Origin of the sequence: Pseudomonas sp. B14(2022) (assembly GCF_012030485.1) — a bacterium.
GTDB lineage: Bacteria > Pseudomonadota > Gammaproteobacteria > Pseudomonadales > Pseudomonadaceae > Aquipseudomonas.
The window spans coordinates 1-56,218 of the sequence record NZ_JAAUVM010000007.1; the positions used below are offsets into that span (position 1 = coordinate 1).

Sequence of the window (56,218 nt, forward strand, 5' to 3'; positions counted from 1 at the left end):
TCTTTTCGGTCACTTGATTGACTGCTTGGATTTTGAATTCTTCGGGATAACGCGGGTTGCTCATGGCACCTCCTGATTGGCCTCATTTTAAGGCATGGAGGTGTCTACGAAACCCGGGGCGATTCACTCCTTGCCGCTCTAGGGGCTGAGAGCTTATGTACTGAAGGAAAGGGATTGGTTATCCAAAGCGACCTGTAATGTAGTCTTCCGTCTGCTTCATTTTTGGTTTGGTGAAGATGGTGTCGGTCACATCATGCTCAATCAATTCGCCCATAAACATAAAGGCGGTGTAGTCCGAAACACGAGCCGCTTGCTGCATGTTGTGGGTCACGATGATGACGGTATATTGCTCTTTTAACTCAGTAATCAACTGCTCTATTCGCCCAGTGGAGATTGGGTCAAGCGCGGAGGTCGGCTCATCCAAAAGCAATACTTGTGGGCGTAAAGCGATGGTGCGCGCTATACACAGGCGCTGTTGCTGACCACCCGACAGGCTCTGTGCGCTCTGTTTGAGCTTGTCCTTTACCTCGTCCCAAAGCGCTGCTCCATTTAAGGCTTGCTCTACGCGTTCATCCATCTCACGACGGGAGAGCCGTTCATGGTGACGCACGGCGTAAGCGACGTTGTCGTAAATGGACATCGGAAACGGTACGGGTTTCTGGAAGACCATGCCGATATGGCTACGCAGACGGTTCATCGAGTAACCAGGCGCGAGAATATTCTCTCCGTTGAGCAGCACCTCGCCCCGCGCTTCCTGCTTCGGGTACATAGCGTATATACGGTTGAACACCCGCAGTAACGTCGACTTCCCGCAACCTGACGGCCCAATGATCGCAGTGATCCGCTTCTCTGGAATATCCATATCGATGGAGTTCAGAGACCGCTGGTTATTGTAAAAAAACTCCAGGCCACGAACGCGAATTTTGGTTCTTTCGTCGGCAAGGTCACGGCTATTCATCAGGTCAACCTATTGCGTAAAAGGATCAAGCGGGACAGTAAACTGAGTACCAGTACAAACAAGGTCAGCACCAATGCACCAGCCCAGGCTAGAGAGTGCCAGTCATCGAATGGGCTCATGGCGTACTGGAAAACCACTACGGGCACGCTGGCAATCGGTTTCAGAAGATTGCTGCTCCAGAACTGGTTGCCGAACGCTGTAAACAGTAGAGGCGCTGTTTCACCAGTGATTCTGGCTAGTGCGAGTAGCACCCCGGTCACCACGCCCGCTTTTGCAGCTCGTAGTACGATTTGTAGAGTCAATTTCCATTGCGGGACGCCTAATGCCAGCGCGGCTTCCCGCATGGTTGACGGTTGTAGTTGAAGCATCTCGTCAGTAGTTCTCACCACCACTGGAATCACCAATAGCGCCAGTGCCAGAGCGCCGGCGATAGCGGAGAAGCCGACTTGGTGATTAGTAAGTATGTTCAACGGCAAGATAACGCCGGTATAGATGAACAGCCCCAACACAATGGACGGTGCCGACAGGAGAATGTCGTTAATAAAACGTACTGTGGTACCTAGACGCGAGTGTCGTGCGAATTCCGCTAACCAGATTCCCGCCATCAAGCCAATGGGCGTCCCGATAAGCAGGGCGATACCGGACATCAGGGCGCTGCCATAAAACGCATTCGCCAGCCCACCTTCCGTACCGGGCGGCGGCGTCATTTGCGTAAAGAGGCGAATATTGAGCGCCTGAAATCCGTTGATCACTGTGGTCAGCAGAATCCAGACCAGCCAGATGAGACCGAACGCAGTTGCCCCACAACTGAGCGCCAATGCAAAGCGATTCTTGAAAGCCCGAATCTGGTAGAGACGTTCGTTTCCGGTCATAGACCCTCCTTGCGTGAAAGCCGCATGAGCAGGAGTCGTGCTAGCGCCAGTACGATAAAGGTGACGACAAATAACAGGAAGCCCAGTGCAATCAGCGCCGAGCGATGCAGGTCGGTATAGGCTTCGCTGAACTCGTTAGCGATGACTGACGCAATGGAACTGCTTGGCATCAACAATGAGGCGGAGAATTGTTGAGCATTACCCAGCACGAAAGTCACCGCCATGGTCTCGCCCAATGCGCGTCCGAGCCCGAGAAAAATTCCTCCCACCACCGCTGAGCGCGTGTAGGGCAGAACAATGTCCCAGACCACTTCCCAAGTAGTGCTACCTAGCGCGTAAGCAGACTCCTTGAGGGTTGTTGGAACACTACGGAACACCTCGTGCATGACAGAGGTGATGAAGGGCATGATCATGATTGCCAGCACAATACCCGCTGTCAGCATGCCAATCCCTAAGGGTGGGCCCTGAAACAGCGAACCCACCAAAGGAAGCCCACCCAGATAGTCATTGATCCAAGGTGATAGATGCTCTGCCATGAACGGGCCGAAAACGAATAGCCCCCACATGCCATAGATAATCGATGGAATTCCCGCGAGCAATTCAACCGCCGAGGCAACAGGCATCCGCAACCAGGGCGGAGCTACTTCAGTGAGAAAAATCGCGATGCCAAAGCTGACAGGAACCGCAATCAGCAGCGCCAGTAAAGAGGTCACCAAGGTGCCGTAAATCGGTACCAAAGCACCGAAGTGGTTGTTGACGGCATCCCACTCAGTGCTTGTCAGAAAGTCGAGACCGAAAGTCTTGAATGCAAGACTACCGCCCCAAAGTGTCGAGGCGGCAATACTCACCAGTAGCAACAGCACCAGCATTGCGGCGCCAAGCATTGAACGCTTAAACCAGAGATCATGACGCTGATCGCGAGCCGCACGCTTATCACTCGTAACGTCGCCAACGTAGAGGGTCATGGTCAAAGGTTGGACTGTGTCGTTCATCATACGTCTACTCACAAACAACCCCCTTCATCAGGCAAAACTTGCTCGAGGAAGGGGTTTAAGTGTTGCTGAATCAATGGGCGAAGTCAGACTTCCAGTAACCTTCGATACGCTTCACCAGAGAGTCAGGCAGGGCTACATAGTCCAGCGCCGAAGCCTGTTGCTGGCCTTTCTCCAACGACCATTTGAAGAAGTTGAAGGCAGCTTGGCTTTGCTCGGCATTCTTCGGCTGTTTGTACATGATGATCCAGGTGGTCGCCGTGATCGGCCAAGCGCTATCGCCAGGCGCATTGGTCATGATCAGGTTGAAGTCTTTGGCGTTAGCCCAGTCCGCAGTGTCGGCAGCCGCTTGGAACGCTTTGGCGTTGGGCTGAATGAATTTCCCGGCGGCGTTCTTCAGCTGTGCGTGCGTCATCTTGTTTTGCAGGGCATAGGCGTACTCAACATAACCGATTGAGTTTTTGATCTGCTTTACGTAAGCCGAGACACCTTCGTTACCTTTACCACCCACACCAACCGGCCAAGGCACAGTCGTGCCGAAACCGATTTTCGATTTCCAGCCATCACTCACTTTGGAGAGGTAGTTGGTGAAATTGTATGAGGTGCCAGAGCCGTCAGAACGGTGGACGACGGTGATTTTACTGTCTGGCAGTTTCATGCCCTGGTTCAGGGCGACGATGGCCGGATCGTTCCAGACTGTAATCTCACCCAAGAAGATTTTCGCCAAGGTCTCACCATCGAGCTTCAATTGGCCCGGCGCTACACCCTCAATGTTCATCACCGGCACGATGCCGCCAATCACACTGGGAAATTGGCCTAGGCCACCGGCCTTGAGATCATCGGCAGACAACGGTGCGTCAGACGCACCAAAATCTACTGTTGCCGCTTTGATCTGAGCGATACCGCCACCCGATCCAATCGACTGGTAATTGATACGGTTGCTGGAGCTTTTGCTGTAGTCCTGCGACCACTTGGACAAAACCGGATAGACAAAGCTGGAGCCCGCACCGGTAACATCGGTCGCATGAGCAAGGCCACTCATGCAGAGGGAAGCCAGTAAGACAGACAGGCTTTTTTTAGTCAGCAACATCACGACAACACCTCAATGAAAGGAGTTAAGTGGAGGTATCCACCTATCGGAGAAGTGACGATTTAATTCTTTAAATATTTCTATCCGATGACAGTTCCGGGATTTTCAGAAATATTTTGAAATACGTGTGAATCGAGAACCTTCACTCGTTTGCTCGTTGAAAATGCTCGTCTGCATCGGTGTAAAGCCCTGGGGCTGCCGTTTACCCTCTTATACGGAGGGCGATGTCGGGAGCCGAACGAAGCTCTGTCTTGCTTACATGATGGACAAATACGCAACGAGCAAAACGCCCAGGATTGCCGTGATGACATTGATGCCTGGGCCAGCATTGACGCTGTAGCCAAGGGGGATCTCAACAGGCTTGAGGGTCTTTACCACCTTTTTGTACTGCCAGGATGACCAACAGGCAACCGTTGAGCCCAGCATCAGAAAAGCGAGTCCGATCCAGAAAGAAAAATGTTTTCCTGGAGCGCTCAAAACACCTGGCTTGAGCATTTGCAGCAGCAGTCCGAATCGTTCAATTACAAAGCCAAACGCCATCAGCGAAAGGCTGGTTCGGTTCCAGGCCAGCAAGGTTCGCTCAGCAGCAAAGAAGACTCGTGGATCGTTCAGGTCTGACATCAAATACCCCTTGGCTCTCAATAGGTGAAATCGATCTGGTCAGCGTGTGTAGACGTCTGACCGTGCTTCCGTCATTCGCTTTCATGGCTATCGCCTAATCAGGCCGTGCACCGACGTTCTAATAGAGAGAACAAGTACATACGGGCCAACATGGCCAATACGAATATGATGATCTGCCCGTGCCCCGTAAGCAGAATAGCGACGGCAGGCCCAGGGCAGATCCCCGCAATTCCCCAACCTATACCGAACACCAGGCTGCCGCCAATCAAGCGGGCACCCAACTCCCTTTTCATTGGTAACTGCATGGGGGCACCTAGCAAGGACTGCTTGTTCTTACGCGCCCAATTCAGGGGGATAACCGCCACTGCGATGGCCCTACCATCACCAGTGCGAGTGAAGGATCCCAGGCCCCGGCCACATCAAGAAAAGCCAATACCTTGGCGGGGTTCGCCATGCTTGCCAGAAGAAGCCCAAGGCCGAAGATAAGTCCTGCAAAAAATGCGCACAGCTTTATCATTTTCATGCGCCCACCACATGACGAATGACGTACACCGTTGCAAAACCGGCGAACATAAAGCACATCGTTGCAGTGATGGAGCGGGCTGACAGTCGAGAGATCCCGCAAACGCCATGACCGCTAGTACAGCCGGAACCGTAACGGGTTCCCACGCCGACGAGCAGCCCCGCAATTATCAGGGTCGGCCACCCTGCCCTAATCTCGACCTCCGGCAGCACGGTAAATACTCCCCACAATAAAGGCGCAAGCAGCAGACCAAAAAGAAACAGCGCCTTCTCGCTCCAGCCCTCACTGCTAAATTTCATCATGCTACCAATCAACCTACTGATGCCTGCGATGCGACCATTTGCGAGAACGAACAAGCCAACCGCCAGACCTATCAAGGCTCCTCCGCCCAATGAAGTCCTAGGCGTAAAGTGCATCTAATAAATGCTCATTTTGCATCTCCTGCACAGAAGTGCTGATAAAGGACATGGATCATTGTTGATCTCTTTAGTGGCTCATGAGCTTGTCGATGGCACAGGGTTTGTCATGAACGCCGAAGCGGTCAACGATTGTTGCGCTGGCTTCATTGAGACCTCGCACTTCAACCTCAGCGCCTTCACGCCGGAACTTGATCACGACCTTATCAAGCGCTGCGACAGCGGTGATATCCCAGAAGTGCGCCTGTATGAGATCAATGGTGACCTTGTTGAGCGCTTCCTTGAAGTCAAAAATCTCAGTGAACTTGTCCGCAGAGCTAAAGAACACCTGGCCCACGACGTGGTAAGTCCGATGCGATTTCGTCACTTCCAGAGTGCTCTTGATATCTAGGTAGTGCCCGACCTTATTAGCAAAGAACAGCGAAGCCAGCAGCACACCTACCAGTACGCCGTAGGCCAGGTTGTGAGTGGCCACGACGACCACGACGGTCGCCACCATAACAAGGTTGGTCGACAGTGGATGCACTTTCAGATTGCGCAAGGAATCCCAACTGAAGGTGCCGATGGACACCATGATCATCACAGCCACGAGTGCAGCCATAGGGATTTTGGAGAGCCATTCGCCAAGAAATACCACCATCAGCAGCAGAAAAACGCCGGCACACAATGTCGAGAGACGGGTGCGGCCACCAGATTTCACGTTGATTATCGATTGGCCGATCATGGCGCAACCTGCCATGCCGCCGAGCATGCCGGCAGCGATGTTGGCTACGCCCTGGCCTTTGCACTCGCGGTTTTTGTTGCTGGTGGTATCGGTCAGATCGTCGACGATGGTAGCGGTCATCATTGACTCGAGTAGACCCACTACGGCCAAAGCAGCCGAGTACGGGAAAATGATGCGCAGGGTTTCAAAGTTCAGCGGCACTTCGGGCCAAAGGAAAATCGGCAACGTATCCGGCAATTGGCCCATGTCGCCTACAGTGCGGATATCCAAGCCGAGATAAATGGCGATGGCAGTAAGGGTGAGGATGCACACCAACGGTGACGGAATCAGCTTGCCAATCTTCGGTAGGTATGGGAATAGATAGATGATTCCGAGGCCCACTGCTGTCATGGCGTAGACGTGCCAGGTCACGTTGGTCAGTTCAGGCAACTGCGCCATGAAAATCAGGATCGCCAATGCGTTTACGAAACCGGTGACTACCGAGCGTGAAACAAAGCGCATCAGTGAGCCCAGCTTCAGGTAGCCAGCGAGGATTTGGAGTACCCCACAGAGTAAGGTGGCTGCTAGAAGATACTGAAGCCCATGATCTTTTACCAAGGTGACCATGAGCAGTGCCATGGCACCAGTTGCCGCTGAGATCATGCCAGGTCGACCGCCGACGAAGGCGATAACGGCGCAGATACAGAAGGAGGCGTAGAGGCCGACCTTGGGGTCGACTCCAGCGATAATTGAAAATGCAATGGCCTCCGGAATCAAGGCCAGAGCGACGACGAGACCTGCTAGCACGTCTCCACGAACGTTGGAGAACCACGTTTTTTTGAGTGATTGCAGCATCAGAATATCCAAGGCAATGCATCACACGCACACCAGGCGAAGGGCGAGCGCGTCGATACGAATTCAAATTTTGAGGATTATTTGACTGTGTGCTTTGGGTGTAAGAACCGGGCATACAGCAGTACGCACCGCTAGCGAACCAGGCGGGTGCGAGGTGTTGCGAGGGGGCGTAGCGCTAAGGCGGCGTAGGCTGCAAGTAGATGGTTTGGAGTACAGTCATGCTGATGTTCCTGTAGCTCAATGGTAAGACTGAGCGATAATTATACCGTCAAGCAGACGTCGATTGCGACACACAATAAAGCTCAGCGTGAGTGATTCCAGCGATCCTCCAACTCAGCCTGCTCATCAATCCTAGATACGTTCTACACCAGGATGGCAATCCCACGGCGGATATCAAAAGAGTCGAGCTACCGGTGCTACGGGTGCTCCGCAGGCCCGGAGCACCTAAATCCCACTTGAAAGTTGCGAACTGCCTGAGAAAAATTGATAGCTTATGCACGCAACCCTCAGTAAAGAGGGCTAACGCTACATTTGAAATTGCTTGACCAGCCTGTTCAATTCGACCGCTAGTTTTGTGAGTTCGGACGTTGCAATAGCTGTCTGACTTGAGCCCTCTGCCGCTTGATTTGAAAGATCACGGATACTCACTAAGCTGCGATCTACCTCCCTTGCAACCTGAGCCTGCTCCTCTGATGCGGTCGCAATCAGAACGTTGCGTTCAGTAATATTGTCGATAGATTCGGTAATCTCCACCAACGCGGAACCAGCGCCTTGAGCAGTGTCCAGAGTTTTCTGGGCTTGGGTGTTTGTGTGAGTCATTGCAGACACAGCAGATCCAGTGCCTTTTTGAATTGAGCTGATCATCTGCTCAATTTCACTGGTTGATTGCTGAGTACGATGAGCTAACGCTCGGACTTCATCAGCGACTACTGCGAAGCCTCGACCCGCCTCACCGGCACGAGCGGCTTCGATAGCCGCATTCAACGCAAGAAGATTGGTCTGTTCGGCGATAGCACGTATCACATCCAAAACCTTGCTGATGTCGGTGGCCATTACGGCGAGCCCTTGTACCTCTTGGGATGCGTCTTCAACATTTGCGACCATCAGGCTGATGGCCTGCACGGTTTCATCGACGCGCGCACGACCAGCCAACGCTGCGGAGTTGGATCGATTGGCTGCTTCAGAGGCTTGCGAGGCATTTCTAGCTACCTCTTCTACCGCTGCACTCATCTCAGTGACGGCAGTTGCTGCCATTTCAACTTCGTTATTTTGACGCAGCATGCCTTTATTTGCGTCTTCGGTGACAGCATGCATTTCTTCAGAAGTCGACGCCAATTGGTTAGAGGAATCAGATATCAAAGAAAGGGTATTTCGCAGCCCATGCTGCATTACGCTTAAAGCCCGCATAAGCCTAGCCACCTCATCGTGTCCTTGAGCTTCAATAACTCCGGTGAGATCGTTTTTAGCAATGCGCTCGGCAATAGCCAGTGATTGGCTGATCGGGCTGGTAATACTTCGAGTGTACATCAAAGCTAGTGCAATCGCGGCCAAGGTACTGATCAATATAAAACCACCAACGATCAATTTAGCTTGTTCATAGGTTTGGTTCGCCTCCTCCCCTGCCCGTTTAGCTTTGTTATTGTTAACGTCTATCAGTTCTTTGATATCGCTCTCAACAGCGTCAGCAGATTGTTTCATCGACTCGCTGGAAAGCTTGACTGCCTCATCTAAATTCCCCGAAGAAATTAGAGACAAGTATTGATCTTGAACCACCTGATAGTTGGCAAGGCTTTTTGAAAGCTCATCAACTTTCTGCTTGCCTATCGGGGTTACGATTAGAGGTTGCAAATTCGACAGCGAATTCTCAATATTAACTCTAGCCTTATTTAATTCCTCTAGAGCTTGAGTTTTTAGGCTTGCGGGCTCTACAGGATTGCGCAATCTTGCGTTGCCACCTCTGATGCTTACAAACTCCCTGTCAATTACCCCAAGTAGGGATATGCTGGGTACAACATTCGTTTCAACGAAGCTTTCAGAGTCCTTCAAGCTCGACGCCTGCTTAAGAGCGATGATCCCCAGCGCAATTATCATCAGGCAAAAGAAACCGAAGCACAGAGCCGAGCGTGGAGCAAGGTTGAGTTTACGCAGCATCATAATAAGAGCCTCTTTTGAATTATTAGCTATGTCGTCACTCGTCAGGCGCGCTTAAGCACCGTTCGTCGAGCAATACGATGTAGCCCGGAAAGGCAGGCCTTTTATTTGACGCATTATGTTTCTAGATGTAAAAAGCTGCAGCTTTATCCCGAAGAGTCAACCGAATTAGGATTCAGGGCATGCTCGTTGGGAGCATATGGAATTTTGCAATTAGCCCTTACCAAGTAATAAGTTAGCAAATTCTTTTAAACGGTATTCGTATTGCAAAGGAGCGCTTTGGCCATCACCCAGCGAGATATTTTGCACTCGCCTTACTACATCGGAGCGGTGAGTGCAACTTCGATCAATTTAGCCGATGCAAGCTCTGCCAAATCGCCATCCCGCTCACACCGTACTCATCGCAAGTACCTACAGACGGGTTATCGCGCATGCCATTACCGCGAAATTCGATATCCATAAACCGTGGCCTGCTCCATGTTGGTACTGAATTGAGTGAGTAATCCTAAGCGTTCCAGGATCATCATTGAAGGTCTGCCGCCAAGCGACAATAAGTCTTCCTGCCACCACATAGCAGCGCGCTACGCTAACTTTGACGTTCGCACTTCGAGGTAATGTTGATGTCCGAAACTGGCCTACCATGCAATTTCTAATCGGCTCAGGGAAGAAACTGATGACTACAGATCCGTTATGTCTAGTCTTTGTGCCGGCTCTGGCGGCAGTGCTGCAAGCCGCCGAGGATAAAAAGGGCACGCCGCTTACTGAGGCTGAGGTTTGTGAAATCCGAGACAGATCCACCTGCGTCGCTTTACCATTCAGCGCGGCGCTGGCTATGGAAGAAGAGCGTGGTTATCCAGACATCATTGCTGAGGACTGTAGGAGTGAATGGCAGCGTCTACGGCCTTTAATGCTAAACCGACCTGTCTGATTTCACTCCCTAGCACAATCCTACGTAATAGCTTGCTTACATAGCCAGTAACTCAACGCTCGAGCCCGTCATCCCCCCCCTCCGAAATTTTGTTACTCGATTTCATGGCAAATAGCGCCGGCTTAGCAGCAGCGATGACAAGGCACCATTGAGGAAGCGCAATTGCCGCATCGTCGTGCTCTATTGGATCAGGGGTCGCTTCGCAAAAATCCTCGATAGCGGCACTTACCTTTAGCAAAAAATCGCTCTCGGCTGGGGTGAAACCTTGAGTGCTGAAATACTCCTTGGAAGACAACGTTGGCACCCAGTCCTCCCAAGAATTGATTAGCTCATTCATACCGAACCGAGGTGGCTCGTTCTCGCATTCAATCAGCCACTCAAGTAGCTCGACAATTCGATTCCGTATTCGAGGGTAGACGAGCTGTCTTGTCATAGTTTTACACCTGGTCGAATGGTCATCTTGCCCTTGATGGGGATAAATTTTAGCCTTGCTACAGTGCCCGTCCCGGGTCGACAGGCCCCCTTGGCCCTGCTCTCTATCTGCATCAACTCGGTGGCGTTGTCGACGAACAGCCCGTCACTTCTGAGTAAGTCTGGCAAACCAGCATAATTTTGTTTTTAGGCTCAAAGCCACAATCAATCATGCAGCGTTGCACTTTTGCAGTGCATCCGATGCTGACAACATCAGAGACTTTCAAGAATGACTCCTCGGCGCTTGGTTGAGACGTAGGCATATCGGGAGGGCTGCACCGTGCTCTCTAGGACTTTTAGATAATGAGTCGAAAATGTCAGAAGACAGTCTGAAAAAGGATTCGGAACAAAAAGCGGCTACGTTCATGGGTTGGGGGAAGCTGGGAGCCCTAGCGTTGGCGATTTCAGTCCCCATTTTTTACTTGAACGGAAAGGCTTACCACGAGGGCTACCTCTCCTACTTGAACCTTGAGCCGTCCATGTTTCCTCTACAGGCAACGGAGTATATCGGTGAGACCGCTGTGGCATAGTTCAGGGTCATTGTAAGTTGGTTTACCACCGGACTCGACAGCTTGGGACGAAATTGGCTGTTGGCGATTCTAGGCATGGTTGGCCTAAGCCTTATTTTTGGTCTCGTTGATTTCATGACAGACCGTACGGGCTCTGTTAATCAAAGAAATCAGAAGCCTATAAAAGCTAAGAAACGGTCTTTTTTTAAATCCTGGCGAAGGGCAGGACTGGTTCTGTTCGTTGGTAGTTATGGTGTTTTCATCATCCTGTGCTTGATCTCAATGTCACTCGCGATGGTAATTATGCCCTTTAGCGATGCAGGACGAGAAACCGCTAGGGAAGACGTTAAGCAGGGTTTTAGTGATTCCCCCGTCGTGACTCTAAAACTACCCGGATCTGAAGAAGTCATCCAGTTCCGGATCATCCAGTGCTCGGGTAAATTCTGCGGGCTTTTTGCTAACGGCAGGGCATATACCGTACCAGTATCAGCCGTCACCTGGGCGGTCTCAGGTATGCCGGGTGTCAAAACTGGCGGTTGATCTAAGCGATGTCCGTTCTTAATAAAATCGGATATGCGCTACTCATGGAACGGCTGAGAAACGCTGCAGCTGCCCTCCATCAACATTACGGTACGTACTCATTCATCGCCGTCTGACGCCCCTGCGAGCGGCTCGACCAATTCTGGGCCCTGATTACGAACACTACCCACAGCCTTGCTTACCTTGTACCAATGAAAATCGGTAGCAGGCCGGCAGTGATCCATCGCGATTTCCCGCGCACGTTCAGGTGAAATATCTGAGGCGATCCATTCGCGGGCGTGCTCAGGAGCCAAAACCAGCGGTTTCCGATCATGGATATCTACCATCCCTTGATCGCTGGCGGCGGTGATGATGACGAAGCCGTCGCGAGGGTCTGTATCCAGGCCCTGGTGAACTTCAACTAAACCAGCGAAGAACATCGGAGCCTGCTCTTTCAGGGTTATGAAGTAAGGCTGCTTTTTCTTTGGATCAGCCGGATCTTTGACCCACTCAAACCACCCGTTTGCCGGTGCAAGCACGCGACCGTTTGGCCAGAGCTGATTGAAAAACTTCCCAGTCATGACTGTTTCAACCCTGGCGTTTATCGGGTCAGGACGCTTTCCTTTCGCCCAAAATGGTGACCATCCCCATTTCACCTTATCAACGCTCAATTGGTCGTCCACTGGCCGAATAATTTCCACCCGAGTCGAGGGTGCGACGTTGTATCGCTCTACTGGCCAAAGATCGTAGCCGTTGATCACCAACTGCTCTGGCGCGAGCTCCTTCAGGTAGTGCGCCTAAGGGAAGCACAGAGAGAAGTGAAAGGTAGTCACGCTCCCCCCAAACCGTCAACTGAAAGAATTGGTAAGGTGCAACTGGAATTGTTGCACTCATAGAGACCACTCATTTTATCCAGGGAGTGGCACGCCATACCCCATCTCCCGGCCGAAAAAAACACAAAAAAAGGGCCTAGATTTTCATCTAAGCCCTTGATTTTGTTGAGTTCGCGGCGGGAAACCAGGGATTCGAACCCTGGGAACGCTATTAACGTTCGCCGGTTTTCAAGACCGGTGCATTCAACCACTCTGCCAATTTCCCGTTTATTCCGATGACGCGATGAAGCGGTACAGCAAGGTGCAACTGGAGATAGCCTTAGATAAGAACCCTGGGAACGCTATTAACGTTCGCCGGTTTTCAAGACCGGTACATTACAACCACTCTGCCAATTTCCCTTGTGCGTCACAGGATTATGGTAGCCCATCCTGTCTCAGCGGGCGCCATAATACCCGAATGAAACACACTGTCAAACTCTCGCCATAGCTTGTTACAGAGCGTCTGTTATGATCTTTGCGACTGAACGTTTCAAAACCGAAGGAGTGTCGCCATGCGCGAACAGAATTACGCAGTGAATGGTAACGCGCAGGCTGAGCAGCTTGAAGTCAGCCGCGTATTGCGCAACACCTATGGCTTGCTCGCCCTTACCCTCGCATTCAGCGGCGTAATGGCGTTCGTGGCCCAGCAGATGCACGTCGGCTACCCGAATATCTTCGTCGTACTGATCGGTTTCTACGGCCTGTTCTTCCTGACCAACAAGCTGCGTGACTCGGCCTGGGGCCTGGTATCGGCGTTTGCCTTGACCGGTTTCATGGGCTTTATCCTCGGCCCGATCCTCAACCGTTACCTCGGCATGGCCGGTGGTGCGGAAGTGGTCAGCTCGGCGTTTGCCATGACAGCCCTGGTGTTTGGTGGTCTGTCGGCCTACGTGCTGATTACCCGCAAGGACATGAGCTTCCTGGGTGGTTTCATCACCGCAGGCTTCTTCGTGTTGCTGGCGGCGGTGGTTGCGGGCATGTTCTTCCAGATCAGCGGCCTGCAACTGGCGATCAGCGCGGGTTTTGTGCTGTTCTCCTCCGTGTGCATCCTGTTCCAGACCAGCGCCATCATCCACGGCGGTGAACGCAACTACATCATGGCGACCGTCAGCCTGTATGTGTCGATCTACAACCTGTTTATCAGCCTGTTGCAGATATTCGGCATCATGAGCCGCGACGACTGATTTACTCGCTGCATAAAAAATGCCCCGTATCGACAGATGCGGGGCATTTTTGTTTTCACTGCATTAGTACTGGTTGGGTTCCATTTCCAGCTCGACCTTGAAACGCTGGGTGATGTCCCGCTGGATACGTTGGGCCAGGTTGGCAATATCGTGCCCTGTGGCGCCGCCATAGTTGACCAGCACCAGCGCCTGCAGGGCATGCACACCGGCATCGCCGTCACGAAAGCCCTTCCAGCCGGCCTTGTCGATCAGCCAGCCTGCCGCCAGCTTCATCTGCCCATCCGCCTGGGGGTAGGCGACCAGGTCCGGATACAGCGCCTGTAACTCTTCAGCCAGGGCCTTGGACACCAGCGGGTTCTTGAAGAAGCTGCCAGCATTGCCAAGCACTGCCGGGTCAGGCAATTTTTCGCTACGGATGCTGCAAATCGCGCGACTGACATCGCTCGGTGTCGCCTCGGTAATCCCCTGCCCCGCCAGGCGCTGCTGCACTGGGCCGTAGTCGAGCTTGAGGTGGCTGACGCGGCTCAGGGCGAAGCGTACCCGCAGGATCAGCCAGCGTCCGGTTTCGTGCTTGAACAGGCTGTCACGGTAGGCAAAGTTGCATTCCTCCAGGCTGAAGTCGCGCAGTTCGCCCGTCTGGCGGTCCAGGGCGGTCAAGCCGGCAAAGACGTCCTTGATCTCCACGCCGTAGGCGCCGATGTTCTGCATGGGGGCAGCACCGACGGTGCCGGGGATCAGACTGAGGTTTTCCAGGCCGCAGAAGCCCTGTTCCAGGGTCCACACTACAAACGGGTGCCAGGCTTCGCCTGCTTCGGCTTCGACCACCACCTGCACGCCATCATCCTGCAACACACGAATGCCTTGGGTGGCCATGCGTAACACCAAGGCAGGAATGTCCTGGGTCAGCAGCAAGTTGCTGCCACCGCCAATCACGAGCAAGGGCAACGCCTGGGTCGACGCATAGGCCAGTGCCTCGCGCACATCGGCATCACTGCGGGCCTCGGCGAAGAATTGGGCACGCACATCAATGCCAAAGCTGTTGAATGGCTTGAGCGACACCTGCGCCAGCACTTGCAAGGTCATAACCGCCCCTTCAATTCGATCACCAATAAATCACACGCCTGCTCGATCAGGTCCAGGACCCGTTCGAAGCCTTGTTCGCCCTCGTAGTAGGGATCTGGCACCTCGTCCACTTCAGCGTCATAGCGGCGCAGGAACAGGTCCAGCTCCGCCTTGCCCTGGCCGGGCTGCAGGGCCTTGAGATTGCGCAGATTGCTGTTGTCCATGGCCAGGATCAGGTCGTAGCGCGCAAAGTCGGCGCGGGAGACCTGCTGGGCACGCTGGGCCGACAAATCGTAGCCGCGTACCAGCGCCGCACGTTGGCTGCGCTGGTCCGGCGGGTTGCCGATATGCCATTCGCCGGTGCCGGCGGACGCTACGCCGACCTGCCCCGCCAACCCGGCTTCGCGCAATTTATGGCGCAGTACGCCCTCAGCGGTGGGCGAACGGCAGATATTGCCCAGGCAGACAAACAGAACCTCCATCAGGCCCCCAACAGGCGACGGACGCGCTCAAGATCTTCCGGGGTATCGACACCCGCAGGCGGCGCTTCCAGGGCGTCCCCCACGTGGATACGTACGCCGTGCCAGAGGGCTCGGAGTTGCTCTAGGGATTCGGTATTTTCCAACCAGCACGGGCCCCAACTCACGAAGTCATGCAGAAAACCGGCACGATAGGCGTAGATGCCGATATGGCGACGGTACGGCACGCCTTCCGGCAACAGGTCAGGGTTCCTGGCGAAGGCGTCACGCGCCCAGGGCAAGGTCGAACGGCTGAAAGTCAGCGCCAGGCCGTTGACATCACTGACCACCTTGACCACGTTCGGGTTGAACAGGGTGTCGATGTCTTCAATCGGCTCGGCCAGGGTCGCCATACGCGCTTCACCATGGGCAGCCAGGTTGGCGGCCACCTGGTCGATAACGCCCGGCGGGATCAACGGCTCGTCGCCTTGTACATTGACCACGATGGCGTCTGGCGCCAGGCCCAACTGCGTGGCCACTTCGGCCAGGCGGTCGGTGCCGGAGTTGTGATCTTCACGGGTCAGCACCGCTTCGGCGCCGAACCCTTTGCAGGCTTCAATGATGCGCGGGTCATCAGTGGCCACCACGACACGCTCAGCGCTGCTTTTGCAGGCCTGTTCCCACACCAGCTGGATCATCGGCTTGCTGCCGATCAGTTGCAGCGGCTTGCCCGGCAGGCGTGTCGAGGCGTAGCGGGAAGGAATGACAACGGTAAAGGCTGTGGTCATTTATCCAGGCGCTCGTCGGTGGTCAGGGTGCGGGCTTCGCTTTCCAGCATCACCGGGATGCCATCACGGATCGGGTAAGCCAGGCCGGCGCCCTTGCTGATCAGCTCGGTTTTATCGGCGCTGAGCTTGAGCGGGCCTTTGCAGATCGGGCAAGCGAGGATGTCGAGCAGTTTGGTGTCCATGAGTGTTTCCTGGATAGCAGCGTTTAAGGCAAAAGACGGGCGGGCAGCAGGCGCATCAGCTGCGTGTCGAACCAGGCGACGAACGCCGGCGACGGCACCGCATCCACCGCAAGGTACCACCAGTCGGGCTGGGCAAAGGCGCGGCACTTCACCGCGTCCTTCTCGGTCATGACCAGTGGCAATGACGGGGTAAAATTCAAGACCTCGGCGCTGTAGGGCGCGTGGTCGGCAAAAGCATGGGGAATCGGCTGCCAGTGTAGCGTTTCAAGGGTGTTGAAGAAACGTTGCGGGTTGCCGATACCGGCGACCGCGTGTACCTGCTGCCCCTCTGGAAAGTGCGCCACCGACTTGCGCTCGCCACTGTGCAGGTTGACCAGTGCGGTGGGCTGCAGGCAAAACGCAAAGCCATCGTCGCGATCCGAGCCGGCACCGTTGTAGAGCAGCGCATCAACACTGTGCAAACGCTCAACCGGTTCACGCAATGGCCCGGCCGGCAGGCAACGGCGATTGCCCAGGCCTCGGGCGGCGTCGATCAGCACCAGTTCCAGGTCACGGGCCAGGCGGTAGTGTTGCAGGCCGTCGTCGGAGAGGATCAGGTCAAGGGTCTCGCTGGCGAGCAGGGCCTTCACCGCACGACTGCGGTCGGGATCGATCATCAGGGGCACGCCGCAGCGTTGCACGATCAGCAAAGGCTCGTCACCCGCCACCGTGGCGCTGTGGCTCGCCTCGACGCGCCATGGCAACTGCGGTGGCTTGGCGCCATAGCCGCGACTGACCACACCGACGCGCAGGCCACTGCGTCGGCAGTGCTCGATCAACCACAGGATCAACGGCGTCTTGCCGGTACCGCCCACGGTGATGTTACCGACCACCACCACCGGCACCGGCGATTGATAGATCTCGCCCTCTCCTGCCAGGAACCGCGCGCGCTTGCGCTGCACCACCCGGCGATACAACGATTCCAGCGGACGCAACAACGCGAGCCCCGGATGGCCCTCGTACCAGGCCTTGAGCAAACGATCGGACATGGCCATCAGGGTTGGCTCGCCGCCTCGACAGTGCTCATGCGCAGATGGCTGAAACCGAGCTTGCCGGCAGCGTCCATCGCGGTGATCACGGCCTGGTGCTGGGTCTTGCCATCGGCACTGATGGACAACGGCATCTTGGTATTGCCGCCGGACTCTTTTTCCAGGGCGGCGATCAGGCTGGCGAGGTCGTTTTTCTCCAGCAACTGGTTATTCACCGAAAACGCCCCGTCGGCGCTGATGGCGATGTCCAGTTGCTTGACTTCCTGGTCTTCGGCCGGCGAACCACTCACGGCTTCCGGCAGGTCGACACGCAGTTCGGTCTGCCGGGTGAAGGTGGTGGTGACGACAAAAAACAGCAGCAGGATAAACACCACGTCGATCAACGACGCCAGGTTGATGTCGACATTTTCCCGTCGCTTGCGGCGAAATTTCACGCTTTGCCCCCAACCAGGTCTACGTCACGGTCGCCCTGCACCACTTCCACCAGCTTGATGGCTTCCTGCTCCATACCGACCACCAGTTCATCGATGCGCCGCTGCAGGAAACGGTGGAAGAACACCGAAGGAATACCGACCATCAGGCCCGCCGCTGTAGTAATCAGGGCCTTGGAGATGCCCCCGGCCAGTACGGCCGCGTTGGTGGTCAGGCCCGAGCCCATGAACGAGCTGAAAATATCGATCATGCCCAGTACCGTCCCCAGCAAGCCGAGCAACGGCGCCATGGCCGCGATAGTGCCGAGGGCGTTGATATAGCGCTCCAGTTCATGGATTACCCGGGCGGCGGCCTCTTCGATGCACTCTTTCATGATCTCGCGACCATGCTTTGAATTGGCCAGGCCGGCGGCGAGGATTTCACCCAGCGGCGAGTTGGCGCGCAGTGCCTTGAGTTTGTCCTTGTCCAGCTGCTTGTTCTTGATCCAGCCCCAGACCTGCCCCAGCAGATGCTCGGGGGTAACGCGACTGGCACGCAGGGTCCACAAACGTTCGGCAACGATGCCGAGTGCGGCGATGGAGCTCAAGATGATGGGCAACATCATCCAGCCGCCAGATTTGACCAATTCCCACACAGTGAATGTCCCCTCGAAAAAGTGCGCCACTTTACCATATAGGTTCGGCGGCGGGGTTCGTCGGCCATGGACCCGTCTGTCCCAGGCGCCGGTCTTTGGTAAGGCTGGATCAGGGTAACGTTTCGCGCCAAAAACGGCGTTGACTACGCGCAACAGTCGGTGGCTGGAAAGCCCCTAGTTGCACACGCACCGCGCCCTGCTCGGCACTGTCGTATATCTGGCTGCCCAGTTGCAGGTAGCGCTCCACCACCTGCGGGTGAGGATGGCCGAACGCATTGCCACGCCCACGAGAAATCAGTACCGACGTGGGTGACAGCCGCTGCAGAAAAGGCCATGACGACGAACTGCGGCTGCCATGGTGAGGGGATTGCAGCCAATCGGTGCGCACGGCCAACGATGAGGCGAGAAATGCCCGCTCGGCAGCCCGATCAATATCCCCCGTGAGCAGCAGGCGCTCACCATTGGCCTGGACCTGCAGAACACAGGACTTGGGGTTGCCATCCATCGCATCAGGCCACTGCCACAGCTCGAATGCCACACCGTCCCACACCCATTGCTCACCGCTGACACAGGGCTGGGTTTCGAGAAACGCGGGCAAGCCCTCGGTTTCACCGCCCACGACACGCCGGATCGGCACCCCTCGGGCAACAGCCGACGCCCCGCCGGCATGATCGGCGTCGGCGTGGCTCAGCAGCATCATATCCAGCGTCCCGACGCCGAGCTTTTTCAACGCGGGCACTACCACGCGGGCACCGAGATCAACCGTCCCCGAACGCGGGCCGGCATCGTAGAGCAACGTGTGATGGCGGGTACGCAGGATCAAGGCCAGACCTTGCCCGACATCCAGTTGCACCACCTCCACCCGCCCATGGGGAACCGGCTCGCGGGGTGGAAACACTGCCAACAACAGCAGCGGCCAGCCCAGCGGCCGAAACGGCACGCCTTTGGGCAGCAATAACAGCATCGCGCCGACCAGGCTGATCAGCCAGTAACCCAAGGGCACCTCGGCCGGTATCCAGGCAGGCATTTGCCCAGCGAGCCATGCCAAGCCCCGGAACAACCCGTCAAGCGCCCCACCCGCCAGCCACAACAAGCCTTCCCCCAGATACGGCAGCGACAACAATGCGCTCCCCAGCAACGCCAGTGGCAACACCACCAGGCTGATCCACGGCACGGCAATCAGGTTGGCCAGCGGCGCACTCACGCTGACGGGCAAACCGAGCACCAGCAACACAGGAAACAGACCAACGGCAATCAAGCACTGAGGACGTGTCCATGCCTGCCAGACACTCCACGGCCCCAACCGCCCACCAAATCCCACGACCAGCACCGCGACAGCCATAAAGGACAGCCAGAATCCGGGTTGCAGACTGGCTAGTGGCTCCAGGATCAGCACGCCATTGAGTGCCAGCAACAACGGCCACCAGAACCCCAGATGACGAAAGCGCAAACGCCATAACAGCACCAGCCCCACCATGACGCAGGCCCGTTGCACCGGCACGCCAAACCCTGCCAGCAGGCCGTACCCCAGCGCGGCGGCAAACGCCAGGCCACACGCCCACGGCAGCCACGGCCAGGTGCGGGGCCAGCAGCCGTAGCGTGCAAGTAGCGCGACCAACCCGTAGATCAGCCCCGCCAACAAGCCAATGTGCTGGCCGGAAATCACCAACAGGTGCACCGTACCGGTGTCCTGCAACACCTGCCAGTCTTCGGCCGCCAGCCCGGAGCCATCCCCCAGCACCAAGGCTGCCAGGCCCGCCTCGCGGCCTTGGGCGTCCACCGCCATCAGACGTTGGCGGACAGTGTCACGCCAGGCATGACGAGCCGGCGCCAGGCGCTCACCATCCTTCACCGAGCCGGTGGCACCAATGCGCCGGGCCAGCAGCCAGGCCTCCTGATCAAAACCGTGAAAGTTGAGCAGCCCGGCAGGCCGTTTCAGCGTTACGGCCAGACGCCAGCGCTCGCCACTGCGTACCGACGGCCCACCGTGCCAGGACACACGGATACGCTTGGGCAGCCGGGCGTTGCGCGTCTGGCTGTCGGCCAGCTCAAAACGCACACCCGTCTCTGTCTGCTGCGGCAACCCGGTTACACGGCCTTCCAGCCATCGCGTCTGGCCATCCAGCACCGGCCGTAGTCGATCATCCAGTGCCCACTGCGCACTGATGCAGGCCCAGCTCAAGCCCAGCAGGAAAAATGCCAGTGGAGACGTACGAAATGGCAATAGCATCAATGCCAGCACCAGCATGGCTATCAGCCATCCCGTCGGCGGCAACGCCGGTAGAAAGCGCAAGGCAAGCAACCCCAGCGCGAGCGCGAACATCCCTGTCTTCATGAACCCTCCTTTTCAAGTGATCCACTCAGTCTTAGACGAGAGCCCAGGACGTCCTATGATGTTTTGTCACAAAGTCTGAATTTTCTGTTTATAGAATGCGGGCATACTTGCCCCTCGAACTGACCTGGACCCCTTATGCCTCGGCGCTTATTCAAACGGTACATGCCCGACCCCACCAGTATCAGGGAACACAAGTCATTACAGTTTCTTGGCACGTTGCTGCACGACCCGAACCTCTGGCACCTGAATCGGCACTCAGTGGCACGCGCCATGGCGGTGGGTTTGTTCGCGGCTTTTATCCCGATTCCGTTGCAGATGCTATTGGCGGCGGTGCTGGCGATCATCGTGCGCGGCAACATGCCCATCGCCGTCAGCCTGGTCTGGCTGACCAATCCGATCACCATGCCCGTGGTGTTCATCTGCACCTACATGACCGGCGCCTGGCTGATGAATGTGCCGCCGCGCAGCCTGCCCGACGACCTGACCTGGGAATGGATCAGCGGCCAGTTGAGCACACTGTGGCAACCCTTTCTGCTGGGTTCGGTGGTGTTGGGGGTCGTGTTGGGCGCATTGGCCTACTGCCTGACCATGGGGTACTGGCGCTGGTGGGTCGCGCACCAATGGAAAAAGCGCAAGCAGCGCCGAGGCTGAGACCTATCGCGCCGGCAACCGCAGGTGCACACGCAAGCCCCGGCCGGTATTTTCCGCCCACAAGCTGCCGTCCTGGCGTTGCACGGCATTGCGAGCGATGCTCAGGCCCAGCCCGAAGCCACCATCGCCTGGCCTTGAGCCGTCCAGCCGCGTAAACGGTGCAAAGATTCGCTCCAGATCCTGCTCATCGATTCCCCCGCCCTGGTCTTCCAACCAAAGGTGCCAATATTCCCCCTCGCGGCATCCATCCAGGCACACAACCCCATCCGGCGGGGAGTGGCGTATGGCGTTGCGCAGGATATTCTCCAGGGCCTGGGCCAGGGCATTCAGGTTGCCCCGTACCCAACTGTCAGCGCCCAGAAGGCAGGGCAGTCGCGATGCCGGCCAATCGCTTTCAAAGCACGCGTTCTCGCGCAGCATGTCCCACAGCGCTTGCACCTGAATATCTTCTTTGGGCAGCGGCGCCCGCTCGGTATCCAGCCAGGCCAGTTGCAGGCTGTCTTCCACCAGGCGCTGCATGGCGTCGATCTCCCGCCCCAACCGCTCACGCAGGCGCGCAAGATCCTGCTCGCTGTCACAGGCCACCCGCAAACGGCTCAATGGCGTGCGCAGTTCATGGGACATGTCCCTTAACAGTTGCTGTTGCAGCATCACCGTACCCTGCAAGCGCTCGGACATATGATCAAACGCGCGCCCCAGCTCGCCCAATTCGTCCTGACGACGGGTGGCGTCGTGGGACATCCGCGTATTCAATTGATCGGCACGCCATGCGTTGGCCTGCTCGCGCAGTTGATTGAGGGGCATGATCAGCAGCAGATAGAGGCCGATGCACAGCAACAAGGTAAAGAGGCCGGGAATCACGCCGTTGGTCACCACCCGCCAGAACAGTTGGTAGCGCCCCGGCATAAAGCGCTGCGGCAGTTCAATCACCAGCGAACCGGCGCCCGGATCCACCGCAAACGGAATCTTCAACCACGGCAACCCCTTGACGTGGCGGCTGACCGGCCAATCCAGGCCCCGCAGGAAGGTCAGGCGCTGGCTTTCCGTGTCGGTCAGCGGGTAACTGCTCAACGACTGCAAGTCATTGCCGATCACACCGATCCACGTGCTTTCGCGCTTGCCCATTGCATGCAGCCACGCATCAACGCCGGCATTGCCCCCCTGGTTCCAGGCCTGCTCGGCGCCGACCGCATAACCACTCAAGGTGATCCTGGCCTCGTCGGACAGGTAGGCGTTCTTCTGCTCCATGTACCGGCCCCAGGACCAACTGAGCCAGATCATCAGCAAACAGAAGGCGATCAGCAGGCAGGCAAGTTTCCAGAATAACGAGTGCCTGCCCGGCAGTCGTTTCAGCGATGCCTCAAAGCCCATCGTCGTGACCGCTCAGCACATAGCCCTTGCCCCACACCGTGCGTACCTCACGCTCGCTGTAGCCGATGGCCTTGAGCTTGCGGCGGATCTGGCTGATGTGCATGTCGAGGCTGCGGTCATGGGGCGCATAACCCCGTTGCAACACGTGCTGGTAGAGGAACGCTTTGCTGAGGACTTCTTCACCGTTGCGATGCAGGGTTTCCAGCAGTCGGTATTCGCTGCGGGTCAGGCCCGCCCAGTGCCCCTGATGAAAAACATCGCACAGCTCATCGTCGAAACGCAGCGTGCGGTTATCTTCACGCACGGGCGCAAGCGTCGGCAACGGGCGCCGATCCAGGGCCACCCGACGCAGGATGGCTTCGATACGCACGCGCAGTTCAACCATGCTGAAAGGTTTGGGCAGGTAATCATCGGCCCCCAGGCGAAAACCGCTGACGCGATCGGTTTCAGCGCCCAGGGCCGACATCAGGATCACCGGAACCGAATGGCTCTGGCGCAGATGGGTGAGGATCGACAAGCCATCCAGGCCCGGCAGCAGAATATCCATCAACACCACGTCGAATGCCTGATCGCGCGCCATCTCCAAGCCCTGCTGACCGTTCTGGCACCAGGAGACCTGAAAACCACAGCGCCCCAGATGCTCATGCACATAGGCACCCAGCACGGGGTCATCTTCAATTGTCAGGATACGGGGTAGGCCAACTGGTGCGGGATTCATTAGCGTCTGCAAGTCATTCTCAATCACTGATTATTCAAGATAACCCCGCCGCAGGCAATCGCCACACGGTGTCCAACGGCCCGAAGATTGCCCTCTGTCATTAATTTGCAAGATTCCAGACCGCGCAAATGGCTACACTGCGCAGGTGGCGCGGGCCGGATGCCGGCGCGGAAGATTGATATCAGTGTGGTAGCAGGAGAGTGGCGTGCTTAGAAGAATGGGGATAAAAGGCCGCGTACTGTTGCTGACCTTATTACCGACCAGCCTGATGGCCTTGTTGTTGGGGGGTTACTTCACCTGGATGCAGCTCTCGGAGTTGCAGGCCCAACTGCTGCAACGCGGCGAAATGATCGCCGAGCAACTGGCGCCCCTGGTGGCCCCCGCCATGGGCAGCAGGAACACCGACCTGCTGGAGCGTATCGCCACCCAATCCCTGGAACAGACGGACGTGCGCACCGTGGCGTTCCTCGCGCCGGACCGCACGCCCCTGGCCCACGCCGGCCCGACCATGCTCAACCAGCCGCCGGTCGGTAACAGTTCCCACCTGCTGCAGCGCACCGGCAACGACGCCACGCGCTACCTGCTGCCGGTGTTTGGTCGCCATCGCAACCTGGCGGGCGATTTGATCCCCGATGAAGCTGATCGCCTGCTCGGTTGGGTCGAGGTGGAGTTGTCCCACAACGGCATGTTGCTGCGCGGCTATCGCAGCCTGTTCGCCAGCCTGCTGCTGATTGCCATCGGCCTGATCTGCACCGCAGCCCTGGCCCTGCGCATCAGCCGTACAATCAACGCGCCGATTGGCCTGATCAAGCAAGCGGTGGCCCAACTCAAGGACGGCAACCTGGAAACCCGCTTGCCCCCCTTGGGCAGCCAGGAGCTGGATCAACTCGCATCGGGCATCAACCGCATGGCCGAAACCCTGCAAAACGCCCAGGAGGAATTGCAGCACAGCATCGACCAGGCCACCGAAGACGTACGCCAGAACCTGGAAACCATCGAAATCCAGAACATCGAACTGGACCTGGCGCGCAAGGAGGCCCTGGAGGCCAGTCGCATCAAGTCCGAGTTCCTGGCGAACATGAGCCATGAAATCCGCACGCCACTCAACGGCATCCTCGGTTTTACCCACCTGCTGCAAAAAAGCGAACTGACCCCGCGCCAGCTGGACTACCTGGGCACCATCGAAAAATCCGCCGACAATCTGCTGGGCATCATCAACGAGATCCTCGACTTCTCGAAGATCGAGGCCGGCAAGCTGGTCCTCGACAGCATCCCCTTCAACCTGCGGGATTTGCTGCAAGATACCCTCACCATCCTCGCCCCCGCCGCCCATGCCAAGCAGCTGGAACTGGTGAGCCTGGTCTACCGCGACACGCCGCTGGCGCTGGTGGGCGACCCGCTGCGGCTCAAGCAGATCCTCACCAACCTGATCAGCAATGCGATCAAGTTCACCCGCGAAGGCACCATCGTGGCCCGGGCGATGGTCGAGGACGAGCAGGAAGACAGCGTGCAGCTGCGCATCAGCGTGCAGGACACCGGCATCGGCCTGTCCAGCCAGGATGTGCGCGCGCTGTTCCAGGCGTTCAGCCAAGCCGATAACTCATTGTCGCGCCAACCCGGCGGCACGGGGCTGGGCCTGGTGATTTCCAAGCGCCTGATCGAACAAATGGGCGGTGAAATCGGCGTCGACAGCACGCCGGGCGAAGGCTCTGAATTCTGGATCAGCCTGAACCTGCCCAAGACCCGCGACGACGTCGAAGACCTGCCCTGTGCGCCGCTGCTGGGCCATCGCGTGGCGGTGCTGGAAAATCACGAACTGGCGCGCCAGGCCCTGCAACATCAATTGGAAGACTGTGGCCTGGAAGTGACGCCGTTCAATACCCTGGAAAGCCTGACCAACGGCATCACCAGCGCTCACCAGACCGAGCAGGCTATCGACCTGGCGGTACTCGGCGTGACCGCCAACGATATTCCGCCCGAGCGCCTCAACCAGCACCTGTGGGACCTCGAACACCTGGGTTGCAAAGTGCTGGTGCTGTGCCCCACCACCGAACAGATGCTGTTCAACGAGTCGGTACCCAACCCCAACAGCCAGTTGCAGGCCAAGCCGGCGTGTACCCGCAAGTTGCGCCGTGCCTTGTCCGACCTGATCAGCCCGCGGCCGTCACGCAGTGAACCGGGCGAGCCGTTGTCCAGCCGTGCTCCGCGCGTGCTGTGTGTCGACGACAACCCGGCAAACCTGCTGTTGGTACAGACCCTGCTGGAAGATATGGGCGCGCAGGTACGTGCAGTGGAAAGTGGTTACGCGGCGGTCGACGCGGTGAAACAGGACACCTTCGACCTGGTGCTGATGGACGTGCAAATGCCCGGCATGGACGGACGCCAGAGCACCGAGGCGATCCGCCAGTGGGAAAGCGAGCGCCATGGCACGCCGTTGCCGGTGGTTGCCCTCACCGCCCACGCCATGGCCAACGAAAAGCGCGCCTTGCTGCAAAGCGGGATGGACGATTACCTGACCAAACCCATCAGCGAACGGCAACTGGCCCAGGTGGTGCTGAAATGGACTGGCCTGGCCCTGCGCAACCAGGTGCCGGAGCGCGCCGTCGAAGGCCTGGGCCCGGGCGTGCAATTGCCGGTGCTGGACCACGAGGAAGGCCTGCGCCTGGCCGCTGGCAAGACCGACCTGGCGGCCGACATGCTGGCCATGCTGCTGGCCTCCCTGGAAGCCGACCGTCAGGCCATTCACGTCGCCCGCGACGCCAAAGACAACCTGGCCCTGATCGAACGCGTCCACCGCCTGCACGGCGCCACCCGCTACTGTGGCGTGCCGCAACTGCGCGCCGCCTGCCAACGCGCCGAAACCCTGCTCAAGCAGGACGACGCCAAGGCCATGCACGCGCTGGACGAACTGGACATGGCCATTGCACGGCTGGCCAGTGAAGCGCGGGTCAGCGCCTGAACTCATCAAAAAAGGACGCCTTTGATGCGCGTGATTCTTTTCAGCAGCCAGACCTACGACCGCGACAGTTTCCTCGGCGAACCCCTGCCGCGCGGCCTGGAACTGCAGTTCCAACCTGCCCGGCTCAACCTCGACACCGTCGCCCTGGCCGAACACCACGAGGTGGTCTGCGCCTTCATCAACGATGACCTCAGTGCCCCGGTGCTGGAACACCTGGCCAAGGGCGGCACGCGGTTGATCGCGTTGCGCTCGGCCGGTTACAACCATGTGGACCTGCCTGCCGCCAAACGTCTGGGCCTGACCATCGTACGCGTCCCGGCCTATTCGCCCCACGCGATCGCCGAACACGCGGTGGCCCTGATCCTCGCCCTCAACCGCCGCCTGCATCGCGCCTACAACCGCACCCGCGACGGCGATTTCAGCCTGCATGGCCTCACCGGTTTCGACCTGGTGGGCAAGACCGTCGGCGTGGTCGGCACCGGCCAGATCGGCGCCACGTTCGCCAGGATCATGGCGGGCTTCGGTTGCCGGCTGCTCGCCTACGACCCGTTCCCAAACCCGCAGGTCCAAGCCCTCGGCGCTGACTATGTAAGCCTGCCGGAGCTCTTGGCCCAGGCGCAGATCATCAGCCTGCACTGCCCGCTGACCGCCGACAGCAAGCACCTGATCAATGCAAGCTCGCTGGCGCGGATGCAACCCGGCGCCATGCTGATCAACACCGGTCGCGGTGGCCTGGTCGACACGCCGGCGCTGATCGAAGCACTCAAGGACGGCCAACTCGGCTACCTGGGGCTGGATGTGTATGAGGAGGAAGCCCAGCTGTTTTTCGAGGACCGCTCCGACCTGCCCCTGCAGGACGACGTGCTCGCGCGCCTGCTGACCTTCCCCAACGTGATCATCACCGCACACCAGGCGTTCCTCACCCGCGAAGCCCTGGCGGCGATCGCCGGCACCACCTTGGCGAATATTGCGGCATGGGCCGATGGCCGGGCACAGAACCTCGTCGAAGGATGATCAGCGGTCACATACCAGGCTCATGATGATCAGGCACCCGTGATAGGATGCCGCGCCTATTTGGAGGATCCATGGCCGAACACGATTTCCGCTTCAGCTTGCTGAGCCCGCAACACACCCTGATCGAATGCCGCGCCCTGGTGCCGGGCCGTTACCAGGTCACCGGCAACGGTGGTTCGATCAAGCATGACGACGTGCTGATCGTCACCCTGCGTGGCAGTAAAACCTTGTCCATGCGCCTTACCGTCGAAGGTGACGCGCGCTACTCCATCCGCCCTGCAGGCCAGTGGGTCGCCATGGCCCGCGGGCCGAAGTTCGGTGAGCTGGAGATTCACACCTGGAAGGTCAACTGCGACAGCTGCGACACTGTGCTGGAGTTTGAATTCGCGGTGGAAACCAAGCTGACCAAAGAGCCGCTGCAACCGGCCGCCAACGCGCGCATTGCCGAGTTGGGCTGGGCCAGCGAAGGCGACAAGCACCGTTGCCCGACATGCCAGAAGGCCGGGCAATGAAAGGCCTGTTTCTGCTCGCCGCCGTCGGTGCGGCCCTGAGTGGCTGCGCCGGGGATGCGGTCAAGCTCAAGCAGGATCACAGCTACGTGGTGGAGTGGATTGGCGAGCGACCGCTGATGGATTACGCACACCTGACCGTCACCCTCGGCGCCGATGGGCGTGCCTACGGCAATGGCGGCTGCAACCACTGGTTCGCGCCGTACACCGTCGAGGGCGACAAACTCAGCTTCGGCAAGCTCGGCAGCACCCGCAAGCTCTGCGCCGAAGCCCTGATGGAGCAGGAACAGCGCTTCTTCCAGGCCCTGCAAGGCGTACAGCGCTGGGACATCTCGCCGATCGAGCAGACCCGCTTCTGGCCGGCCGAAGGCAAGCCGATTCGCCTGTGGCTCGAAGAGGGCTGACTGCACCGATCTGCACGTTGGTTAGATCTAAATGTGGGAGGGGCGGTTGCTTTAGCCGCGCAAGGCCTTGAGTTTGGCCAGCACCCCTTCCGCCGTCTGCTCACCCATCAACTGCTCGCGCACCTTGCCCTTGTCATCGATGATGTAGGTCACCGGCAACGCTTCGCTGCGCGGAATATCGAAGATCCCATCCGGGTTCTGCGCCAGCACGGTGAACTTGATCCCCAGTTTGTCGCTGGCCTCCTTCAGCTCCGCCCCCTGCACATTGTCGAAGTTAACCCCGAACACCCCCACGCCCTGCCCCTTCAACTGTTCCGCCAGGGCATTGAGTTCGGGGATTTCCGTGCGGCATGGGCCACACCATTCCGCCCAGTAGTTGACCACCAGCCACTGTTTGTCCAGGCGCTCGGCCGCGACCTTCTGGCCGTATTGGTCAACGCCGTAGTCATTGCCGCAGCCGCTGAGCAGCAGGGTTGTGATGATCGCCAATGCACCGATCAGTCGCCTTGTCATGGGGTAATCCTTCGGAAAAATGAACGTTGGCTGCGACCTATCGCCTCTTACGGTTTAAGGACAGGACGCCGCGCAGGTAGAATACCCGCCACCTTACGCAAGATGCGACCCGCACATGACCGATCTGACGCTTTATCACAACCCGCGCTGCTCGAAATCCCGCGGTGCGCTCGACCTGCTGGAAGCACGAGGCCTCGCCCCCACCGTGGTGCGCTACCTGGAAACCCCGCTGAATGCCGTGCAATTGAAGACACTGCTGGCCAAGCTGGGCATCAGCGCCCGCCAACTGCTGCGCACCGGCGAAGACGAATACAAGACTCTTAACCTGGCCGATACCAGCCTCAGCGAAGCGCAGTTGATTGCCGCGATCGCCGAACACCCCAAGCTGATGGAACGCCCGATCCTGGAAACCGCCGATAAAGCCATCATTGGCCGCCCGCCAGAGAACGTGCTGGAGATCCTGCCGTGACTACGCCGTATGTGCTGGTGTTGTATTACAGCCGCAATGGCTCGGTGAGCGAAATGGCTCGGCAGATTGCCCGTGGCATCGAGCAAGGCGGGATGGAAGCGCGACTGCGCACCGTGCCGGCGATCTCCACCGAATGCGAAGCCGTGGCGCCGAGTATCCCCGACGAAGGCGCGCTGTACGCCAGCCTCGATGACTTGAAAAACTGCTCGGGCCTGGCCCTGGGCAGCCCGACGCGCTTCGGCAACATGGCCGCGCCGCTCAAGTACTTTCTCGATGGCACCAGCAACCTGTGGCTCACCGGCGCGCTGGTCGGCAAGCCGGCCGGGGTGTTCACTTCCACCGCCAGCCTGCATGGCGGCCAGGAAACCACGCTGATGTCGATGCTGCTGCCGCTGCTGCACCACGGCATGCTGATCACTGGCCTGCCCTACAGCGAACAGGCGCTGCTCGACACCCAGGGCGGCGGCACACCGTATGGCGCCAGCCACCATGCCGGGCCGGATGGCAAGCGCCTGCTCGACCCACATGAAATCACCCTGTGCCGGGCCCTGGGCCTGCGCCTGGCCAAGACCGCCACGCTGCTGGAGAACGGCTGTGGCCAGGAAGCCTAAGGTTCTACCGCCGCAAGCGTGGCTGGAGCCACGGGTCAAGGCGGCACGCGCGTTAAGCCTGCTGGCGTTTTTCGCTCTGGTGGGTTTGTTGTGCGGGTACTACCTGTTCGTCGCCGACCTGCACGGCGCACGCCCGTGGGTGATCCTGCTGATCGAACTGGTGCCGCTGCTGGTGCTGGCGCCGGGGATGGTCATCGGCAGTGCGCGCGGGCACTCGTGGATGTGCTTTGTGGTGAACCTGTATTTCATCAAGGGCGCGCTGGCGGCGTATGACCCGAACCGGCAGTGGTTCGGGGTGCTGGAGATGCTGGCCAGCCTGGCGGTGTTCTGTACGGCGCTGCTGTATGTGCGCTGGCGGCACCAACTGAACCGCCGGTTGGCCCAGTAACCGTGTGGCGGGCCTGCTCGCCACACAATAGACCCCGGTCAATGGTTGACGGTGTACGCCAGCATCATCGACAGCTGGCACATCGGCCGCCCACTCTCGGCATGCCACTGGTTGAACGCACCTTGCACCGTCGCCAGGTCGCGCAGGCTGGTGGGGGCCTTGTCGACGATCTTCTGCGCATTCAATGCCGCGACCACGTCATAGCTCGGCACAAATGTATCCTTGCCGACCATGCGCAGGAAGCGTGGTGCCGACAGCCCACCCAACTGATGACCGTGCTTGCTCAGGTACTTCCACAGCCCGACGATATCAGTCACCGGCCAATCGGCGATAAACGCGCCGAAGCTGCCTTTTTCCTGCTCGATATCCAGGATCATCTGCGCATTGCGCGGCACGCTCTTGAGCTTGCCCAGGTGGCGGATGATGCGCGTGTCCTGCATCAGGCGCTCCAGGTGCTCGGCGCCCATCAGCACGACTTTTTCCGGGTCGAAGCCGAAGAACACTTGCTCGAACGCCGGCCACTTGGCATCCACCACACTGTGTTTCAAGCCGGCGCGAAACACGCGCAGCGCCAAGGTCGACAGGTAGCGATCATCACTGATCTTGCGCAGTTGCGCCGGGGTCTTGGGCACGGGCAGGTGGGCGTCCAGCTCGGCCGCTGAACCGAAGCGGTTCAGACAATATTCGTGCAGCCACTTGTAATCACGCATGCCCTCTCCTGCTGTTGAATGCTGGCAATTGAATTGAAAACGGCGCCCGCAAGCGCCGTGTGTCAGAGCGTTGAATGAGCTCAGAGGTTCACAACATTGACGAAGCGCGACGCGGCAGTCTCATCAATTTTGAGGCTGGTGAAGTCGAACAGGTTGCGGTCGGCCAATTGCGACGGCTGCACGTTCTGCAGGCTGCGGAAGATACTTTCGGTACGCCCTGGCGTCTTGCGCTCCCACTCCACCAGCATTTCCTTGACTACCTGGCGCTGCAGGTTTTCCTGGGAGCCGCACAGGTTGCACGGGATGATCGGGAATTGCTTGAGGTCGGAGTAGGCCTGGATGTCCTTCTCGTTGCAATACGCCAGCGGGCGGATCACCACGTTGCGCCCGTCATCGGCACGCAGCTTGGGCGGCATGGCCTTGAGCGAGCCGTTGAAGAACATATTGAGGAAGAAGGTCTCGACGATATCGTCGCGGTGATGACCCAGGGCCATCTTGGTCGCACCGATCTCATCGGCAAAGGTGTAGAGCGTGCCACGGCGCAGGCGCGAGCACAGCGAGCAGGTGGTCTTGCCTTCAGGCACCAGTTCCTTGACCACCGAGTAGGTGTCTTTTTCGACGATGTGGTATTCGACGCCCAGCGCCTTGAGGTAGGCCGGCAGCACGTGCTCGGGGAAGCCCGGCTGTTTCTGGTCCATGTTAACGGCGACGATCTCGAACTTGATCGGCGCGACCTTTTGCAGGTGCAGCAGCACGTCAAGCATGGTGTAGCTGTCTTTGCCGCCGGAGAGGCAGACCATGACCTTGTCGCCATCCTCGATCATATTGAAATCGGCGACCGCCTCACCGGCCAGACGGCGCAGGCGTTTTTGCAGTTTGTTCTGGTTGACCGTAAGAGTGCCCATGGCGCTTGGATCCGCTGGAGGTATGTGACGAAAAGCCGGGTATTTTACGCAAAAAAAACAGCTAAAGGGCTAACAGTAAAAGACCCCGCCGCGATTAGGACCCATGTTTACAGCGCAATTTGCTCTAAAGGCCCTACAGTTATTCCGGTCATCCCTTCCTATACTGCGACTTGAGGTCGCACACATATATCCAGACCTTTGTGGCCATTTGGCCCGTAGGCGCTCCGATGGGGGGCGATGGTAATAACGACAGGAGTGACTGGCATGATCCATCACGTCGTGGGGCTGTTTACCCATCCCGACCAGGAATGGCGGGAAATTCGTGGCGATAAAGAAGAAAGCATCGGCCACATGTACCTCACTCACACCCTGATTCTCGCGGCGATCCCCGCCGTATCAGCCTTTATCGGTACCACCCAGGTCGGCTGGGTCATCGGCAACCGCTCCCCGGTCATGTTGACCCAGGAAAGTGCGCTGTGGATGACCCTCATGTCGTATGCGGCCATGCTCGGCGGCGTGGCGGTGATGGGTGCGTTCATTCACTGGATGGCCCGCACTTACGATGCCAACCCCAGCATGGCGCGGTGCGTGGCCTTTGCCACCTACACTGCGACACCGTTGTTTATCGGCGGGCTGGCGGCGCTCTACCCGCATATGTGGCTGGGCATGGTGGTGGGCACTGCAGCGATTTGCTACACGGTGTACCTGCTGTATGTCGGCGTACCGACCTTCATGAGCATCGACCCGGATGAAGGCTTCCTGTTTTCCAGTTCGATACTGGCCGTAGGGCTGGTGGTGCTGGTGGCGATCATGGCGTTTACCGTGATTGTCTGGGGACTGGGCGTAGGACCGATCTACACTAACTGACCGTTCAATGGTGAAGGCAAGGCCACCGCAAGGTGGCTTTGTACGTGATGGATGACCATTCGGCGCCTGACAGATTCGGAAACACTCGGTTTTGCGGCATACTGGACGTCTCTGGAGATATGTACAGCATGCCCGAGCAACTCAATACCCGCGTCGAAGATTGTTTCCTGCAAGCCGAATCCTTTTTCAAACGAAGCTTCAAACGCCCCCAGGTCAGCCTCAAGCTGCGGGGCCAGAAGGCCGGTGTCGCGCATTTGCACGAGAACCTGCTGCGCTTCAACCCACAGTTGTACCGAGAAAACAGCCAACACTTCCTGAAACAGACCGTGGCCCATGAGGTGGCGCACCTGATTGCCCACCAATTGTTTGGCGAGCGAATCCAGCCCCATGGTGAGGAATGGCAACTGATCATGCGCGGGGTTTACGAACTGCCGCCGGATCGTTGCCACACCTATGCCGTGAAGCGTCGCCAGGTGACCCGCTATATCTACCGTTGCCCATGTGCCGAGAGTGACTTTCCGTTCTCATCGCAGCGCCATGGCATGGTGGCTCAGGGGCGGCGGTACCTGTGTCGGCGCTGTCGGCAGACATTGGTGTTTACCGGCGAAACCAGGGTGGAATAAAGGCCTCATCGGGAGCAAGCTCCCTCCTACATTTTGATCGTATTCACAGGCCTGAATGTGGGAGGGGGCTTGCTCCCGATAGCGTCCGCCCAGCCACTACATAATCACCTTGGAGCTGCGCAGCTCGCTGATGCGCTGCGGGCTCAAGCCCAGCTCCGCCAACACTTCATCACTGTGCGCGCCCACGACGACGCCAATGTGCCGGGGGGCTGGCAACCCTTCCGAAAACTTCAACGGGCAGGCAATCTGCGCCTGGCTCGAGCCATCCCCCCTGGGCACCTCGCTGACCAGCGCCCGCGCCTTCAACTGCGGATGGGCCACGGCTTCGCTGAGCGTCAGCACAGGCTCCACGCAGGCATCCACCCCGGCAAACAGCTCGCACAATTCCTCGAAACTGCGCTTCTCGAACTCTACCTGCAAGGCCTGCTTAAGCGCTGGCTGCTGCTCAGGCTTCAAGCCCTGCGCGGCCAACTCCGGGCGCCCCAACGCTTCACACAACGGCTGCATGAAAGCCGGTTCCAGGCTGCCCACCGACATCCAGCGTCCATCTCGCGAGCGGTAGTAATCGTAGAAACTCCCACCATTGAGCACATGGCCCTCCCATTCCGGCTCCACACCACACGCCAGGTAACCCGCGCCGGCCATGGCATTCAGGCTGAACGAGCAATCGGTCATGCTCACATCCAGGTATTGTCCGACCCCACTTTGCTGCCGGGCGATGACGGCAGCGAGCAGCCCCACCACCGCATGCAGCGAACCGCCGCCCACGTCCGCCAACTGCACGCCCAGTGGCAACGGTCCGCTGTCCTGGCGCCCGGTGTAGCTGGCCACCCCGGCCAACGCCAGATAATTGATGTCATGCCCGGCGCGATCCTTATAGGGCCCGGTCTGGCCGTAACCGGTAATCGACACATAAATCAGCCGCGGGTTGATCGCCTTCAGCGCCTCGTAACCCAGGCCCAGGCGCTCCATCACCCCAGGGCGAAATTGTTCGAGGACAATGTCGTAGTCCTTGACCAGTTCGCGCACGATCTCCAGCCCTTCGGGCTGTTTCAAATCCAGCGCCAAGCTGCGTTTATTGCGATTAAGGTAGGCATGGCTGGCCGAAGTCCCCTGGTCATGGGGCGGCAGCACCCGCAGCAGGTCCACGCGCGTGGGGGATTCGATCCGCAGTACCTCGGCGCCCATGTCCGCCAGCATCAACGATGCGAACGGGCCAGGCAGCAAGGTGGAAAAATCCAGCACTTTGAGGGACGCCAAGGGACCTGACATGGGGACTCCATTTGGGTTTCGAATTCACACAGACTAGGCAGCCTGGCGCCTACCGGCAATCGTCAGAACGATCATCGAAGGTGACCGTTTTGATCATGGCGGGCTTTTTCGTGGCGGCGGCTTTATCATTGCCCCACGTTTGCTTGCAGAGAGTTCCATGAAGTTTGCGATTGCACTGTTTTCCGCCGCCCACGCGCCCTCCTCGCGCCGCGCCCTGCTGTTTGCACAGGCGGCGTTGGCCGGCGGGCATGAGATTGTGCGGCTGTTTTTCTATCAGGACGGCGTCTACAGCGCCGCCAATAACATCGTTGCCCCCCAGGATGAGCAGGACATCGCCCGCCAATGGCGTGAGTTTGTCAGCACACATCAACTCGACGGCGTGGTGTGCATCGCTGCCGCCTTGCGCCGTGGCGTGCTTAACCAGGAAGAAGCCACGCGCTATCAACGCAGCGCGGTCAACCTGGATGCACCCTGGGCGTTATCGGGCCTGGGGCAATTGCATGACGCCGCCCAGGCCGCCGACCGCCTGATCTGTTTTGGAGGGCCGTGACATGTCCAAATCCTTGTTAGTGATCAGCCGCCAGGCGCCATGGTCCGGGCCGAGCGCGCGCGAAGCGCTGGATATAGTGCTGGCCGGGGGCGCGTTTGATCTGCCGATCGGCGTGCTGTTCATGGATGACGGCGTGTTCCAACTGGCGCCGCACCAGGACGCCAAGGCCGTGCAGCAAAAAGACCTCAGCGCCAACCTGCAGGCATTGGGCCTGTTCGGCATCGATGACGTGTTCGCCTGCAACCACAGCCTGGGTGAGCGCGGGCTGACGCAGCCGTCCAATGCCCAGCCGCTGGACAGCGAAGCGATCTCCAGGCTGATTGACCGTTACGACCAGGTGATAACCCTCTGATGTCGACTTTACATGTGGTGTCTCACTCTCCTTTTACTGATAACCGCCTCGACAGCTGCCTGCGTATCTGTGGCGCCGAGGATGCGATCCTTCTCTGCGGCGATGGCGCCTATGGGCTGCACAACCCGGCCCTGCACACCAAGGGGGTGAAGGTCTTTGTGTTGGCCGAAGACATGCAAGCGCGCAATCTGCCGCTACCCGACTGGGCCGACAGCGTGGACTACCCGGGTTTCGTGCAGCTGTCGCTCGAGTACAGCAAGGTCAACACCTGGCTATGAACACCCTGACCGTAGGCGCGCGCACCCTGGATCTGGACAAGGACGGTTACCTCGTCGACCTGAACGAATGGTCCCCTGAAGTGGCCAACGCCCTGGCCGCCGCCGAAGGCCTGGAATTGACCCCGGATCATTGGCAGATCCTCGAACTGCTGCGCCAGTTCTATGCCGAATTCCAGCTGTCCCCCGCCACGCGCCCGCTGATCAAGTACACCGCCTTGAAGCTCGGCCCGCAGAAGGGCAACAGCCTGCACCTCAACACACTGTTCAACGGCACTCCCGCCAAACTCGCCGCCAAGCTGGCGGGCCTGCCCCGGCCGACGAATTGCTTATGACCGACTTTGCCCCACTGACCCTTGAAACCCCTGCCGAGCATCCGTTTGCGCAGTTCGTGCGCATCCTGGGCAAAGGCAAGCGCGGCGCGCGCAACCTCACCCGCGACGAGGCCCGTGAAGCCATGGGCATGCTGCTCGACGAAAAAGTCGAAGACACCCAGCTCGGCGCCTTCCTGATGCTGCTGCGCCACAAGGAAGAAAGCCCGGAAGAACTCGCCGGTTTTACCGAAGCCGTGCGTGAACGCCTGAACGCCCCGGCACTGAATGTGGATGTCGACTGGCCGACCTACGCCGGCAAGAAGCGTCACCTGCCTTGGTTCCTGCTGGCCGCCAAGTGCCTGGCGCAAAATGGTGTGCGCATCCTCATGCACGGCGGCGGCGCACACACGGCGGGCCGGCTGTACACCGAACAATTGCTGCAAACCCTGCAAATCCCCCTGTGCCGCAATTGGCAGCAGGTCGGGACCGCGTTTGAGCAAGGCAACCTGGCGTTTATCCCGCTGGGCGATTGGGCGCCGCAACTGCAACGCATGATCGACCTGCGCAACACCCTGGGCCTGCGCTCGCCGATCCACTCCCTGGCGCGCCTGCTCAACCCGCTGAACGCGCGCTGCGGCCTGCAAAGCATCTTCCACCCGGGTTATCAGGACGTGCATCGCGATGCCAGCGGCCTGCTTGGCGATCATGTGATCGTGGTGAAGGGCGACGGCGGCGAAGTCGAGATCAACCCTGACACCATCAGCCACCTCTACGGCACCACCGGTGGCGAAAGCTGGGATGAAGAATGGCCCGCCCTCTCCGACCAGCGCCACGTCAAGCCGGCAACCCTGGAGCCTGAACACTTGAAGGCGGTATGGCGCGGCGACGTAGAGGACAGCTACCCGCAACTGGCGCTGATCGCCACCATGGCCCTGGCCTTGCGCGGCCTCGGCCACTCACGGGAACAGGCGTTCGAATTGGCCCGGCAATACTGGGATGCGCGGGACAAATCGATTTAATCGATGATTCGCGCCCGGTCTTTGCGCTTTTAGTTCGAACTCATCCCTTTAGACTGGGCTCCAACGCTTATTAGTCAAGGAGCCAGTCATGGGTTTACTGATCGAAGGACACTGGAAAGACCAGTGGTACGAAAGTAGTGCAGATGGCGCTTTCCAGCGGGAACAGGCACAGCGCCGCCACTGGGTGACCGCCGATGGCCAGCCCGGGCCCAGCGGCGAAGGCGGCTTCAAGGCCGAGGCCGGTCGCTACCACCTCTACGTGTCCCTGGCTTGTCCATGGGCCCACCGCACCCTGATCCTGCGCAAGCTCAAGGGCCTGGAAAGCTTGATCGACGTGTCCGTGGTCAGCTGGCTGATGCTGGAAAACGGCTGGACCTTCGACAAATCCCACGGCTCCACCGGCGATAAGCTCGATGGTTTCGAATTCATGCACCAGCGCTATACCGCCGACACCGCCGACTACACCGGCCGCGTCACCGTGCCGGTGCTGTGGGACAAGCAGCTCAACCGCATCGTCAGCAATGAATCGGCGGAGATCATCCGCATGTTCAACAGCGCGTTCAACGGGCTGACCGGCAACACCCTGAACTTCTACCCCGAGCCGCTGCGGGCGACCATCGATGAGCTGAACGAGCGGATCTACCCGGCCGTGAACAATGGCGTGTATCGCGCAGGCTTTGCCACCTCACAAAAAGCGTATGAAAGCGCGTTTGATGATGTGTTTGCCGAACTGGACCATCTGGAACAGCACTTGGGCGACCACCGCTACCTGGCCGGCGAGTACCTGACCGAGGCGGATGTGCGGTTGTTCACCACGCTGATTCGTTTTGATGCGGTGTATTACAGCCACTTCAAATGCAATGTGCGGCGGATTGCCGATTATCCGAACTTGTCGAACTGGCTGAGGGAGATGTATCAGTGGCCGGGCGTGGCCGAGACGGTGGATTTTGAGCACATCAAGGGGCATTACTATGCGAGCCACCGCACCATCAACCCGACGGGGATTGTGCCGAAGGGGCCGTTACAGGCGTTTGATGCCGGGCATGATCGAGTGAAGCTAACCAGCAAAGGCGTTTGGAGCTGATACAAAACCCGTAGGAGCGAGCTTGCTCGCGAAGAACTCAAAAACACCGCGTGCATTCAGGATGGGCGCGTTATCGTTGACGATTTTCGCGAGCAAGCTCGCTCCTACAGTTGATGTGTGTGCAGGTGCTCAGACTTGTGACTGGGCGCCTTCAAACCACTTCAGCTTCTCGCGCAACACCACCACCTCACCGACAATCACCAAGGTCGGCGCATGCACTTCATGCTCCGCCACCATGCGCGGCAGGTCCGCCAGGGTGCCGGTAAACACGCGCTGGTTGGACGTGGTGCCCTGCTGGATCAACGCCGCCGGGGTATCCGCGGCGCGACCGTGCTTGATCAGTTGCTCACAGATGATCGGCAAGCCAATCAAGCCCATGTAGAACACCAAGGTCTGCGACGGCCCTACCAGGTCACTCCAAGGCAGGTCCGACGTCCCATTCTTCAAGTGCCCGGTGATAAAGCGTACCGACTGCGCATAGTCACGATGGGTCAGCGGAATCCCGGCGTACGCCGCGCAACCACTGGCTGCGGTGATACCCGGCACCACCTGGAACGGGATGCCATGGGCCGCCAGTTCTTCGATTTCTTCACCGCCACGGCCAAAGATGAACGGATCGCCACCCTTGAGGCGCAGCACGCGCTTGCCTTGCTTGGCCAGGTCCACCAGTTGCTGGTTGATCTGGTCCTGCGGCACGGCGTGGTCGGCGCGGCGTTTACCGACGTAGATACGCTCGGCATCACGACGGCACAGCTCCAGAATGGCCGGCGCCACCAGGCGGTCGTACAGCACCACATCGGCTTGCTGCATCAGCCGCAGGGCACGGAAGGTCAGCAGGTCCGGGTCGCCCGGGCCGGCACCTACCAGATACACCTCGCCCGGCGCATAAGGCGGCGCGCCGTTGACCTTTTCGATCAACAGACGCTCAGCCTCATCGCCCTGCCCGGCCAACTGACGGTCGGCAATCGGACCCTGGAACACTTCTTCCCAGAACGCCCGACGCTGCTGCACATCCGGGTACAAGCCTTTGACCTGGGCACGAAACCGAGCCGCCAGCCCGGCCAACTGGCCGTAGGTGGACGGAATCCAGGTTTCCAGCTTGGCGCGGATCAAGCGCGCCAGCACCGGCGCATCGCCGCCGCTGGACACCGCGATCACCAAGGGCGAGCGGTCGACAATCGCCGGGAAGATCACGCTGCACAAGGCCGGCGCGTCCACCACATTGACCGGTACGCAACGACGCTTGGCGTCACTGGACACTTGCGCATTCAGTGGCTCGTCGTCGGTCGCCGCGATAATCAGGGTGCAGCCTTCAAGGTCAGCCTCCTGATAACCGCGCAGAATCATTTCCCCGCCACTGCCCTGCACCAGCTCACGCAACTGGTCTTCGATCTGGGGAGCAACCACCCGCAGCACTGCGCCGGCATCAGCCAGCAGACGGGATTTGCGCAAGGCAATCTCCCCTCCACCGACGACCAGCACACGACTGCCGCGCAGGTTATGAAACAGCGGCAGAAATTCCATTTAGCGGATGACCTCAACGCCCGCCATGTAAGGCTTGAGCACCTCAGGCACGCGGATCGAACCATCAGCCTGCTGGTAGTTTTCCAGCACCGCCACCAGGGTGCGACCTACAGCCAGGCCCGAACCGTTGAGGGTGTGCACCAGTTCCGGCTTGCCGGTTTCCGGGTTACGGAAACGCGCCTGCATGCGCCGGGCCTGAAAATCACCGCAGTTGGAGCACGACGAAATCTCGCGGTATTTGTCCTGGCTGGGTACCCACACTTCGAGGTCGTAGGTCTTCACGGCGCTGAAGCCCATGTCGCCGGTGCACAGCGCCAGGACGCGGTACGGCAGCTCCAGCAGCTGCAGGACGCGTTCGGCGTTGGCGGTCAGGCCTTCCAGGGCTTCCATGGAGGTCGACGGCTCAACCACTTGCACCATCTCGACCTTGTCGAACTGGTGCTGGCGGATCATGCCGCGGGTGTCACGACCCGAGGCGCCGGCTTCACTGCGGAAGCACGGGCTGTGGGCGACGAACTTGAGCGGCAGTTGCTTGGCATCGAGGATCTCGCCGGCAACGATATTGGTCAGCGACACTTCGGCGGTCGGGATCAGGTACAGATCGGCTTCGCCATCTCGGCTGATCTTGAACAGGTCTTCCTCGAACTTCGGCAATTGGCTGGTGCCCATCAATGCAGGCGCCTGAACCAGGTACGGGGTGTAAGCCTCTTCGTAACCGTGTTCACCGGTGTGCAGGTTGATCATGAACTGCGCCAGCGCACGGTGCATGCGTGCGATCGGGCCGCGCAGCAAGGCAAAGCGCGCACCGGACATTTTGGCAGCGGTTTCGAAATCCAGGCCACCGGTCAATTCGCCCAGGGCGACGTGGTCCTTGATCTCGAAATCAAAGGCCGTTGGCGTGCCCCAGCGGCGCACTTCGACGTTGCCGTCTTCGTCTTCGCCAATCGGCACGGACTCATGCGGCAGGTTGGGGATGCCCAGCAGGATCGAATCCAGCTCGGACTGAATGCCTTCCAGCTCGACCTTGCCGTCGGACAGCTCGGTGCCCATGCGCTCGACGTCCGCCATCAACGGTGCGATGTCTTCGCCACGTTGCTTGGCCTGACCGATGGATTTGGAACGCGCATTACGCTCAGCCTGCAGTGCTTCGGTGCGGGTCTGGACGGTCTTGCGCTGTTCTTCCAGCGCTTCGATGCGCGCAACATCCAAGGCAAAGCCACGGGATGCCAGGCGGTCCGCTACGTCCTGAAGGTTGCTACGTAACAGTTTGGAATCGAGCATGTCGGTCTCTCGTTTATCAAAGTTTGGTCAAGGACAGGCCAGCCCAGGTGGCGAGCAGCCCGCCGAACACGCTGATGCCCAGGTACCCGAAGGCGACCAGGGCCTGCCCGCTTTCCAGCAGGCGCAGCGTATCCAGTGAAAAGGATGAAAAGGTCGTCAGACCGCCTACAAAACCGACAATCAAGCCGGTGCGAATTTCAATCGGTACTTCCGGGCGCAACAGGAACCAGCCGTACAGCAACCCGATGATCAGGCAACCCACCAGGTTGACCGCCAGGGTCGCCGCATAAAAATGCTTCGGCCAATTGGCGCTCACCCACGTACTGGTGGCGAAACGCAATAATGTACCAGCGATGCCGGCTGCGGACACGGCAAGAATCGTCTTGAGCACTACTTTCTCCGCTGTTTGGGGCTGAGGCGGTCGAGTTGGGCGAGGTGATTGAGCTTTTCACCGATCTTCAGCTCCAGGCCACGGGGCACCGGCTGGTAGAACGGCTGCGGCTCAAGCTCGTCGGGGAAATAGTCTTCGCCGGCGGCATAAGCGTCCGGCTCATCATGGGCATAGCGGTATTCATCACCGTAGCCCAGTTGTTTCATCAACTTGGTCGGCGCGTTGCGCAGGTGCAGCGGCACTTCGAGGGAACCATGTTCAGCGGCGGCACGCAGGGCGGACTTGAAGCCCATGTACACCGCATTGCTTTTCGGCGCGCACGCCAGGTACGTGATGGCCTGGGCCACCGCCAGCTCACCCTCCGGGCTGCCGAGGCGCTCCTGCACCTCCCATGCAGCCAGGCACAGGCTCAGGGCGCGCGGGTCGGCGTTGCCGATGTCTTCACTGGCCATGCGCACCACGCGCCGCGCCAGGTACAGCGGGTCGCAGCCGCCGTCGATCATGCGCGCAAACCAATACAGCGCGCCGTCCGGGTTGGAGCCGCGCACGGACTTGTGCAGCGCCGAAATCTGGTCGTAGAAGGCTTCGCCGCCCTTGTCGAACCGCCGACGCGTATCGCCGAGCAGGCTTTGCAGCAGGTCGACGCCAATCTCGCTGCCGTCTTCGGCCAGGTCGGAGGCGTTCTCCAGCAGGTTGAGAAAGCGCCGACCGTCGCCGTCGGCGGCGGTAAGCAGGATCTTGAAGCCTTCGTCGCTGAGACTCAGCTGGCGCTTGCCCAGACCCTTGTCTTCGCTCAGGGCGCGGTGCAACAGCTTTTGCATCGCGGCTTCGTCCAGGCTTTTAAGCACATAGACCCGCGCACGCGAGAGCAAGGCGTTATTCAATTCGAAGGAAGGGTTCTCGGTGGTCGCACCGATAAAAATCAGCGTGCCGTCCTCGACATAGGGCAGGAATGCATCCTGCTGCGACTTGTTGAAGCGATGCACTTCATCGACAAACAGGATGGTGCGCTTGCCGTACTGCCCGGCCTGCTGTTTGGCCACCTCGACGGCCTGGCGGATCTCCTTGACCCCGGCCAGCACGGCCGAGACCGTTTCGAAGTGCGCATCCGAGACCTTTGCCAGCAGCCGCGCCAGGGTGGTCTTACCCACGCCCGGCGGCCCCCAGAAAATCATCGAGTGCAGCGCACCCTGCTCCAGGGCTTCGCGCAACGGCTTGCCGCGAGCGAGCAGGTGTTCCTGACCGACGTACTCATCCAGGTTGGTCGAGCGCAAGCGCGCGGCCAAAGGCTGGGCAATCGGGTCACTTCGAAACAGATCCATGGGCAGCGCTTGAAACCTCTGGGGAGTTTATTCCTGGATCACGTCGGCACCCTTGGGGATGTCGAACTTGAACTTGGACGCCGGTACCGGCTGGTTGGCCTTGACCCCGGAGAACAGGATATCGGTGCGCTGACCGACGCTGTCGACCAGGCGCATGTTATTGATCACACCGTTGCCGAACGACAGGGACAACGTGTCAAACAGCGTGTCCTTGGATTTCGGCTTGAGGGTGAACTCGATCACGTTGCTGGTCTGCTTGGAGGTGATGTCGAAGCTGTCGTTGATTTTCGACACGTCGCCCGAGAGCAGCAGCGCCGGAGTCTGGTTCAGGCGCGGGTCCAGCTTCTTGATGGTCGCCTGCTCCAGGTCCGGGTCCCACAGGGTGACTTTCTGGCCGTCCGAGACGATGGTCTGCTCGGCCTTGCCTTCCGTGTGCCAGTAGAACAGCCCTGGGCGCTGCACGGCCATCTCGCCAGCGGTTTCCTGCAACTGGGTACCGCCGGCATCCAGCGTGAGCTGGGAGAAGCGCGCAGTCAGGGTCTGGGATTTGTCCAACAGGTTTTTCAGGCTGGCAACGGAGGCCGGGTCAGCGTGGGCCGAAACAGCGGTCAGGGCCAGTGCCGGCAACAACAGCATGCGGATAAGACGCATGGGAGTCCTCATTGAGTCGTAAGGGCGCGCCGCGTGCTGCCACGCGGCACGGAATCAGTCGCGCGCCTGCCCAGGAGCAAGGACTTCGCGCGAGCCGTTGGTGTTCATTGCGGTGACGACGCCAGCGTTTTCCATAGCCTCGATCATGCGCGCGGCGCGGTTGTAGCCAATCTTGAGCTTGCGCTGCACCGCAGAAATCGAGGCGCGGCGGCTTTCCAGCACGAAGGCCACGGCTTCGTCGTACAGCGCATCGGTCTCGGCATCATCGTCACCACCGCTGCTGCCACCGTCGAAGCCACTGCCGGCCTCTTCGACACCGGCAAGGATGTCGTCGTTGTATTCGGGCGCGCCACGCAGCTTCCAGGCTTCCACCACGCGGTGTACTTCATCATCGGACACGAAGGCGCCGTGAACGCGGATCGGCAGACTGGTGCCGGGCGGCATGTAGAGCATGTCACCGTGGCCCAGCAGTTGCTCGGCGCCGCCCTGGTCGATGATGGTCCGTGAGTCGATCTTGCTCGACACCTGGAACGCCATGCGGGTCGGGATGTTGGCCTTGATCAGGCCGGTGATCACGTCCACCGACGGACGCTGGGTGGCGAGGATCAAGTGAATACCGGCCGCCCGCGCCTTCTGGGCGATACGCGCGATCAGCTCTTCGACCTTCTTGCCGACGATCATCATCATGTCGGCAAACTCATCGACCACCACCACGATGGTCGGCAGCTTGCTCAGCAGCGGTGCTTCGTCATGGATACTTTCGCGCTTGTACAGCGGGTCGGTCAGCGGCGTGCCGGCGTCCTGGGCTTCCTTGACCTTGGCGTTGAAGCCTGACAGGTTACGCACGCCCATCTTCGCCATCAGCTTGTAGCGGCGTTCCATCTCGGCAACGCTCCAGCGCAGGGCGTTGGCGGCGTCCTTCATGTCGGTGACCACAGGGCAGAGCAGGTGCGGAATGCCTTCGTAGATCGACAGCTCGAGCATCTTCGGGTCGATCATGATCAGCTTGGCGTCTTCCGGGCCGGACTTGAACAGGATCGACAGGATCATCGCGTTCACGCCCACCGATTTACCCGAACCGGTGGTACCGGCCACGAGCAGGTGAGGCATTTTTGCAAGGTCGGTGATCACCGGCTTGCCGCCGATGTCGTGGCCCAGGGCCAGGGTGACCGGCGACTTGAAGTTGTCGTACTCGGGCGTCGACAGCACTTCGGAGAAACGCACGATCTGGCGGTCTTCGTTGGGAATCTCGATACCCACGGTGGTCTTGCCGGGGATCACTTCCACCACGCGCACGCTGGTCACGGCCAGGGAGCGCGCCAGGTCTTTGGCCAGGTTGGAAATGCGGCTGACTTTTACGCCAGCGGCCGGCTGGATTTCGTAACGGGTAATCACCGGGCCGGGGTGAATCGAGTCCACCGACACTTCGACGCCGAACTCCTTGAGTTTGATTTCCAGCAAATGGCCGACGGCCGCCAGGGACTCGGGGGAATAGTTGAGTTGTTTCTTTTCGGCCGGGTCGAGGATCGAGATCGGCGGCAAGGTGCCTTCCACGGCGCTGTCGACAAACAACGGCGCCTGTTTCTCTTTCTGCACGCGGTGGCTAGGCTCGGCCGGCTTGGGCGGCGCCGGGGCGATTACCGGCGGCACCTGCTTCTCGCGGTCCGACATGTGCTTGCTCAGGGCCTGCTCGCGTTCGATCAGGCGTTCCTTGACCTTGGCCTGCTCACGGCGGTCCGGTGTGCTTGGGGCCACCACTTCGTTGACGCGGGTGTCGACTTCGCGCAGTTGCGCCACCATGCGCTTGCGCTCGACACGGGCGGCCCACCAGCGGTTGGCGGCACCCTGGAACAACTCCAGCAGGTCAAGGGTGATCTTACCGGTCACGTCCATCACCTTGAACCACGACAGGTCGGTGAACACCGTGAGGCCGAACAGGAACAGCGCGATGAACATCAGGGTGCTGCCCTGGATATTCAGGGTCTTGCGCGCCAGGTCGCCGAGGCTTTCGCCCAGCGCCCCGCCCGCGCCCGCCGGCAGGCCGGTGGGTGCATGGAAATGAATATGCGCCAGGGCGGCACCCGACAGCACCAGGAACACCAGGCCGATCAGGCGCCAGGAAAACAGCCAGCCGCTCCACTGCCACGGCTCGTGGCGCTGGCGGAAGATCTGCCAGGTCTTGATCGCCAGCAGCAAGGGGAAAATGTAAGCGAAATAACCCAGCACCATGAACAGGATATCGGCGCTGTAGGAGCCGGCAGGCCCACCGAAGTTCTGCACGTCTTCGATCTTGCTGTTGTGGCTCCAGCCCGGATCGTCCTTGCCATAGGTGAGCAAGGCCATCATCAGGAACAGGCACAGGGCGCCGATAGCGATCAGCGCGCCTTCCTTGAGTCGATAGTGCAGGTGCTGACGCCAGGCCGGCACGATGGCTGCTTTAGGTGTTGCGGCGGATTTCTTCAAAACGGGTCTTTTCCTGCGCCTGTTAGCGCGTCCATCTGTTGAATAAGTGCAAATACTGCCCAATCCGAGCAGCTGAAAAATGAACGAACGTCGTGGAATCTACTTTTAACACTGGGCGATTGCTGGATGAAATGGCGATAACGCCACAATGGCCGCATTGTACGGGTTTGTGTTCCTGTTGCCACGCCACTTGGCTTTCTTAGAGCAGCATAGCCAATTGCGTGTCACAACATGTTCAATTTGAGCATGCATTGTCTTTGCTGACAAAGGCTTATGAGCTGTTTTTACCAATCCAGGCAAGCTTGGCAAATGGCCTGCATGGGCCAGACCCGATTACGACCACGCCTCACGCAGAGAGTTGCAGAAACACCCGCTCATGCTTATGCACGTCAACAGCCGATTCGGACTGGCCCCACAGCGCTGCGTCGACAATAATCACACCCCTTGGGGCAGGCGATCCGCCTGCCACTCCCCTCCCCTTCCGTAAGCCTGGATGCCATGCTGACCTGGTTACAACGCGACTCACTGACATTCCCCCCGCTGGCCAAGGCCATGCGCGAACCCAATGGCCTGCTCGCCGCCGGTGGCGACCTGTCGGCCGAACGACTGGTACAAGCCTACCGCCACGGCTGCTTTCCCTGGTTCTCGGAGGGCCAGCCGATCCTCTGGTGGTCGCCGGACCCGCGCACAGTGATATTCCCCGACGAACTGCATGTCTCCCGCAGCCTGGGCAAACTATTGCGCCAGCAGCGCTACACCGTGACCTTCGACCAGGACTTTGCCGCCGTCATCCAAGCGTGCGCCGCGCCGCGCGCGTATGCTGATGGCACCTGGATCACCGAAGGTATCCAGCGCGCCTACCTGGAACTGCATCAGCGCGGCTATGCGCACTCGGTCGAGGTATGGGACGAGGGCGTGCTGGTGGGCGGACTGTATGGCCTGGCGATGGGCCAGCTGTTTTTTGGCGAATCCATGTTCAGCCGTGCCGACAATGCCTCAAAATTCGGCTTCGCTACACTCACACGGCAACTACAGGCCTGGGGCTTTGCACTGATCGATTGCCAAATGCCCAATGATCACCTGCATAGCCTGGGTGCTCGCGCCATTCCTCGCAGTGAATTTGCCGGCTTCCTACGCGACCACCTGGACCAACGCAATTGCGGGCCATGGGTTTCTTAGGCGACATCCGCGCACCTGGCTTACACTTATTTCAAAGCTTATCCGAGGGTTGATCATGACCGAGTTGGCGCGTTTGAAGTTTTATGCCACTCAACCCCACTCTTGCAGCTATCTGCCCGACGAGCAGGCCACCACGCTGTTCCTCGACCCCAGCCAGCCAATGGATGTGCACGTGTATGCCGATCTCTCGGAAATGGGTTTTCGGCGCAGCGGCGATCATCTGTACCGGCCCCACTGCCAGAACTGCAATGCCTGCGTGCCGGCACGCATCCCCGTGGCGCAGTTTCTACCGGACCGCAATCAGAAACGCATCCTCAAGCGCAACGCCGACTTGACGGTGACGGCTGCCAAACCACGATTCACCGAAGAATACTTCGACCTGTACCAGCGCTATATCGAGCAGCGCCACGCCGACGGCGATATGTTCCCACCGAGCCGCGACCAATTTTCCACCTTCCTGGTGCGTGACCTGCCGTTCTCACGCTTCTACGAATTTCGCGCGGACGGCCGCCTGGTGGCCGTCGCCGTGACCGATTTGCTGCCTAACGGCCTGTCAGCGGTCTATACCTTCTACGAGCCGGCCGAAGAGCGGCGTAGCCTCGGGCGTTTCGCGATCCTCTGGCAAATCGGTGAAGCACTGCGCCTGGAACTCGAGGCGGTGTACCTCGGATACTGGATCAAGAACTGCAAAAAGATGAACTACAAGACCCAATATCGCCCCATAGAACTGCTGATTAATCAAAGATGGGTCACGCTTAACTAGAACCCCTTGGCTTAAACACCCTTTTTCGGGCACAATGCACGCCGCTTTTGCCTGGCGCAGTTGCACCGGGCCATTCACTGGATACCGAGGGCTTTACTGCATGTCGAAAGAAGACAGCTTCGAAATGGAAGGCACTGTCGTCGACACCCTGCCCAACACCATGTTTCGTGTGGAGTTGGAAAATGGGCACGTCGTAACCGCGCATATCTCCGGCAAGATGCGCAAGAACTACATTCGTATTCTTACCGGTGACAAAGTGCGCGTCGAGCTGACGCCCTATGACTTGAGCAAAGGGCGCATCACTTACCGCGCTCGCTAAGCAAGTCAATACAAAACGCCCGGTTATGCCGGGCGTTTTTGTGCGCGCGGGATTTCTCAAACACCGAGGATTCCTGTGGGAGGGGCCTGCCCCCTCCCACACTGGATCTTCATTGTTCTGACAATTGGCATTTCAAGACAGCAAAAAGGCGCCTTGCGGCGCCTTTTGTGTTACTGCAGAACGATCAGGCCATTTCAGCCGTGGTTTCGAACTCAAAGGTCAGCTCGCCATCCTTCAGGTCGATATGCACCACGCCACCATGGTCGGAAAGCTCGCCAAACAGGATCTCTTCGGCCAGTGGCCGCTTGATCTTGTCCTGGATCAGACGCGCCATTGGGCGAGCGCCCATTGCCGCATCGTAGCCACCTTCGGCGATCCAGCTGCGCGCCGCTTCCGTGACATCCAGCTGCACGCGCTTGTCTTCCAACTGCGCCTGAAGCTCGGTGAGGAACTTGTCCACCACACTCTTGATGACCTCATGGCTGAGGCGACCAAATTGGATAATGGTGTCCAGACGGTTGCGGAACTCCGGCGTGAAGCTCTTCTTGATCACTTCCATCGCATCAGACGAGTGATCCTGATGAGTAAAGCCGATCGAAGCCCGCGCGGCCGTCTCGGCACCGGCGTTGGTGGTCATGATCACGATGACATTGCGGAAGTCCGCCTTGCGCCCGTTGTTGTCGGTCAGGGTCCCGTGGTCCATCACCTGCAGCAGCAGGTTGAAGACTTCCGGGTGGGCCTTCTCGATCTCATCGAGCAGCAGTACGCAATGTGGCTGCTTGGTGATCGCTTCGGTCAACAGGCCGCCCTGGTCGAAACCGACATAGCCCGGAGGCGCACCGATCAGGCGCGACACAGTGTGACGCTCCATGTATTCGGACATGTCGAAGCGCACCAGCTCGATCCCCATGGCCTTGGCCAATTGCCGTGCCGCCTCGGTCTTGCCGACACCGGTAGGACCGGCGAACAGGAACGAACCGACAGGCTTGTCCGGCGACTTGAGGCCCGCACGCGACAGCTTGATCGCGGTGGACAACGCGTCGATCGCCGCGTCCTGGCCGAACACGGTGAGCTTGAGGTCGCGCTCAAGGTTACGCAGCAGCTCCTTGTCGGAACTGTTGACGTGTTTTGGCGGAATCCGCGCGATTTTCGCGACAATGTCCTCGACCTGAGGTACGTCGATGCGCTTCACACGCTTCTCGACCGGCTGCAGGCGCTGGTAGGCCCCTGCCTCGTCGATCACGTCGATGGCCTTGTCCGGCATGTGCCGGTCATTGATGTAGCGCGACGCCAGCTCAGCGGCTGCACGCAGCGCCTCATCGGTGTACTCGATGCCGTGGTGCGCTTCAAAACGCCCCTTGAGCCCGCGCAGAATGCCGATGGTGTCTTCAACCGAGGGCTCGGACACGTCGACTTTCTGGAAGCGACGCGCCAGCGCACGGTCTTTCTCGAAGATGCCACGGAATTCCTGGAAGGTGGTCGAACCGATGCAGCGGATATCACCCGACGACAGCAACGGCTTGAGCAGGTTGGAAGCATCCATCACCCCACCGGATGCCGCGCCCGCACCAATGATGGTGTGGATCTCGTCGATGAACAGGATCGCCTGCGGGCGTTTTTTCAGCTCGCCGAGCAGGGCCTTGAAACGCTTCTCGAAATCGCCACGGTACTTGGTCCCGGCGAGCAACGCGCCCAGGTCAAGGGAGTAGACGACACTGTTGGCCAGCAGGTCCGGCACCTGGTTGTCGACGATGCGCTTGGCCAGGCCTTCGGCAATCGCGGTCTTACCCACGCCCGCCTCACCCACCAGCAACGGATTGTTCTTGCGACGGCGCGCAAGGATCTGCGCTACACGCTCGACCTCGAGTTCACGCCCCACCAACGGATCGATCCGCCCCTGGCGCGCCAGCTCATTGAGGTTGCTGGCATAGGCATCCAGCGGGTTGCTTGAAGAAGAGGACTCACCACCCTCGTCGTCCTGCATATCCTGCTCACCCTCGGAATGATCGCCGTGCCCAGGCACCTTGGAGATACCGTGGGCGATGTAGTTGACGACATCAATACGGGCAACGCTCTGCTGCTTGAGCAGGAACACTGCCTGGCTTTCCTGTTCGCTGAAGATCGCCACAAGCACATTGGCGCCCGTGACTTCACGCTTACCGGAGCTCTGTACGTGGAAAACAGCACGCTGCAATACCCGCTGGAAGCCCAGGGTTGGCTGGGTTTCGCGGTCCTCGTCATGCACGGGGATCAGTGGCGTGGTGGAGTCGATAAACTCCTGCAGGTCATGCTTGAGTTTGTCGAGATTGGCGCCGCACGCACGCAGAACCGTGGCGGCAGCTTCGTTATCCAAAAGTGCCAGCAGCAGGTGTTCGACGGTCATGAATTCATGACGCTTCGAACGAGCCTCCTTGAAGGCAAGATTGAGGGTGACTTCGAGCTCGCGGTTTAACATAGCTTCACCTCATACCCAAGTGGTCGGCGTTAACCGTCCTTCTCGATTTCACAGAGTAGCGGATGCTGGCTTTCCCTGGCGTACTGGTTGACCTGCATGGCCTTTGTCTCGGCGATGTCACGGGTAAACACTCCACATACTGCCCGTCCTTCTGTGTGAACGGCCAGCATTACCTTGGTCGCCAACTCGCGGTTCAGGTTAAAAAACACCTCGAGCACTTCGACCACGAAATCCATCGGTGTGTAGTCATCGTTGAACAAAACCACCTTGTACATCGGCGGCGCCTGTAAAGCAGGCTTGGCCTCCTGAACAGCAATGCCTGCAGAACCGTCGTCATCGTGTTCGTGATCCGGTCGATCCTGATTGAATGTTAGTCGAATCTGGCTGATTGCATGCATGGAAAGAAAGGTTCGTCAGTGGTTCAAATACAGTGGTGGGGGCGACCTGTCAGAATTTCAACTCCTGACCACCCGGTCGCCTTGACTATCGGCAAATCGGTGTTACAACCAATAGAACCCACAGTGGGTAAAAAAGGTCCGCGCAGTCAACCTTATTTATTCGGGTTAGGACGGATAAACTGGATGATACTCCAGTGATGGAGTCTGGTGCAGAGGGATATGGGTATGTCTGGCGTCAAGATCAGTGGCAAGGTCAAGTGGTTCAACAATGCCAAGGGATATGGTTTTGTTAATGAAGAGGGTAAAACCGAGGACCTTTTTGCGCACTACTCAGCGATTATCATGGATGGGTATAAAACGCTGAAGGCTGGCCAAGCTGTGAGCTTTGAAATCATTCAAGGACCGAAAGGGCTGCACGCCGTGAACATCGATGCAGTGAAAGCTGAAACACATGAGAAAAACACGCCATCAACCGCTCATAAAGAAAAGAAACAAACGGCCTGACCCCCGCGAAGCGAGTGAAATGCGATAAAAAACCGGCCACCCAATCGACTTGGGATGGCCGGTTTTTTTGTGACACACCTTTACATATGCGAAATCAGCGCATCCCCAAAGCCCGACGACGACACCAGCTTCGCGCCATCCATCAGGCGCTCGAAGTCATAGGTCACGGTCTTGGCCGAGATAGCGCCATTGGTACCCTTGATGATCAGGTCAGCCGCTTCGGTCCAGCCCATATGGCGCAGCATCATTTCCGCCGACAGGATCAATGAGCCCGGATTGACCTGGTCCTTGCCCGCATACTTAGGCGCAGTACCGTGGGTAGCCTCGAACATGGCGACGGTGTCGGACAGGTTGGCACCCGGCGCAATACCAATACCACCCACCTCTGCTGCCAGGGCGTCGGACAGGTAGTCGCCGTTCAGGTTGAGGGTCGCGATCACGTCATACTCAGCCGGACGCAGCAGGATCTGCTGGAGCATGGCATCGGCGATGGCATCCTTGACCACGACATTCTTGCCGGTCTTCGGGTTCTTGAACTGCATCCACGGACCGCCATCCAGCAGGGTCGCACCGAACTCCTCAGCCGCCACTTCGTAGGCCCACTCCTTGAAGGCCCCTTCGGTGAACTTCATGATGTTGCCTTTGTGCACGATGGTCAGCGAGTCGCGATCGTTATCCACTACATACTGCAGGGCCTTGCGCGCAAGGCGCTTGGTGCCTTCCAGCGATACCGGCTTGATACCAATGCCGCAATCCTGGTCGAAACGAATCTTGGTAACGCCCATTTCCTCCTTGAGGAACTTGATGACCTTTGTCGCTTCCGGCGAGCCGGCCTTCCACTCGATCCCGGCGTAAATATCTTCGGAGTTTTCGCGAAAGATGGTCATGTCCACGTCGCCTGGCTTCTTGACCGGGCTGGGCACACCCTCGAACCAGCGCACCGGGCGCAGGCACACGTAGAGGTCGAGTTGCTGACGCAGGGCCACGTTCAACGAACGAATGCCGCCGCCGACCGGGGTGGTCAGCGGACCCTTGATGGACACCACGTAATCCTTGACCGCATCCAGGGTTTCCTGGGGCAGCCAGGTGTCCTGGTCGTAGACTTGGGTCGCCTTCTCGCCGGCGTACACCTCCATCCACGAGATTTTGCGCTTGCCGCCGTAAGCCTTTTCAACAGCTGCGTCGACCACCTTGATCATCACCGGGCTGATGTCGACGCCAATACCGTCACCTTCGATATAAGGGATGATCGGTTGGTCAGGAACATTGAGAGAATGGTCTGCATTGACGGTGATTTTGTCGCCGACTGCCGGAACCTGAATCTTCTTGTATCCCATGCTGAACTCCATCTATGGATTGAACATCTGGCTGCGTCCGAGCCTACTCCAGATAAATGGCGACTGAAACCTCGCGCCATGCTCATTTGCCTCGAAAACAGCATAAATTGTCGCCTACAAGCCTGAAAGCAAAGGGAAAAGCGCCAATCTTGAGCACATCGTGCGACTTTAGGCGTAATCCGGTACCTGCGACCTTTAGACCAATGGACGACACACCTTTTGTATGAAGGCTCGGCGTAAGCATAGCGACCTATGTATAATGCCGCCGCTGACCAAAGAGTCACGACGGCAGACCGCTCTGGAACAGGGCCCTCCGCTACAAAGCAGGACTAATACAATAGTCCACCCGCTTGACGCTCGACTGATGCAACCCAACATCACCGCGAAGAAACCTCGACCTTTCGCTCATGGATGACTTTGAACGAACGCGCTCCACCCGGCGCATCTCGAGTTTCTGCGCACGCTTTCAGCAAAGAAGAGAGTTAATCCGAATATGCCCACCCGCTCGAAGATCATCTACACCTTCACCGACGAAGCCCCAGCCCTCGCCACCTATTCACTGCTGCCTATCGTAGAGGCCTTCACCGCTTCCGCTGATATTGCCGTGGAAACCCGCGACATCTCCCTCGCAGGGCGCATCCTCGCAAGCTTCCCCGAGCAACTGGGCACCAAGGCCGTACCGGACCACCTCGCCGAACTGGGCGACCTGGCCGTTACCCCTGAAGCCAACATCATCAAGCTGCCTAACATCAGCGCCTCGACACCTCAGCTGCAAGCGGCGATCAAGGAACTGCAGGCCCAGGGCTATGCCCTGCCGGACTACCCGGAAACCGTAACCACCGACGCGGAAAAAGAAACCCGTGCACGTTACGACAAGGTCAAGGGCAGCGCCGTGAACCCGGTACTGCGCGAAGGCAACTCCGACCGCCGCGCGCCGCTGTCGGTCAAGAACTACGCTCGCAAGCACCCGCACAAGATGGGCGCCTGGGCTGCCGACTCCAAGTCCCACGTTGCCCACATGAGCAACGGCGACTTCTACGGCAGCGAAAAAGCCGTACAGATCGAAGCCGCTGACGCGGTCAAAATCGAGCTGGTCGCCCAAGACGGCACCACCACCGTCCTGAAAGAAAAGACCACCGTCAAGGCCGGCGAAATCATCGACAGCGCCGTACTGAGCAAGAACGCGCTGCGCAGCTTTATCGCCGCTGAAATCGAAGACGCCAAGAAACAAGGCGTGCTGCTGTCGGTCCACCTGAAAGCCACCATGATGAAGGTCTCCGACCCGATCATGTTCGGCCAGATCGTTGCCGAGTTCTATAAAGACGCCCTGGCCAAGCACGCAGACGTGCTGGCACAGATCGGCTTCAACCTGAACAACGGCATCGGCGACCTGTACGCCCGCATCAAGGCCCTGCCGGCCGAGCAGCAAGCGCAGATCGAAGCTGACATCCAGGCGGTCTACGCCGCCCGCCCTTCCCTGGCGATGGTCAACTCCGACAAAGGCATCACCAACCTGCACGTGCCGAGCGACGTCATCGTCGACGCCTCGATGCCGGCCATGATCCGTGACTCCGGCAAAATGTGGGGCACCGACGGCCAGTTGCACGACACCAAGGCCGTGATCCCGGACCGCTGCTACGCCACCATCTACCAGGCGGTGATCGAAGAGTGCAAGGCCAACGGCGCCTTCGACCCTACCACCATGGGCAGCGTGCCAAACGTTGGCCTGATGGCGAAAAAAGCCGAAGAGTACGGTTCCCACGACAAGACTTTCCAGGTCAAGGCTGACGGCGTCGTCCGCGTGACCGACAGCAAGGGCAACCTGCTGATGGAACAGAAAGTCGAGGCTGGCGACATATTCCGCATGTGCCAGACCCAAGACGCGCCGATCCAGGACTGGGTCAAACTGGCCGTCAACCGTGCCCGCGCCAGCAACACCCCGGCCATCTTCTGGCTGGACCCTAAGCGCGCACATGACGGCGTTGTTGTCGAGAAGGTTCAGGCTTACCTGAAAGACCACAACACCGAAGGCCTGGACATCCGCATCATGTCGCCGGTCGACGCGATGAAGTTCACCCTGGAGCGCACCCGCAAGGGCCTGGACACCATCTCGGTGACCGGCAACGTACTGCGCGACTACCTGACCGACCTGTTCCCGATCATGGAACTGGGCACCAGCGCCAAGATGCTGTCGATCGTGCCGCTGATGAATGGCGGAGGCCTGTTCGAAACCGGCGCCGGCGGTTCGGCTCCGAAGCACGTGCAACAGCTGTTGGAAGAGAACTTCCTGCGTTGGGACTCCCTGGGCGAGTTCCTGGCCCTGGCTGCTTCCCTCGAGCATTTGGGTGTGACGTACAACAACCCGAAAGCCCTGGTACTGTCCAAGACCCTGGACCAGGCCACCGGCCAGTTCCTCGACAACAACAAGTCGCCATCGCGCAAAGTCGGCAACATCGACAACCGCGGCAGCCACTTCTACCTGGCGCTTTACTGGGCCCAAGCCCTGGCCGCCCAGACCGAAGACACTGCACTGCAAGGTCAATTCAGCGAACTGGCCAAGACCCTGGCCGCGAACGAAGCAACCATCGTTGCCGAGCTCAATGCCGTACAGGGCAAGCCAGTGGACATCGGCGGCTACTACGCGCCGAACCCAGAGCTGACCAGCAAGGCCATGCGCCCAAGCAACACCCTCAACGCGGCGATTGCCAAGTTGAAGTAAGGTTGTAAGGATGCATCACAAACCCCGGCCAAGTGCCGGGGTTTGTGTTTTCAGGGCTTATGCAACGCCGTATTCCTCGCGCCACGCGGCCTCGATAATCGCCAGGAACTGCGGCTTGTACCAAGGCTCCCAGCCCGCCCTCTGCTTGAGTTCGACCCCAAACCCCGGCAGCGCAGGCAAATGCGCGAGCGCTTCGACGTTTTTCAAGCCCGGCACCTGGGCAAACCAGGGTAAAAGCGTCACACCGACTCCCGCCTGGACCGCTGAACGCAGCGACATCAGGTCTTCAGACTCATACACGCAGCGCCACCTGATGCCACTCTCCTCCAAACGCCGAATCGCCAGGCTCCTGAACACGCAGGGCGCCTTGAACAGGGCCAGCGAAACTTCCTGCCCGTCCATGGGGGCTGCCGCACACTCGCCACCCAGCCACATCAACGAAAGTGCATGCAAAGGCACGCCAGCGACTTTTGGCAATTCATCAATCATCAGGCCAATATCGATTCGTCCCTCACTGAACGCCTCCGCAAGCAACAGGGAACGCGCGACCTTGACCACAATTCGCACTGAAGGTAATTCAAGCGCCAAAGCAGGAATAATGCGCTGCAGGATTTCCTCGCTGAAATATTCGGGAATACCCAGCGTCACGAACTCTTGAGTGCGACTGGTATCAAACAGGCTCCCCACCTTGTCGTTGACGCTGACCATCTGCTGGGCATAGCCGGTCAAGCGCTCTCCTTCGAGAGTGAGC

At 59.0% G+C, this 56,218-nt stretch carries 58 protein-coding genes, 1 tRNA gene and 1 pseudogene (1 of these 60 cut by a window edge); 24 read left to right on the forward strand and 36 right to left on the reverse strand.

What is annotated here, in order from left to right:
• Positions 1–178: 178 nt before the first annotated feature.
• From pstB to HCF10_RS12495, 9 genes and pseudogenes are all read right to left on the reverse strand, one after another.
• On the reverse strand, positions 179–958 hold the full coding sequence (gene pstB, locus HCF10_RS12455; protein ID WP_167655632.1) for a phosphate ABC transporter ATP-binding protein PstB: 780 nt from the start codon (positions 956–958) through the stop codon (positions 179–181).
• Positions 958–1,830 (reverse strand): phosphate ABC transporter permease PstA, encoded by an 873-nt coding sequence (gene pstA / locus HCF10_RS12460; protein ID WP_167655634.1) that lies wholly within the window; start codon positions 1,828–1,830, stop codon positions 958–960. Before pstA ends, pstB begins: the two co-directional genes overlap by 1 nt.
• Positions 1,827–2,822: a phosphate ABC transporter permease subunit PstC gene (pstC, locus tag HCF10_RS12465; protein ID WP_167655759.1), complete on the reverse strand. Its 996-nt coding sequence runs from the start codon at positions 2,820–2,822 to the stop codon at positions 1,827–1,829. The genes pstA and pstC overlap by 4 nt, the downstream gene beginning before the upstream one ends.
• Positions 2,823–2,895: 73 nt before the next feature.
• Positions 2,896–3,912 carry a phosphate ABC transporter substrate-binding protein PstS gene (gene pstS, locus HCF10_RS12470; RefSeq protein WP_082118724.1) on the reverse strand — a complete coding sequence of 339 codons (1,017 nt, stop codon included), beginning with the start codon at positions 3,910–3,912 and terminating at the stop codon, positions 2,896–2,898.
• A 255-nt stretch (positions 3,913–4,167) separates the two neighbouring features.
• On the reverse strand, positions 4,168–4,533 hold the full coding sequence (locus HCF10_RS12475; RefSeq protein WP_167655636.1) for a YidH family protein: 366 nt from the start codon (positions 4,531–4,533) through the stop codon (positions 4,168–4,170).
• Positions 4,534–4,631: 98 nt separating this feature from the next.
• Positions 4,632–5,050: pseudogene (locus HCF10_RS12480) on the reverse strand (DUF6691 family protein).
• Positions 5,051–5,052: 2 nt separating this feature from the next.
• Positions 5,053–5,472 carry a YeeE/YedE family protein gene (locus HCF10_RS12485; RefSeq protein WP_237683112.1) on the reverse strand — a complete coding sequence of 140 codons (420 nt, stop codon included), beginning with the start codon at positions 5,470–5,472 and terminating at the stop codon, positions 5,053–5,055.
• A 70-nt stretch (positions 5,473–5,542) separates the two neighbouring features.
• Positions 5,543–7,030 carry a SulP family inorganic anion transporter gene (locus HCF10_RS12490; protein ID WP_167655638.1) on the reverse strand — a complete coding sequence of 496 codons (1,488 nt, stop codon included), beginning with the start codon at positions 7,028–7,030 and terminating at the stop codon, positions 5,543–5,545.
• A gap of 525 nt (positions 7,031–7,555) precedes the next feature.
• Positions 7,556–9,184 (reverse strand): methyl-accepting chemotaxis protein, encoded by a 1,629-nt coding sequence (locus HCF10_RS12495; protein WP_167655640.1) that lies wholly within the window; start codon positions 9,182–9,184, stop codon positions 7,556–7,558.
• A 670-nt stretch (positions 9,185–9,854) separates the two neighbouring features.
• Here HCF10_RS12495 and HCF10_RS31405 point away from each other — a divergent pair.
• Positions 9,855–10,109, forward strand: a complete 255-nt coding sequence (locus tag HCF10_RS31405; RefSeq protein WP_237683119.1) for a hypothetical protein — start codon at positions 9,855–9,857, stop codon at positions 10,107–10,109.
• A gap of 52 nt (positions 10,110–10,161) precedes the next feature.
• Here HCF10_RS31405 and HCF10_RS12500 read toward each other — a convergent pair whose 3' ends face one another.
• Positions 10,162–10,542 (reverse strand): hypothetical protein, encoded by a 381-nt coding sequence (locus tag HCF10_RS12500; RefSeq protein ID WP_167655642.1) that lies wholly within the window; start codon positions 10,540–10,542, stop codon positions 10,162–10,164.
• Between the two features lie 628 nt (positions 10,543–11,170).
• On the opposite strand from HCF10_RS12500, the gene HCF10_RS12505 reads away from it, so the two are divergent.
• Entirely contained in the window at positions 11,171–11,629 is a 459-nt protein-coding gene (locus HCF10_RS12505) for a hypothetical protein (protein ID WP_167655644.1), read from the forward strand.
• Positions 11,630–11,727: 98 nt separating this feature from the next.
• On the opposite strand, the gene HCF10_RS12510 is transcribed toward HCF10_RS12505, so the two are convergent.
• The gene (locus HCF10_RS12510) at positions 11,728–12,369 is read right to left on the reverse strand and encodes an SOS response-associated peptidase family protein (protein WP_337782122.1); all 642 of its coding nucleotides are present in this window, start codon (positions 12,367–12,369) and stop codon (positions 11,728–11,730) included.
• Between the two features lie 249 nt (positions 12,370–12,618).
• Positions 12,619–12,706, reverse strand: a tRNA-Ser gene (locus tag HCF10_RS12515).
• A 286-nt stretch (positions 12,707–12,992) separates the two neighbouring features.
• On the opposite strand from HCF10_RS12515, the gene HCF10_RS12520 reads away from it, so the two are divergent.
• Positions 12,993–13,664: a Bax inhibitor-1/YccA family protein gene (locus HCF10_RS12520; RefSeq protein ID WP_048728419.1), complete on the forward strand. Its 672-nt coding sequence runs from the start codon at positions 12,993–12,995 to the stop codon at positions 13,662–13,664.
• 63 nt (positions 13,665–13,727) lie between these two features.
• Here the strand turns inward: HCF10_RS12520 and murB are convergent, their stop codons facing one another.
• The 8 genes from murB to HCF10_RS12560 all read right to left on the reverse strand — a co-directional run bounded on the left by murB (position 13,728) and on the right by HCF10_RS12560 (position 20,583).
• Positions 13,728–14,747, reverse strand: coding sequence for a UDP-N-acetylmuramate dehydrogenase (gene murB, locus HCF10_RS12525; protein WP_145337675.1), 1,020 nt, complete (start codon positions 14,745–14,747; stop codon positions 13,728–13,730).
• Positions 14,744–15,208: a low molecular weight protein-tyrosine-phosphatase gene (locus tag HCF10_RS12530; protein ID WP_131698030.1), complete on the reverse strand. Its 465-nt coding sequence runs from the start codon at positions 15,206–15,208 to the stop codon at positions 14,744–14,746. Before HCF10_RS12530 ends, murB begins: the two co-directional genes overlap by 4 nt.
• Positions 15,208–15,972, reverse strand: coding sequence for a 3-deoxy-manno-octulosonate cytidylyltransferase (gene kdsB / locus HCF10_RS12535; RefSeq protein ID WP_065927093.1), 765 nt, complete (start codon positions 15,970–15,972; stop codon positions 15,208–15,210). Before kdsB ends, HCF10_RS12530 begins: the two co-directional genes overlap by 1 nt.
• Positions 15,969–16,154, reverse strand: coding sequence for a Trm112 family protein (locus HCF10_RS12540; RefSeq protein WP_003174668.1), 186 nt, complete (start codon positions 16,152–16,154; stop codon positions 15,969–15,971). The genes kdsB and HCF10_RS12540 overlap by 4 nt, the downstream gene beginning before the upstream one ends.
• A 23-nt stretch (positions 16,155–16,177) precedes the next feature.
• Positions 16,178–17,188, reverse strand: coding sequence for a tetraacyldisaccharide 4'-kinase (lpxK, locus tag HCF10_RS12545; protein ID WP_131698031.1), 1,011 nt, complete (start codon positions 17,186–17,188; stop codon positions 16,178–16,180).
• Positions 17,188–17,616, reverse strand: coding sequence for an ExbD/TolR family protein (locus HCF10_RS12550; protein WP_131698032.1), 429 nt, complete (start codon positions 17,614–17,616; stop codon positions 17,188–17,190). The genes lpxK and HCF10_RS12550 overlap by 1 nt, the downstream gene beginning before the upstream one ends.
• Positions 17,613–18,248, reverse strand: coding sequence for a MotA/TolQ/ExbB proton channel family protein (locus HCF10_RS12555; protein WP_131698033.1), 636 nt, complete (start codon positions 18,246–18,248; stop codon positions 17,613–17,615). Before HCF10_RS12555 ends, HCF10_RS12550 begins: the two co-directional genes overlap by 4 nt.
• Before the next feature lie 109 nt (positions 18,249–18,357).
• Entirely contained in the window at positions 18,358–20,583 is a 2,226-nt protein-coding gene (locus HCF10_RS12560) for a DNA internalization-related competence protein ComEC/Rec2 (protein WP_237683114.1), read from the reverse strand.
• A 135-nt stretch (positions 20,584–20,718) separates the two neighbouring features.
• On the opposite strand from HCF10_RS12560, the gene HCF10_RS12565 reads away from it, so the two are divergent.
• Positions 20,719–21,234 carry a DUF2062 domain-containing protein gene (locus HCF10_RS12565; protein WP_131698034.1) on the forward strand — a complete coding sequence of 172 codons (516 nt, stop codon included), beginning with the start codon at positions 20,719–20,721 and terminating at the stop codon, positions 21,232–21,234.
• A gap of 3 nt (positions 21,235–21,237) precedes the next feature.
• Here the strand turns inward: HCF10_RS12565 and HCF10_RS12570 are convergent, their stop codons facing one another.
• Positions 21,238–22,605, reverse strand: a complete 1,368-nt coding sequence (locus tag HCF10_RS12570) for a sensor histidine kinase (RefSeq protein ID WP_167655646.1) — start codon at positions 22,603–22,605, stop codon at positions 21,238–21,240.
• Positions 22,595–23,323: a response regulator transcription factor gene (locus HCF10_RS12575; RefSeq protein ID WP_131698036.1), complete on the reverse strand. Its 729-nt coding sequence runs from the start codon at positions 23,321–23,323 to the stop codon at positions 22,595–22,597. The genes HCF10_RS12570 and HCF10_RS12575 overlap by 11 nt, the downstream gene beginning before the upstream one ends.
• A gap of 205 nt (positions 23,324–23,528) precedes the next feature.
• On the opposite strand from HCF10_RS12575, the gene HCF10_RS12580 reads away from it, so the two are divergent.
• The 4 genes from HCF10_RS12580 (at position 23,529) to HCF10_RS12595 (ending at position 28,209) form a co-directional block, all read left to right on the forward strand.
• Positions 23,529–26,282 carry a response regulator gene (locus HCF10_RS12580; RefSeq protein WP_145337672.1) on the forward strand — a complete coding sequence of 918 codons (2,754 nt, stop codon included), beginning with the start codon at positions 23,529–23,531 and terminating at the stop codon, positions 26,280–26,282.
• A gap of 24 nt (positions 26,283–26,306) precedes the next feature.
• Positions 26,307–27,296: a 2-hydroxyacid dehydrogenase gene (locus HCF10_RS12585; protein WP_167655648.1), complete on the forward strand. Its 990-nt coding sequence runs from the start codon at positions 26,307–26,309 to the stop codon at positions 27,294–27,296.
• 71 nt (positions 27,297–27,367) lie between these two features.
• Positions 27,368–27,808 (forward strand): hypothetical protein, encoded by a 441-nt coding sequence (locus HCF10_RS12590; RefSeq protein ID WP_092488784.1) that lies wholly within the window; start codon positions 27,368–27,370, stop codon positions 27,806–27,808.
• Positions 27,805–28,209, forward strand: coding sequence for an META domain-containing protein (locus HCF10_RS12595; protein WP_167655650.1), 405 nt, complete (start codon positions 27,805–27,807; stop codon positions 28,207–28,209). The genes HCF10_RS12590 and HCF10_RS12595 overlap by 4 nt, the downstream gene beginning before the upstream one ends.
• A gap of 51 nt (positions 28,210–28,260) precedes the next feature.
• Here the strand turns inward: HCF10_RS12595 and HCF10_RS12600 are convergent, their stop codons facing one another.
• Positions 28,261–28,722, reverse strand: coding sequence for a TlpA disulfide reductase family protein (locus HCF10_RS12600; RefSeq protein ID WP_090402869.1), 462 nt, complete (start codon positions 28,720–28,722; stop codon positions 28,261–28,263).
• Between the two features lie 115 nt (positions 28,723–28,837).
• Between HCF10_RS12600 and arsC the strand changes: the two genes are divergently transcribed.
• Genes arsC through HCF10_RS12615 form a run of 3 tightly spaced genes read left to right on the forward strand, consistent with a single transcriptional unit; the run spans position 28,838 to position 30,190 of the window.
• The gene (gene arsC / locus HCF10_RS12605; RefSeq protein WP_131698041.1) at positions 28,838–29,191 is read left to right on the forward strand and encodes an arsenate reductase (glutaredoxin); all 354 of its coding nucleotides are present in this window, start codon (positions 28,838–28,840) and stop codon (positions 29,189–29,191) included.
• Entirely contained in the window at positions 29,188–29,802 is a 615-nt protein-coding gene (gene wrbA / locus HCF10_RS12610) for an NAD(P)H:quinone oxidoreductase (protein WP_167655652.1), read from the forward strand. The genes arsC and wrbA overlap by 4 nt, the downstream gene beginning before the upstream one ends.
• Positions 29,786–30,190, forward strand: a complete 405-nt coding sequence (locus HCF10_RS12615; protein ID WP_167655654.1) for a DUF2069 domain-containing protein — start codon at positions 29,786–29,788, stop codon at positions 30,188–30,190. The genes wrbA and HCF10_RS12615 overlap by 17 nt, the downstream gene beginning before the upstream one ends.
• A 38-nt stretch (positions 30,191–30,228) precedes the next feature.
• Here HCF10_RS12615 and HCF10_RS12620 read toward each other — a convergent pair whose 3' ends face one another.
• Together HCF10_RS12620 and ttcA are read right to left on the reverse strand one after the other, a co-directional pair.
• Complete coding sequence (locus tag HCF10_RS12620) at positions 30,229–30,900, reverse strand: DNA-3-methyladenine glycosylase I (protein WP_145337669.1); 672 nt, start codon at positions 30,898–30,900, stop codon at positions 30,229–30,231.
• 80 nt (positions 30,901–30,980) lie between these two features.
• On the reverse strand, positions 30,981–31,805 hold the full coding sequence (ttcA, locus tag HCF10_RS12625) for a tRNA 2-thiocytidine(32) synthetase TtcA (RefSeq protein WP_053128530.1): 825 nt from the start codon (positions 31,803–31,805) through the stop codon (positions 30,981–30,983).
• Between the two features lie 264 nt (positions 31,806–32,069).
• On the opposite strand from ttcA, the gene HCF10_RS12630 reads away from it, so the two are divergent.
• Entirely contained in the window at positions 32,070–32,672 is a 603-nt protein-coding gene (locus tag HCF10_RS12630) for a Yip1 family protein (protein ID WP_027606356.1), read from the forward strand.
• 128 nt (positions 32,673–32,800) lie between these two features.
• Complete coding sequence (locus HCF10_RS12635; RefSeq protein WP_145337668.1) at positions 32,801–33,295, forward strand: SprT family zinc-dependent metalloprotease; 495 nt, start codon at positions 32,801–32,803, stop codon at positions 33,293–33,295.
• Positions 33,296–33,391: 96 nt separating this feature from the next.
• Here the strand turns inward: HCF10_RS12635 and HCF10_RS12640 are convergent, their stop codons facing one another.
• The gene (locus tag HCF10_RS12640; protein WP_167655656.1) at positions 33,392–34,567 is read right to left on the reverse strand and encodes a CaiB/BaiF CoA transferase family protein; all 1,176 of its coding nucleotides are present in this window, start codon (positions 34,565–34,567) and stop codon (positions 33,392–33,394) included.
• Between the two features lie 157 nt (positions 34,568–34,724).
• Between HCF10_RS12640 and tusD the strand changes: the two genes are divergently transcribed.
• The 6 genes from tusD to HCF10_RS12670 all read left to right on the forward strand — a co-directional run bounded on the left by tusD (position 34,725) and on the right by HCF10_RS12670 (position 38,161).
• Entirely contained in the window at positions 34,725–35,117 is a 393-nt protein-coding gene (tusD, locus tag HCF10_RS12645) for a sulfurtransferase complex subunit TusD (protein WP_167655658.1), read from the forward strand.
• A gap of 1 nt (position 35,118) precedes the next feature.
• Entirely contained in the window at positions 35,119–35,469 is a 351-nt protein-coding gene (gene tusC / locus HCF10_RS12650) for a sulfurtransferase complex subunit TusC (protein WP_167655660.1), read from the forward strand.
• Complete coding sequence (gene tusB / locus HCF10_RS12655; protein WP_131698047.1) at positions 35,469–35,747, forward strand: sulfurtransferase complex subunit TusB; 279 nt, start codon at positions 35,469–35,471, stop codon at positions 35,745–35,747. The genes tusC and tusB overlap by 1 nt, the downstream gene beginning before the upstream one ends.
• A complete protein-coding gene (locus HCF10_RS12660) occupies positions 35,744–36,079 on the forward strand; it encodes a TusE/DsrC/DsvC family sulfur relay protein (protein ID WP_131698048.1) in 336 nt (111 codons plus the stop codon). Before tusB ends, HCF10_RS12660 begins: the two co-directional genes overlap by 4 nt.
• A complete protein-coding gene (locus HCF10_RS12665; RefSeq protein WP_167655662.1) occupies positions 36,076–37,077 on the forward strand; it encodes a glycosyl transferase family protein in 1,002 nt (333 codons plus the stop codon). The genes HCF10_RS12660 and HCF10_RS12665 overlap by 4 nt, the downstream gene beginning before the upstream one ends.
• A gap of 88 nt (positions 37,078–37,165) precedes the next feature.
• Positions 37,166–38,161 carry a glutathione S-transferase family protein gene (locus HCF10_RS12670; RefSeq protein WP_167655664.1) on the forward strand — a complete coding sequence of 332 codons (996 nt, stop codon included), beginning with the start codon at positions 37,166–37,168 and terminating at the stop codon, positions 38,159–38,161.
• Between the two features lie 129 nt (positions 38,162–38,290).
• On the opposite strand, the gene cysG is transcribed toward HCF10_RS12670, so the two are convergent.
• The 6 genes from cysG to HCF10_RS12700 are packed head-to-tail and all read right to left on the reverse strand — an operon-like array spanning position 38,291 to position 45,793.
• Positions 38,291–39,685 (reverse strand): siroheme synthase CysG, encoded by a 1,395-nt coding sequence (cysG, locus tag HCF10_RS12675; RefSeq protein WP_027606347.1) that lies wholly within the window; start codon positions 39,683–39,685, stop codon positions 38,291–38,293.
• Positions 39,686–40,966 (reverse strand): serine--tRNA ligase, encoded by a 1,281-nt coding sequence (gene serS / locus HCF10_RS12680; protein WP_167655666.1) that lies wholly within the window; start codon positions 40,964–40,966, stop codon positions 39,686–39,688.
• Between the two features lie 16 nt (positions 40,967–40,982).
• The gene (crcB, locus tag HCF10_RS12685; protein WP_131698052.1) at positions 40,983–41,357 is read right to left on the reverse strand and encodes a fluoride efflux transporter CrcB; all 375 of its coding nucleotides are present in this window, start codon (positions 41,355–41,357) and stop codon (positions 40,983–40,985) included.
• Positions 41,357–42,679, reverse strand: coding sequence for a replication-associated recombination protein A (locus tag HCF10_RS12690; protein ID WP_131698053.1), 1,323 nt, complete (start codon positions 42,677–42,679; stop codon positions 41,357–41,359). Before HCF10_RS12690 ends, crcB begins: the two co-directional genes overlap by 1 nt.
• A gap of 27 nt (positions 42,680–42,706) precedes the next feature.
• A complete protein-coding gene (gene lolA / locus HCF10_RS12695) occupies positions 42,707–43,330 on the reverse strand; it encodes an outer membrane lipoprotein chaperone LolA (protein WP_016975527.1) in 624 nt (207 codons plus the stop codon).
• Positions 43,331–43,384: 54 nt separating this feature from the next.
• A complete protein-coding gene (locus tag HCF10_RS12700; RefSeq protein ID WP_131698054.1) occupies positions 43,385–45,793 on the reverse strand; it encodes a DNA translocase FtsK in 2,409 nt (802 codons plus the stop codon).
• A 498-nt stretch (positions 45,794–46,291) separates the two neighbouring features.
• Here HCF10_RS12700 and aat point away from each other — a divergent pair, with 498 nt between their 5' ends.
• The 3 genes from aat to infA all read left to right on the forward strand — a co-directional run bounded on the left by aat (position 46,292) and on the right by infA (position 48,054).
• Positions 46,292–46,972, forward strand: a complete 681-nt coding sequence (gene aat / locus HCF10_RS12705; protein WP_131698055.1) for a leucyl/phenylalanyl-tRNA--protein transferase — start codon at positions 46,292–46,294, stop codon at positions 46,970–46,972.
• A 55-nt stretch (positions 46,973–47,027) separates the two neighbouring features.
• Positions 47,028–47,735 (forward strand): arginyltransferase, encoded by a 708-nt coding sequence (locus tag HCF10_RS12710; protein ID WP_053128509.1) that lies wholly within the window; start codon positions 47,028–47,030, stop codon positions 47,733–47,735.
• A gap of 100 nt (positions 47,736–47,835) precedes the next feature.
• Positions 47,836–48,054 carry a translation initiation factor IF-1 gene (infA, locus tag HCF10_RS12715; RefSeq protein ID WP_002553999.1) on the forward strand — a complete coding sequence of 73 codons (219 nt, stop codon included), beginning with the start codon at positions 47,836–47,838 and terminating at the stop codon, positions 48,052–48,054.
• A 184-nt stretch (positions 48,055–48,238) separates the two neighbouring features.
• On the opposite strand, the gene clpA is transcribed toward infA, so the two are convergent.
• Both clpA and clpS read right to left on the reverse strand, forming a co-directional pair.
• The gene (gene clpA, locus HCF10_RS12720; protein WP_053128508.1) at positions 48,239–50,509 is read right to left on the reverse strand and encodes an ATP-dependent Clp protease ATP-binding subunit ClpA; all 2,271 of its coding nucleotides are present in this window, start codon (positions 50,507–50,509) and stop codon (positions 48,239–48,241) included.
• Between the two features lie 29 nt (positions 50,510–50,538).
• Entirely contained in the window at positions 50,539–50,907 is a 369-nt protein-coding gene (gene clpS, locus HCF10_RS12725; protein WP_010567912.1) for an ATP-dependent Clp protease adapter ClpS, read from the reverse strand.
• Positions 50,908–51,132: 225 nt separating this feature from the next.
• On the opposite strand from clpS, the gene cspD reads away from it, so the two are divergent.
• A complete protein-coding gene (cspD, locus tag HCF10_RS12730) occupies positions 51,133–51,411 on the forward strand; it encodes a cold shock domain-containing protein CspD (protein WP_131698056.1) in 279 nt (92 codons plus the stop codon).
• A gap of 80 nt (positions 51,412–51,491) precedes the next feature.
• Here cspD and icd read toward each other — a convergent pair whose 3' ends face one another.
• Positions 51,492–52,748 carry an NADP-dependent isocitrate dehydrogenase gene (gene icd, locus HCF10_RS12735; RefSeq protein WP_027606337.1) on the reverse strand — a complete coding sequence of 419 codons (1,257 nt, stop codon included), beginning with the start codon at positions 52,746–52,748 and terminating at the stop codon, positions 51,492–51,494.
• A gap of 493 nt (positions 52,749–53,241) precedes the next feature.
• On the opposite strand from icd, the gene HCF10_RS12740 reads away from it, so the two are divergent.
• On the forward strand, positions 53,242–55,467 hold the full coding sequence (locus tag HCF10_RS12740; RefSeq protein WP_131698057.1) for an NADP-dependent isocitrate dehydrogenase: 2,226 nt from the start codon (positions 53,242–53,244) through the stop codon (positions 55,465–55,467).
• Between the two features lie 57 nt (positions 55,468–55,524).
• Here HCF10_RS12740 and HCF10_RS12745 read toward each other — a convergent pair whose 3' ends face one another.
• Positions 55,525–56,218 carry the 3' portion of a LysR family transcriptional regulator gene (locus tag HCF10_RS12745; protein WP_167655668.1) on the reverse strand. The gene runs 179 nt beyond the window's last position, so the window shows 694 of its 873 coding nt (coding positions 180–873); its start codon lies beyond the right edge, outside the window; it ends in the stop codon at positions 55,525–55,527.

Bases quoted from the DNA above. Each gene is read 5' to 3' on its own strand.
- pstB (WP_167655632.1), bottom strand. From the start codon at position 958: ATGAATAGCCGTGACCTTGCCGACGAAAGAACCAAAATTCGCGTTCGT.
- pstA (WP_167655634.1), bottom strand. From the start codon at position 1,830: ATGACCGGAAACGAACGTCTCTACCAGATTCGGGCTTTCAAGAATCGC.
- pstC (WP_167655759.1), bottom strand. From the start codon at position 2,822: ATGAACGACACAGTCCAACCTTTGACCATGACCCTCTACGTTGGCGAC.
- pstS (WP_082118724.1), bottom strand. From the start codon at position 3,912: ATGTTGCTGACTAAAAAAAGCCTGTCTGTCTTACTGGCTTCCCTCTGC.
- HCF10_RS12475 (WP_167655636.1), bottom strand. From the start codon at position 4,533: ATGTCAGACCTGAACGATCCACGAGTCTTCTTTGCTGCTGAGCGAACC.
- HCF10_RS12485 (WP_237683112.1), bottom strand. From the start codon at position 5,472: ATGCACTTTACGCCTAGGACTTCATTGGGCGGAGGAGCCTTGATAGGT.
- HCF10_RS12490 (WP_167655638.1), bottom strand. From the start codon at position 7,030: ATGCTGCAATCACTCAAAAAAACGTGGTTCTCCAACGTTCGTGGAGAC.
- HCF10_RS12495 (WP_167655640.1), bottom strand. From the start codon at position 9,184: ATGATGCTGCGTAAACTCAACCTTGCTCCACGCTCGGCTCTGTGCTTC.
- HCF10_RS31405 (WP_237683119.1), top strand. From the start codon at position 9,855: ATGACTACAGATCCGTTATGTCTAGTCTTTGTGCCGGCTCTGGCGGCA.
- HCF10_RS12500 (WP_167655642.1), bottom strand. From the start codon at position 10,542: ATGACAAGACAGCTCGTCTACCCTCGAATACGGAATCGAATTGTCGAG.
- HCF10_RS12520 (WP_048728419.1), top strand. From the start codon at position 12,993: ATGCGCGAACAGAATTACGCAGTGAATGGTAACGCGCAGGCTGAGCAG.
- murB (WP_145337675.1), bottom strand. From the start codon at position 14,747: ATGACCTTGCAAGTGCTGGCGCAGGTGTCGCTCAAGCCATTCAACAGC.
- HCF10_RS12530 (WP_131698030.1), bottom strand. From the start codon at position 15,208: ATGGAGGTTCTGTTTGTCTGCCTGGGCAATATCTGCCGTTCGCCCACC.
- kdsB (WP_065927093.1), bottom strand. From the start codon at position 15,972: ATGACCACAGCCTTTACCGTTGTCATTCCTTCCCGCTACGCCTCGACA.
- HCF10_RS12540 (WP_003174668.1), bottom strand. From the start codon at position 16,154: ATGGACACCAAACTGCTCGACATCCTCGCTTGCCCGATCTGCAAAGGC.
- lpxK (WP_131698031.1), bottom strand. From the start codon at position 17,188: ATGGCCATGTCCGATCGTTTGCTCAAGGCCTGGTACGAGGGCCATCCG.
- HCF10_RS12560 (WP_237683114.1), bottom strand. From the start codon at position 20,583: ATGAAGACAGGGATGTTCGCGCTCGCGCTGGGGTTGCTTGCCTTGCGC.
- HCF10_RS12565 (WP_131698034.1), top strand. From the start codon at position 20,719: ATGCCTCGGCGCTTATTCAAACGGTACATGCCCGACCCCACCAGTATC.
- HCF10_RS12570 (WP_167655646.1), bottom strand. From the start codon at position 22,605: ATGGGCTTTGAGGCATCGCTGAAACGACTGCCGGGCAGGCACTCGTTA.
- HCF10_RS12575 (WP_131698036.1), bottom strand. From the start codon at position 23,323: ATGAATCCCGCACCAGTTGGCCTACCCCGTATCCTGACAATTGAAGAT.
- HCF10_RS12585 (WP_167655648.1), top strand. From the start codon at position 26,307: ATGCGCGTGATTCTTTTCAGCAGCCAGACCTACGACCGCGACAGTTTC.
- HCF10_RS12590 (WP_092488784.1), top strand. From the start codon at position 27,368: ATGGCCGAACACGATTTCCGCTTCAGCTTGCTGAGCCCGCAACACACC.
- HCF10_RS12595 (WP_167655650.1), top strand. From the start codon at position 27,805: ATGAAAGGCCTGTTTCTGCTCGCCGCCGTCGGTGCGGCCCTGAGTGGC.
- HCF10_RS12600 (WP_090402869.1), bottom strand. From the start codon at position 28,722: ATGACAAGGCGACTGATCGGTGCATTGGCGATCATCACAACCCTGCTG.
- arsC (WP_131698041.1), top strand. From the start codon at position 28,838: ATGACCGATCTGACGCTTTATCACAACCCGCGCTGCTCGAAATCCCGC.
- HCF10_RS12620 (WP_145337669.1), bottom strand. From the start codon at position 30,900: ATGCGTGATTACAAGTGGCTGCACGAATATTGTCTGAACCGCTTCGGT.
- ttcA (WP_053128530.1), bottom strand. From the start codon at position 31,805: ATGGGCACTCTTACGGTCAACCAGAACAAACTGCAAAAACGCCTGCGC.
- HCF10_RS12630 (WP_027606356.1), top strand. From the start codon at position 32,070: ATGATCCATCACGTCGTGGGGCTGTTTACCCATCCCGACCAGGAATGG.
- HCF10_RS12635 (WP_145337668.1), top strand. From the start codon at position 32,801: ATGCCCGAGCAACTCAATACCCGCGTCGAAGATTGTTTCCTGCAAGCC.
- HCF10_RS12640 (WP_167655656.1), bottom strand. From the start codon at position 34,567: ATGTCAGGTCCCTTGGCGTCCCTCAAAGTGCTGGATTTTTCCACCTTG.
- tusD (WP_167655658.1), top strand. From the start codon at position 34,725: ATGAAGTTTGCGATTGCACTGTTTTCCGCCGCCCACGCGCCCTCCTCG.
- tusC (WP_167655660.1), top strand. From the start codon at position 35,119: ATGTCCAAATCCTTGTTAGTGATCAGCCGCCAGGCGCCATGGTCCGGG.
- tusB (WP_131698047.1), top strand. From the start codon at position 35,469: ATGTCGACTTTACATGTGGTGTCTCACTCTCCTTTTACTGATAACCGC.
- HCF10_RS12660 (WP_131698048.1), top strand. From the start codon at position 35,744: ATGAACACCCTGACCGTAGGCGCGCGCACCCTGGATCTGGACAAGGAC.
- HCF10_RS12665 (WP_167655662.1), top strand. From the start codon at position 36,076: ATGACCGACTTTGCCCCACTGACCCTTGAAACCCCTGCCGAGCATCCG.
- HCF10_RS12670 (WP_167655664.1), top strand. From the start codon at position 37,166: ATGGGTTTACTGATCGAAGGACACTGGAAAGACCAGTGGTACGAAAGT.
- cysG (WP_027606347.1), bottom strand. From the start codon at position 39,685: ATGGAATTTCTGCCGCTGTTTCATAACCTGCGCGGCAGTCGTGTGCTG.
- serS (WP_167655666.1), bottom strand. From the start codon at position 40,966: ATGCTCGATTCCAAACTGTTACGTAGCAACCTTCAGGACGTAGCGGAC.
- HCF10_RS12690 (WP_131698053.1), bottom strand. From the start codon at position 42,679: ATGGATCTGTTTCGAAGTGACCCGATTGCCCAGCCTTTGGCCGCGCGC.
- lolA (WP_016975527.1), bottom strand. From the start codon at position 43,330: ATGCGTCTTATCCGCATGCTGTTGTTGCCGGCACTGGCCCTGACCGCT.
- aat (WP_131698055.1), top strand. From the start codon at position 46,292: ATGCTGACCTGGTTACAACGCGACTCACTGACATTCCCCCCGCTGGCC.
- HCF10_RS12710 (WP_053128509.1), top strand. From the start codon at position 47,028: ATGACCGAGTTGGCGCGTTTGAAGTTTTATGCCACTCAACCCCACTCT.
- infA (WP_002553999.1), top strand. From the start codon at position 47,836: ATGTCGAAAGAAGACAGCTTCGAAATGGAAGGCACTGTCGTCGACACC.
- clpA (WP_053128508.1), bottom strand. From the start codon at position 50,509: ATGTTAAACCGCGAGCTCGAAGTCACCCTCAATCTTGCCTTCAAGGAG.
- clpS (WP_010567912.1), bottom strand. From the start codon at position 50,907: ATGCATGCAATCAGCCAGATTCGACTAACATTCAATCAGGATCGACCG.
- cspD (WP_131698056.1), top strand. From the start codon at position 51,133: ATGTCTGGCGTCAAGATCAGTGGCAAGGTCAAGTGGTTCAACAATGCC.
- icd (WP_027606337.1), bottom strand. From the start codon at position 52,748: ATGGGATACAAGAAGATTCAGGTTCCGGCAGTCGGCGACAAAATCACC.
- HCF10_RS12740 (WP_131698057.1), top strand. From the start codon at position 53,242: ATGCCCACCCGCTCGAAGATCATCTACACCTTCACCGACGAAGCCCCA.